This window comes from Micromonospora sp. RV43 (assembly GCF_001029515.1).
Classification (GTDB): domain Bacteria; phylum Actinomycetota; class Actinomycetes; order Mycobacteriales; family Micromonosporaceae; genus Micromonospora; species Micromonospora aurantiaca.
Map to the genome: position 1 here is coordinate 1 of NZ_LEKG01000050.1, position 41137 is coordinate 41137.

General features: G+C 69.1%; 42 protein-coding genes. 17 read left to right on the top strand and 25 right to left on the bottom strand.

The window, feature by feature from the left end; translation table 11 throughout:
* The 8 genes from ABD52_RS14750 to ABD52_RS14785 form a co-directional block, all read left to right on the top strand.
* Positions 1 to 971 (top strand): branched-chain amino acid ABC transporter permease (locus tag ABD52_RS14750; protein ID WP_047892197.1); only part of this gene is annotated, 971 nt, incomplete at its 5' end.
* Positions 968 to 2479 (top strand): ATP-binding cassette domain-containing protein, encoded by a 1512-nt coding sequence (locus ABD52_RS14755; RefSeq protein WP_047892174.1) that lies wholly within the window; start codon positions 968 to 970, stop codon positions 2477 to 2479. The genes ABD52_RS14750 and ABD52_RS14755, both read left to right, overlap by 4 nt.
* Positions 2480 to 2678: 199 nt before the next feature.
* Positions 2679 to 3041, top strand: coding sequence for a hypothetical protein (locus ABD52_RS14760; RefSeq protein WP_047892175.1), 363 nt, complete (start codon positions 2679 to 2681; stop codon positions 3039 to 3041).
* Positions 3042 to 3115: 74 nt separating this feature from the next.
* Positions 3116 to 3871, top strand: a complete 756-nt coding sequence (locus ABD52_RS14765; RefSeq protein WP_047892176.1) for a class I SAM-dependent methyltransferase — start codon at positions 3116 to 3118, stop codon at positions 3869 to 3871.
* Positions 3872 to 3884: 13 nt separating this feature from the next.
* Positions 3885 to 4784: a hypothetical protein gene (locus ABD52_RS14770; protein ID WP_047892177.1), complete on the top strand. Its 900-nt coding sequence runs from the start codon at positions 3885 to 3887 to the stop codon at positions 4782 to 4784.
* Between the two features lie 231 nt (positions 4785 to 5015).
* Positions 5016 to 5681 (top strand): GNAT family N-acetyltransferase, encoded by a 666-nt coding sequence (locus ABD52_RS14775; protein WP_235437466.1) that lies wholly within the window; start codon positions 5016 to 5018, stop codon positions 5679 to 5681.
* Positions 5678 to 6982 carry an MFS transporter gene (locus ABD52_RS14780; protein ID WP_082171293.1) on the top strand — a complete coding sequence of 435 codons (1305 nt, stop codon included), beginning with the start codon at positions 5678 to 5680 and terminating at the stop codon, positions 6980 to 6982. The genes ABD52_RS14775 and ABD52_RS14780 overlap by 4 nt, the downstream gene beginning before the upstream one ends.
* Before the next feature lie 944 nt (positions 6983 to 7926).
* Entirely contained in the window at positions 7927 to 8478 is a 552-nt protein-coding gene (locus ABD52_RS14785) for an NUDIX hydrolase (protein WP_047892178.1), read from the top strand.
* Between the two features lie 92 nt (positions 8479 to 8570).
* Here the strand turns inward: ABD52_RS14785 and ABD52_RS14790 are convergent, their stop codons facing one another.
* From ABD52_RS14790 to ABD52_RS14850, 13 genes are all read right to left on the bottom strand, one after another.
* A complete protein-coding gene (locus tag ABD52_RS14790) occupies positions 8571 to 9203 on the bottom strand; it encodes a DSBA oxidoreductase (RefSeq protein WP_047892179.1) in 633 nt (210 codons plus the stop codon).
* Complete coding sequence (locus ABD52_RS14795) at positions 9197 to 9901, bottom strand: PolC-type DNA polymerase III (protein ID WP_047892180.1); 705 nt, start codon at positions 9899 to 9901, stop codon at positions 9197 to 9199. Before ABD52_RS14795 ends, ABD52_RS14790 begins: the two co-directional genes overlap by 7 nt.
* Positions 9902 to 9988: 87 nt before the next feature.
* A complete protein-coding gene (locus ABD52_RS14800) occupies positions 9989 to 10954 on the bottom strand; it encodes a phosphoribosylaminoimidazolesuccinocarboxamide synthase (protein ID WP_047892181.1) in 966 nt (321 codons plus the stop codon).
* A 97-nt stretch (positions 10955 to 11051) separates the two neighbouring features.
* A complete protein-coding gene (locus tag ABD52_RS14805; RefSeq protein ID WP_047892200.1) occupies positions 11052 to 11762 on the bottom strand; it encodes an HAD family phosphatase in 711 nt (236 codons plus the stop codon).
* A complete protein-coding gene (locus ABD52_RS14810) occupies positions 11759 to 12604 on the bottom strand; it encodes a thymidylate kinase (protein ID WP_082171298.1) in 846 nt (281 codons plus the stop codon). The genes ABD52_RS14805 and ABD52_RS14810 overlap by 4 nt, the downstream gene beginning before the upstream one ends.
* A 62-nt stretch (positions 12605 to 12666) precedes the next feature.
* Positions 12667 to 13770: a DegT/DnrJ/EryC1/StrS aminotransferase family protein gene (locus ABD52_RS14815; RefSeq protein WP_047892182.1), complete on the bottom strand. Its 1104-nt coding sequence runs from the start codon at positions 13768 to 13770 to the stop codon at positions 12667 to 12669.
* A complete protein-coding gene (locus tag ABD52_RS14820; RefSeq protein WP_047892183.1) occupies positions 13767 to 14804 on the bottom strand; it encodes a radical SAM protein in 1038 nt (345 codons plus the stop codon). The genes ABD52_RS14815 and ABD52_RS14820 overlap by 4 nt, the downstream gene beginning before the upstream one ends.
* Positions 14794 to 15450: a hypothetical protein gene (locus ABD52_RS14825; protein WP_200905192.1), complete on the bottom strand. Its 657-nt coding sequence runs from the start codon at positions 15448 to 15450 to the stop codon at positions 14794 to 14796. The genes ABD52_RS14820 and ABD52_RS14825 overlap by 11 nt, the downstream gene beginning before the upstream one ends.
* 35 nt (positions 15451 to 15485) lie before the next feature.
* A complete protein-coding gene (locus tag ABD52_RS37480) occupies positions 15486 to 16307 on the bottom strand; it encodes a class I SAM-dependent methyltransferase (RefSeq protein WP_053065381.1) in 822 nt (273 codons plus the stop codon).
* On the bottom strand, positions 16304 to 16960 hold the full coding sequence (locus ABD52_RS14835) for a phosphoribosyltransferase (RefSeq protein WP_053065382.1): 657 nt from the start codon (positions 16958 to 16960) through the stop codon (positions 16304 to 16306). The genes ABD52_RS37480 and ABD52_RS14835 overlap by 4 nt, the downstream gene beginning before the upstream one ends.
* A gap of 13 nt (positions 16961 to 16973) precedes the next feature.
* On the bottom strand, positions 16974 to 17609 hold the full coding sequence (folE, locus tag ABD52_RS14840; RefSeq protein WP_082171294.1) for a GTP cyclohydrolase I: 636 nt from the start codon (positions 17607 to 17609) through the stop codon (positions 16974 to 16976).
* A gap of 40 nt (positions 17610 to 17649) precedes the next feature.
* Entirely contained in the window at positions 17650 to 18396 is a 747-nt protein-coding gene (locus ABD52_RS14845) for a 7-carboxy-7-deazaguanine synthase QueE (RefSeq protein WP_047892185.1), read from the bottom strand.
* Positions 18393 to 18803 carry a 6-carboxytetrahydropterin synthase gene (locus tag ABD52_RS14850; RefSeq protein WP_047892186.1) on the bottom strand — a complete coding sequence of 137 codons (411 nt, stop codon included), beginning with the start codon at positions 18801 to 18803 and terminating at the stop codon, positions 18393 to 18395. Before ABD52_RS14850 ends, ABD52_RS14845 begins: the two co-directional genes overlap by 4 nt.
* A 585-nt stretch (positions 18804 to 19388) precedes the next feature.
* Between ABD52_RS14850 and ABD52_RS14855 the strand changes: the two genes are divergently transcribed.
* Entirely contained in the window at positions 19389 to 20579 is a 1191-nt protein-coding gene (locus tag ABD52_RS14855; protein WP_047892187.1) for a helix-turn-helix domain-containing protein, read from the top strand.
* A gap of 301 nt (positions 20580 to 20880) precedes the next feature.
* Here the strand turns inward: ABD52_RS14855 and ABD52_RS14860 are convergent, their stop codons facing one another.
* The 3 genes from ABD52_RS14860 to ABD52_RS40200 all read right to left on the bottom strand — a co-directional run bounded on the left by ABD52_RS14860 (position 20881) and on the right by ABD52_RS40200 (position 23542).
* Positions 20881 to 21825, bottom strand: coding sequence for an aminoglycoside phosphotransferase family protein (locus ABD52_RS14860; RefSeq protein WP_235437467.1), 945 nt, complete (start codon positions 21823 to 21825; stop codon positions 20881 to 20883).
* Between the two features lie 190 nt (positions 21826 to 22015).
* On the bottom strand, positions 22016 to 22495 hold the full coding sequence (locus ABD52_RS39090) for a hypothetical protein (protein ID WP_152748246.1): 480 nt from the start codon (positions 22493 to 22495) through the stop codon (positions 22016 to 22018).
* A gap of 129 nt (positions 22496 to 22624) precedes the next feature.
* Positions 22625 to 23542: a hypothetical protein gene (locus ABD52_RS40200; protein WP_063778311.1), complete on the bottom strand. Its 918-nt coding sequence runs from the start codon at positions 23540 to 23542 to the stop codon at positions 22625 to 22627.
* A gap of 344 nt (positions 23543 to 23886) precedes the next feature.
* Here ABD52_RS40200 and ABD52_RS38270 point away from each other — a divergent pair, with 344 nt between their 5' ends.
* Positions 23887 to 24390 (top strand): DUF6283 family protein, encoded by a 504-nt coding sequence (locus tag ABD52_RS38270; RefSeq protein ID WP_053065383.1) that lies wholly within the window; start codon positions 23887 to 23889, stop codon positions 24388 to 24390.
* A gap of 41 nt (positions 24391 to 24431) precedes the next feature.
* Positions 24432 to 25175: a hypothetical protein gene (locus ABD52_RS14875; RefSeq protein WP_235437468.1), complete on the top strand. Its 744-nt coding sequence runs from the start codon at positions 24432 to 24434 to the stop codon at positions 25173 to 25175.
* Positions 25176 to 25261: 86 nt separating this feature from the next.
* Here ABD52_RS14875 and ABD52_RS41410 read toward each other — a convergent pair whose 3' ends face one another.
* Positions 25262 to 25390 carry a hypothetical protein gene (locus ABD52_RS41410; protein WP_255352849.1) on the bottom strand — a complete coding sequence of 43 codons (129 nt, stop codon included), beginning with the start codon at positions 25388 to 25390 and terminating at the stop codon, positions 25262 to 25264.
* A gap of 90 nt (positions 25391 to 25480) precedes the next feature.
* Between ABD52_RS41410 and ABD52_RS14880 the strand changes: the two genes are divergently transcribed.
* Both ABD52_RS14880 and ABD52_RS14885 read left to right on the top strand, forming a co-directional pair.
* Positions 25481 to 26515, top strand: coding sequence for a tyrosine-type recombinase/integrase (locus ABD52_RS14880; RefSeq protein WP_235437469.1), 1035 nt, complete (start codon positions 25481 to 25483; stop codon positions 26513 to 26515).
* Positions 26516 to 26587: 72 nt separating this feature from the next.
* The gene (locus tag ABD52_RS14885) at positions 26588 to 26914 is read left to right on the top strand and encodes a hypothetical protein (RefSeq protein WP_047892189.1); all 327 of its coding nucleotides are present in this window, start codon (positions 26588 to 26590) and stop codon (positions 26912 to 26914) included.
* A gap of 254 nt (positions 26915 to 27168) precedes the next feature.
* Here the strand turns inward: ABD52_RS14885 and ABD52_RS14890 are convergent, their stop codons facing one another.
* Positions 27169 to 27813 carry a hypothetical protein gene (locus tag ABD52_RS14890; protein ID WP_152748247.1) on the bottom strand — a complete coding sequence of 215 codons (645 nt, stop codon included), beginning with the start codon at positions 27811 to 27813 and terminating at the stop codon, positions 27169 to 27171.
* A gap of 94 nt (positions 27814 to 27907) precedes the next feature.
* Positions 27908 to 28240 (bottom strand): hypothetical protein, encoded by a 333-nt coding sequence (locus tag ABD52_RS14895; RefSeq protein ID WP_047892191.1) that lies wholly within the window; start codon positions 28238 to 28240, stop codon positions 27908 to 27910.
* 215 nt (positions 28241 to 28455) lie between these two features.
* Between ABD52_RS14895 and ABD52_RS14900 the strand changes: the two genes are divergently transcribed.
* Both ABD52_RS14900 and ABD52_RS14905 read left to right on the top strand, forming a co-directional pair.
* Entirely contained in the window at positions 28456 to 28647 is a 192-nt protein-coding gene (locus ABD52_RS14900) for a hypothetical protein (RefSeq protein ID WP_047892209.1), read from the top strand.
* A gap of 29 nt (positions 28648 to 28676) precedes the next feature.
* Entirely contained in the window at positions 28677 to 29042 is a 366-nt protein-coding gene (locus tag ABD52_RS14905) for a hypothetical protein (RefSeq protein ID WP_235437470.1), read from the top strand.
* A gap of 41 nt (positions 29043 to 29083) precedes the next feature.
* Here ABD52_RS14905 and ABD52_RS39095 read toward each other — a convergent pair whose 3' ends face one another.
* The 3 genes from ABD52_RS39095 to mobF all read right to left on the bottom strand — a co-directional run bounded on the left by ABD52_RS39095 (position 29084) and on the right by mobF (position 36082).
* On the bottom strand, positions 29084 to 30433 hold the full coding sequence (locus ABD52_RS39095) for a hypothetical protein (RefSeq protein ID WP_152748248.1): 1350 nt from the start codon (positions 30431 to 30433) through the stop codon (positions 29084 to 29086).
* A 197-nt stretch (positions 30434 to 30630) separates the two neighbouring features.
* Positions 30631 to 30930 (bottom strand): hypothetical protein, encoded by a 300-nt coding sequence (locus ABD52_RS14915; RefSeq protein ID WP_152748249.1) that lies wholly within the window; start codon positions 30928 to 30930, stop codon positions 30631 to 30633.
* Between the two features lie 640 nt (positions 30931 to 31570).
* A complete protein-coding gene (mobF, locus tag ABD52_RS14920) occupies positions 31571 to 36082 on the bottom strand; it encodes a MobF family relaxase (protein ID WP_053065384.1) in 4512 nt (1503 codons plus the stop codon).
* Between the two features lie 322 nt (positions 36083 to 36404).
* On the opposite strand from mobF, the gene ABD52_RS39795 reads away from it, so the two are divergent.
* Together ABD52_RS39795 and ABD52_RS37850 are read left to right on the top strand one after the other, a co-directional pair.
* Positions 36405 to 36752, top strand: a complete 348-nt coding sequence (locus ABD52_RS39795) for a hypothetical protein (protein ID WP_053065385.1) — start codon at positions 36405 to 36407, stop codon at positions 36750 to 36752.
* A gap of 7 nt (positions 36753 to 36759) precedes the next feature.
* Complete coding sequence (locus ABD52_RS37850) at positions 36760 to 37344, top strand: hypothetical protein (RefSeq protein ID WP_047892211.1); 585 nt, start codon at positions 36760 to 36762, stop codon at positions 37342 to 37344.
* A 493-nt stretch (positions 37345 to 37837) separates the two neighbouring features.
* Here the strand turns inward: ABD52_RS37850 and ABD52_RS14935 are convergent, their stop codons facing one another.
* The 3 genes from ABD52_RS14935 to ABD52_RS39800 form a co-directional block, all read right to left on the bottom strand.
* Positions 37838 to 38761, bottom strand: a complete 924-nt coding sequence (locus ABD52_RS14935; protein WP_082171296.1) for a ParA family protein — start codon at positions 38759 to 38761, stop codon at positions 37838 to 37840.
* Between the two features lie 90 nt (positions 38762 to 38851).
* Positions 38852 to 40657, bottom strand: coding sequence for a ParB/RepB/Spo0J family partition protein (locus ABD52_RS14940; RefSeq protein ID WP_082171297.1), 1806 nt, complete (start codon positions 40655 to 40657; stop codon positions 38852 to 38854).
* 257 nt (positions 40658 to 40914) lie between these two features.
* Positions 40915 to 41073, bottom strand: a complete 159-nt coding sequence (locus tag ABD52_RS39800; protein WP_161801625.1) for a hypothetical protein — start codon at positions 41071 to 41073, stop codon at positions 40915 to 40917.
* Between the last annotated feature and the right edge of the window lie 64 nt (positions 41074 to 41137).

The window sequence follows — 41137 nt, forward strand, 5'->3', positions numbered from 1 at the left end:
CCCCCGCCTCCACTGGCACCCGCTCCCGCCGCCCGGGTCGCCTGCCGTCCTGGAGTCTGCCCGCAGCCGGGGTCGCGGGCCTGGTGGCGGCGATGGCGCTGCCGTGGCTGGTCAACGCCTACCTCGTCTCACTCGCCACCACCGCCCTGGTCGTGGCCGTGCTCGCGATGAGCGCTCAACTCCTGTCCGGCTGGGCCGGACTGGCACCGCTGGGCCAAGCCGCCTACCTGGTCGTCGGCGCGTACACCGCCGCGAGCATCGCCACGCTGACCAGCCTCGGCCCGGTTCAACTCCTCGCGGCTACCGCCGCCGGGGCGGTCGCCGCCGCGGTCACCGGCCTGCTGGCCGTGCGCGCCCGGGGCACCACCTTCTTGATGGTCACCTTCGGTCTGGGTGAACTCGTGCACGCTGCGGCGAACCAGTGGGCTCCGGGCGGCAGCGAAGGGGTTCACGCTCCGCCCGTCGTGGCGCTGCCCGGCCTGCCCACCATGGTGCGACCTGGCTGGGTGTACCTGTACGTGCTGGCCTGCACCCTGCTCATCGGCGTCGCGGTCGCCGCTGTCGTCCGCACGCGCTTTGCCCTGCTGCTGCGCGGCATCGCCGCCCACGAACCCCGGGTACAGGCGGCCGGGCACCACACCGGCCGGCTGCTGCTCGCCGCCTACGTGCTCGCCGGTGCCGTCGCCGGAGCGGCCGGATCGCTGGCCATCGCGGCCACCCGGTACGTGTCGCCCGCCGACGCGGCGATGGGCGTCTCCGCCCTCGCCCTAGCCGCCGCGCTCATCGGATCCGGCAGCATGACCGGCGCCTGCACCGGCGCGATCCTCCTCGTCGCCGCCCGCGACTGGATCGGCGGCCTGCTCGGCGGCCACGGACCCACCCTGCTCGGCCTGGCGTTCCTGCTGCTGGCATACCTGCCCCGGCACCGCCGCGCCGGCCTCACGACCCGACTGTCCGGGAGGCGACCATGACCTCTACGCTCCTGCGACTGGAGGCGGTCAGCCGCTCCTACGGCGCACGCCGCGCCGTCGACGAGGTCAGCGTCGAGCTGCCCCCTGGGGCCCGGCACGCCATCATCGGCCCCAACGGCGCCGGCAAGAGCACCTTGCTGCACCTCGTCGCCGGCACCCGGCGCCCCACCTCCGGGCGCATCCGCTACGCCGGACACGACATCAGCGGCTGGCCGGCGCACCGCCGGGCCCGCGCCGGAATCGCCCGCACCTGGCAACACCCGGCGCTGGCCCGCCCGCTCACCGCCGTGCAGAACGTGCTGCTCGCCGTCCCCGGCCAGCGCCTCACCGCCCTGCGGCCCCAACCGCATGCCGTGGCGGCCGCCCACGCGGCACTGGCCCAGGTCGGTCTGGCCGAGCTGGCCGAGCGGCCCGCCGGCCAGCTCGCCTACGGCGACCAGCGCCGCCTAGAGATCGCCGTGGCGCTTGCCGCCGAACCCCGGCTCCTGCTGCTCGACGAGCCTTCCGCTGGTCTCGCCGCCGGGGAGATCACCCGCCTCGCCGAGCTGATCCGCGCGCTGCCGGACGACATGACAGTGCTGCTGGTCGACCACAACCTCGACTTCGTCGCCGCCGTCGCCGGCATGGTCACCGTGCTGCACCACGGGCAGCACATCGCCACCGGCACCCCCTCAGAGATCCGCGAACACCCCGACGTGCGCCGCGTCTACCTCGGCGCCGATGCCCCCACCAGCTTCGCACCCGACAGCCCTGCCACCACGGCGGCCGTGGCCGGGACGCCAGTCCTGCGCGTGCGCAACCTAGGCGCCGCCTACAGCGGGGCGCCGGTGCTCACCGACATCACCCTCGACGTGCGGGCCGGCCGGGTGGCCGCGGTTGTCGGCCGCAACGGCGCCGGCAAGACCACCCTGATCAACACCATCGCCGGCCTACACCCCGCCCAACCCGGCACCGGCATCCTCCTGCACGGACAGCCCTTGACCGACTGCGACACCCGCCGTCGCGCCCGCGCCGGCATCGGCATGGTCCCCCAAGGCCGTCGCCTGTTCGCCGGACTCACCGTCGACGAACACCTCGCCCTGCCCCGACCGCACCCCACCCGCTCCAGGACCGTCGATGCCTGCCAGGTGCTCGACCTGTTCCCGGGCCTGGCCGAGCGGCGCCAGCACCGACCTCACCAGCTCTCCGGGGGCGAGCAGCAGATGCTCGCCCTGGCCCGCGCGTTGATCGCCGCCCCGGACGCGCTCCTGCTCGATGAGCCGTCCGAAGGACTCGCGCCCGCCGTCGTCGGGCAGCTCGCGGCGATCATCACCGGCCTCGCCGCCGAAGGCACCGCGATCCTGCTCGCCGAGCAGAACCTCGCCCTGGCCTGCCAGGTCGCGCATGACATCGCCGTCCTGGACCGTGCCCGCATCGTCCGTCACGTCGCCACAGCCGACATCCGCGAGTACCCCACCGAACTCCATGACCTGCTCACGGTCCCGACCACCACACCGACACCGTCATGACCGCGACGCGCGATCACCACCGACCCGGCGAGGCCACCCCCGTGCCTCACCGACGTCCACCCGGCGCGACGGTCCGGCCGCGCCCGGTGGACACCGCCGCCCGCACCGCACACCCCGTTGCGGGTGGCGGCGGGTGGTTGGCGACGCTGACCCGGACACTGTCGCCAACCACCCCACCCACCATGCGGCTGGTGACGCCGTGACCGACGACGATGACACCAGCCTGTGGCTGCTCACCGACCTGTCCAGCTGCACCACCTGCTGGCAGCGCCTTCAGCCCTACACCTGCGCGAGCAGGCGCTTCTACGTCTGCTTCTGCTTCACCCTCTACGACGCCGGACATCTGGAGGCCCTCGTCGTCGGACACGCCGCCGCCCACGACCGGCGCACCGCCACCGAACGCCCCCTCATCACCTACAACCGGTGGCACCAGTCCACGCGGGCGGACCTGCGGCAGTACCTGCTCCGCATGGTCGATCACGCCCTCGTCCACACACCACACCGCGTCGAGCTGCGCTGGCACCCGCACGTACCCGCCGCCACTGCGGTCTACCAGCCATGACCGGGAGACCTGCACCACCAGCGCCGCCTGATGCCGCCGGCATCACCCGCCACGCCGACAACCGGAGGATTGCCATGACAACAACTACGCTGCCGGCCCGTTCCGGGCCGATACACCAGCTGCTCAACCCGAGCATCCACACGGTCCTGGACCGACTCGACATCAGAACCAACCAGCGGGTGCTGGAGATCGGCGCTGGCACCGGCGAGATCACCGCCCGTCTGGCCCAGCTCGTCGGCCGCTACGGGTCCGTCACCGCCGTCGACGCCGACACCAGCCACCTCACCGGCACCGCCGTCATCGACGTTCAGCAGCGCGACCCGAACCGGGACCTCCTGCCTGGCCAGACCGGCAGGTACGACCACATCGTCGCCCGCTGGCCCCACGGCACCCTGCGCGACCCGGCAGACGTGATCGAGCAGATGATCGCCCGCCTACGCCCGGGCGGCTGGCTCGTCCTCGCCGACATCACACCCACCCCGCCCCGGATCTACCGGGCGCCTGACGACGAGGCCGGCACCCTGATCCACACCGTCATGCAGCAGGTCCACCACGCCCTCACCGGCCCGGACGGCGCGACGTGGACCGCCGATCCCGAAACCCTGCTGTTGAGCCAGGGCATGGTGCAGCACTGCATCCACAGCGCCACCGAAACCTGGACCGGTGCCGGCCCCGGTTGCCGGCTGCTCGCCGATGTCGTCAGCCACCTTCGTCCACGCCTGGACATCACGCACGAGGACGCGAACCGATTCGCCGACCTCATGACCGACCCCCGCGTGCTCCTGGGCTCCTACGAACGCCGTGTCATCCACGCCCGCGAGCGCGACTGAAGGCACGACAACCATGACCCACCTGACCCTCCCGGCCCGCCGCCGCCTTGCCGCGCTACTCGGCGGCAGCCTCGTCCTGCTCACCGCGTGCCAGAACGCCGGCACTGCCGCCCCAGGACAGGACGCCGCCCCGCCCGCCGCACAGCAGCCGGCCATCACACCATCCACGGCCGCCACCGCCGCCGGGCTCACCGCTCAGCAGCGCCTGGACCTGCTCGCCAGCACCATCAGCGCCACACCCGCCGACACCACCGATGGACTGCCTTACACCTACTTGCACCTTCAGCAATGGGCACGCGCGACCAACACGATCGTCCGCACCGACGTACGGCGCTGGCGGCACGACGCAGACGGGTCCGGCCGAGAGATCATCCGCCGGGCACCAGACCTGCGTGGCGTGGACCACGAGCCCACGCCCGAGGAACGCCACGATCTCAGCCGGGCCGCGCAGCAGTCGCTCCAGTACCGGGTCGGCCAGCTGCATCCCTACCTTCCCGGGGGCGTCCCGGCCGACCCCGGCGAGCTGACCAAACTGCTGGCGCCACCCCAACTGGCCGACGAGCCCGCCTACCCGAGGATGCTGGCCAGCGGCTTCGTCGGACTGGCCACCAGCCATCACCTCGACCCGCAGCAACGAGCAACGACCCTGCGCGTCCTGGCGACCGTCCCCCACATCACGTACCGGGGCACGACGACCGACCTCGCCGGCCGGCCCGGCCTGTCCTTCCAGGTTGTCGCCGACGGATCAACCTCGACGTTGGTCATCGACCCGGCAAGCGGCGAACTGCTCGCCGCGAAGGAGAGGATCGATCGCGGGCGCCGGCCCGGTCTGTTCTCCTACACCCTCCTGCTGGATCGCGGCCGTGCTGCCACCGACAGCCCTACGTCACCCACCACCCCGCCGCGGTCGTGACACACCTGCGGTGACAAGCCGACCGGCCGCCAACCCTCTACGCCGCCGACGAGATCGCCACCCCGATCCTAGGGGGTAGGACGGCGACCGGTCCTCCGTGGTCGGCGGCAGCGGACCCCCCGTCCCCTGCCGCCGGCCACCGAACCCGGCGAGACGATAAGCAGCAAGGAGCACGACGTGACGCACCGAATCCGGACCGCCCGATGGGTAGAGAAAGACCTCGTTGCCGCAGTGATCGCCGAGGCCCTCCAACCCACTCCCATCGCCGCCTGGCTGGTCGCCGACGAGGAGCAGCGCGGCCGCGTCCTGACCGATGTCGCCGCCATCTGGGTTGAACACGCCATGTTTTACGGCGACGTCCACGTCACCAGCGACCTCGCTGCCACCACGGTCTGCTTTCACCGGTACCGGCCGCTCCCGCCACCGGCCAGCTACACCACGCGCCTCACCACCGCCGCCGGCCCGCACGCCGACCGCTTCGCAGCGCTCGACGACCTCATCGTCGGCGCGCAGCCCAGCGAGGCGCACTACCACCTCGCGTACCTTGCCGTACGCCCCGAACACCAACGCGCCGGCAGGGGCAGCGCACTGATGGCGCACCTGCGCAACCGCCTCGATCGCATCGAGCTGCCCTCCTGGACGGTCGCCCTACCAGACGGCCAACACCTACTCGCCTGCAACGGCTACCAGCCTGATCAGGCGATCACCCCGGCCAAGAGCCTGACCCTTAGCACCATGAGTCGTAACCCGCGACGCGGCAGTGACACCACGACCGCCGCACCCACTCCACCGACCTCTGCTGCCAGAAACCACAGGCGTAGCGTCGACGACGAAGAGCCGAGGTCTACGCAGATGGATCAACACGAGACGCTCGCTACCGGCTTGTTCCGGCAATGACCGACACCATCGGCCCTAGGCCATCGCACACCCGGGCGGCGGTCATCGGCCCGGACGCCGGCCACCCCGAGGCGAACCGGCGCGACCTTCGTCGCTACTGGTCGGCGTACGGGATCAGCGCGATCGGCAGCGGCGTCGGTGCCGGCGCGCTACCGCTGGTCGCGATCCTCGTGCTGCATGCCACCGACTGGCAGGTGTCGCTGCTCGCGGCGCTGGCCGGCCTGGCCGGTGTCGCGGTCACCCTGCCACTGGCGACGTGGATCGAGTTCCGCCCCAAACGACCGGCCATGATCAGCGCCGACCTGGCCCGCTTCGCCGCCCTGGCCAGCGTGCCGGCCGCGGCGGCGGCCGGTGCGCTCACCTACGCCCACCTGTGCGCGGTCGCCGTCGTGCAGACCGCCGCAACGATCGTGTCGCTGGCGGCCAGCAACAGCTACCTCAAAACCCTTACCGCCATCGACCAGCGGGCCACGATGAACAGCCGGTTGGAGAGCACCACCTGGACCGCGAGCACCCTCGGGCCGCCAGTCGGTGGGCTGCTGGTGTCCTGGACCGGCCCACTCGCCTCGGTCCTGGCAGACGCCGCCAGTTTCCTGCTCTCCGCCTTCGGCTGGCGGCGGATCCGCCACCGCGAACCGCCACCACCCCAGCCGCCGAAGGACCGGCGATGGCTGACCGAGACCGTCGGCGGCTGGAGGTACATCCTCACCCATCCGCCACTGCGGATGCTGTTCGCCAACGCGATGCTCTTCGGCGGCTGCATCACGGCCTCCACCCCGCTGATCGCCGTCTACCTCCTGCGCGACCTGCACTTCACGCCCCTCCAGTACGGGCTCGCCCTCGGCGTACCCTGCGCCGCCGGGATCCTCGGTTCGCTACTCGCCCCGACGATCATCCGCCGCGCTGGCCTGACCCGCACCCTGCTCATCGCCGGGGCAGCCCGCTGCCTGTGGATGAGCCCGATCCTGCTCGCACCCGACACCACCGGCGGCCTCGTCCTGATCATCGTCGCCGACGGCGCGCTGCTGCTGTGCGCCGGCGTGTTCAACCCGGCGTTCGCCACCTACCGGATGAACGTCACCACCGACACCCACCTGTCCCGCGTCGTCGGCGCCTGGGCCATGACCAACAAACTCGTCCAACCCATCTGCATCGCAGCAGCCGGACTCCTCGCCGCCGCAGCCGGAATCCGCACCGCTATCGCGGTCCTCGCCGCGCTGCTACTCACCACCGCAGTCCTGCTGCCCTGGACCGCCCTACGTTCCCCACCGGCTCCGGCTTACGATCGGGGCCGGCCTTGAGCTGGCCAGGCGGGTGCGAGCGAGGCCCAGCCGCTCGCGCAGTTGGACATGCGATGGTGCCCGAGCCAAGAACGGTTGTCTGCCACCGTCGTCGCCTCGCCAGGTTGACGGCACCGGGCACGGACCCGGACCGGCCGCCGAGCAGACACAGCGTGTCCCGCCATCGCACGCCGAGTGAGGACATGCCTTGTCCGGCCGGCAGCTGACCGACAACCGTCGGCGCATCATCGACGCTCTGCTGCGCCATCCCGGCCGTTCCTGGATGGTACGCGAGCTAACTGACACCGTGCCGGGTGTGCCCGCAGGCGCGGTGAGAGACACCATCAACCAGTTCCTCGCGCAAAGCGTCATGCGTCAAGTGCCCCATCGCCGTGCTCTGACTGTGGTGCTCACGGGCACAGGGCAGGAACGGCTGGAGCGGCTGATCACCAACCCATACGGGGACGCATCACGGGGCCAACCCGCACGATAGGCCCGCTGCCCCTCCACTGACGCCGGATGGTCATCGACTGTGTACGAGGGCATCGCGCTGAGTTGCCCTCGCAGGTGATGCCGGCGGCATCAGCTGTGGCGGTGCGATGCGCCCGTGCCGAAGTGGCGACGAATGGCCTATGCCGGCAACTGAGCAGCCCGCAATGGCCGCTGGGCGGTAGAGGCGGGGATGAAGGCCCCGCCCGAAAGCACTCTTCGAGCTGGCTCGTGCTGAGCTGCCGTGGCGGATGTACCGACCGCTGGTGATGCTGCCGGCATCAACCGATCGCGGCGGTCGCCTTGCTGCCTGTTACCTGCCGGCGTGGCACGCGTTCATCGCTCAGGTGCACTAGTAGAATGCGAGTACCCTTATGAGCCATGCATTTTGGAGCTGCCGGTGTCAGGTCTCGAATTCCACAACACAGCAGGCGACCCGGGGAAGCGGTGCTTTCGGGCTGGAGCGGAGGCAGTCCGTGGCGATCAGTGATTCGGATATCTCGACGGCGCTTTCGGCTTACCTGGAGTGCTATCCGGACGAAGCGGCATCGCTGTCCGAGCCGGTAAGGCTGCTGGCTGAGGGGTCGGGTTTCGCCTCACGATACAACTTCTCGATGCACGTGACTGTCGGCGCGCTCTTGGTGCGTAACGGCGCGGACGTGCTTCTTGTCGATCACCGTGCCTACGGGATCCCCTTGCAGCCTGGAGGGCATGTCGAGCCGACAGATTCCACGCTGATCAGTGCGGCCGTCCGGGAGTTGGTGGAGGAAACCGGTGTTGATTCCGGCAGTCTCGTCCTCGCCTCTCCGATTCCGGTGTACGTCGAGTACGGGAGGGTTCCGGCGCGGCCGGCGAAGGACGAGCCGGAGCACTTCCATCTTGACTTCGGTTACTCATTCGTGACGACGCGGGCGGATGTGGGGTGCATTCAGGAGTCGGAGGTGCGGGGCGCGGCCTGGTATCCGCTTCCGGTGGCGGAGCGGCTAGTCGGACACCGCATTGCGCGAGCGGTGACGGTACCTGCGTGAGGGGTTAAGCCGCCAAGAGGGATGCTTCAGGCCGAGCGGTTGTCGTGCCTACCGTGTTGTGGTCGGGTTTCGCCTGGGAGTTCGTCACCTGCTCATTCGAAGGAAGGCTTGCGGTTCCGGCTCCGCTTGAGTTCGAAGAAGCCGTCTGTTTCCGCGACGAGGACTAGGCCGTCCCAGAGTCGTCCGGCGGCTTCATCGCGGGGCGCAGGTGTGATGACGGGGCCGAACAGAGCGGTGCCGGCGATGCGGAGAACGGGTGTCCCGACGTCGATGCCGATCTCGTCGAACGCCTCGTTGTGCGAGTCGATGATGAGCTGGTCGAACTCCGTGCTGGTGGCCGCAGAGGCTACAGAGATGGGCAACCCGGCCTCGCTGAGGGCTTCGGGAATCACGGTGGGATCGTCGCGGCGTTTCTGGTTGTGAAGGCGGGTGCCGATCGCGGTGTACAGGGGTCCGAGGATGCCCGGGCCGCTGTGGTCAGCTGCGGCGGCGCAGACCCGCACTGGGCCCCATGCCTTGGTCATCAGGTCCAGGTAGTCCTCGCTGAGTCCCTTGCCGTCGCGCTGAATGAGATTCAGGTAGGCCAGCGACATGATGCGCCATTCGGCTCGTACGGGCCGGACCTGCTCTACCTCTAGCAGCCAGCGTGAGGTGATCCAGGCCCAGGGGCACAGCGGATCGAACCAGAAGGGGACTCGTACCGGTTGCTCTTCGTCTTTCACCATGAGTCCTGTCCTTTCACGCCCGGTTGCTCGGCAGGTTCGATGGGGAAGAGTTCGCTTTGAATGGGAACGTTGCTCTTGGCTGTACGGCCCGCGATCTTCACCAGGTCGGCAAGCCCGTTGAGTTGGGCGTTGACGTCTGCGGCGTTGATGAGCCGGGTGAACACTTGTGCGGTGATGTCGACGTCGGCGTAGGCGCGGTGGCGGTCGGCCGGATGCGTGAGGGAGAAGTGCGCCAAGAGCGTGTCGAGTTTGTAGTTCAGCAGGCCCGGAATGAGGTGTTTGGCCAGGGGGATAGTGTCCAGGAGATCAGTGCGGGCAAGCGTGGGGCAGTGCTCGCGTTGGTTGTAGATAAGGTTGGCTTCCGTGGCGGCGTGCTGAGCGACTAGTAGGTACCGCTTGCCGGCGGTGAATCGCCGGTCCAGTGCGCCGAGCGCTTCAGCCGGGCTGGGTGCCAGCTCCAACTGCTCGGCGGTCAGGCCGGTCTGGATGGTAAGGGCGGGAGTCACGGGGGCGAAGGCGGGTGGCCTGATGAGGGATGTGCTCCTGCCGGCGGATGCCCATTCGCCTCCCGTGTAGCGCAGTGCGAGGGCCGCGACTTCGACAGGTTGGGCCGGGTAGCCTGTGGGAGTTGTGGCCTCGAAGTCGATGACCACGAACGTGGTCGCCAGAAACTCGGGGTCCGTCGTCAGCGCGCCCATGATGAGTCCACCGTTCTCCGAGGTGCCGTGCGTCTTTGCCCCGGCATCGTTACGGGCAGCTTGAGTGTCCGCTGTCGTGATGAGCTGTCACCGAATGAGGCTGGTCACGGCCTGGGTGGCAACGTGCAGGTCGGGCGCGCCCCAGAGGCGCTCGCCGGTCCAAGTCTCGCTCAATGCCCGGTACAGGTCTGACATCACGGGCAGGTACTCGGGCGGGAGTGGCGCCGGCTGTGGCCACTGGCTCCTGGGCACGCTGTCGGCGATTAGCTTGCCTACCGGCACTTCGAGCCCGTGGGCCACGTACCAGTTTCGTAGGACCTGTTTGCCGCAGTGCACGCCGTTGAACATCAGGCGGCTTTCGTCGGGTGTGCCGGGGCTGTCGGCGACCACGATGGCACCGTCGCTCGCCGTCAGGAACTCGACCTTGCCGTCGCAGTGGTTCAGCCCGACCTCGCTGGCGTGCCGGCTCAGCACGTCGTTGACCTTGATGGTGAGGTCGCCCATCGTCTGGAACTGCTTGTCGTTGACGCCGGCGAGGCGCTGGGCCTCGTCTTGGTCGATGAACCGGTTGACGGCCTCCAACATCGTTGCGTACTCAAGGATTGGTTGCTCTAGCTTCTCGCCGACTACAGGAGCGCTGCGGAGCCCGGCCTCGGCCGGGGTGAGCGCGCCGGCCGCGACCCGGCGGTGCACCGAGCTGCCTTGGGGCAGTTCGTTGCGAAAGAGGACCTGCACCGGAATGAGGTAGTTTCCCGTGCCTGGGAGGAGCGGCCCGGAGTGTGGATCCGGTACGCGCGCGAGATCGAACTCGATCCGGTTCGGAGCGATGAACCGGCGGAAATGGGTGGGCACGCCCGCCTCCTTCAACCTGGTGAAGTTGAAGACGGCCATGCGACAGGTGGCCTCGCCTTTGCCTGGAATTTGGTCGGGCATCCGCCCGTAGTGGAACACCGTGTAGTGGTCGGTGTACTCGAAGATCCCGATGCCCGTCCTCGTCGCCGTGGGGGCTTCGATGATCTCCAGGTTCTTGGTCGAGTGGAGGACGGGCATCATGCTCCTCTGCTGGGGCTGACTGACGGTGTCGCCTGGCGGATCCTGGGAAGTGCGGCTTGGTGTCCGGTCAAGCGTGTGTGTGGTGCGGAATGCCGTCTCACCGGCGAATCGGGGCGCGGTTCACCCCGGGACCATCCGGTAGGACTTCAGGGCCGCACCGCCTCCCGTCTCCGGCGGCGGCCAGGTGGCGGTTGACCACTGTGAGGACGTGCATGGAGGCCGCTCGGGCGGAGGTAAGGCCGTCGTAGGCGTCGTCGACGGCTAGGCAACGCTGCGGTGGGACGCCGAGACGTCGGGCGGCCGCAAGGTACAGGTCAGGGGCCGGTTTACCGTGGGCGACGTCTTCTCGCGTGACGACGGCTGTGAACTCGTGCCCGAGGCCCAGGGCGTCGATCCCCGGATCGACGAGGAGTCGACTGGCGCCCGACGCTATGGCGCAGGGCAGCCCGGCACGGCGTGCGGTGTGCAGGAGCGCGACGACGCATGCAATGGGGGCGAGGTCGTGCACGCTTGCGAGCAGGTGGGTGCGGCTCTGCTGGATGATCTCGTCGTGTGGCAGGTGTTGGGCGCCCGGTAGCGCGGCCAGTAGGTCGTGGATGGACAGGCCGACGTGCCGGCGGTACCAGGTGGGGTCCAGGTCGAGGCTATGCAGCCGCAGTGACGCTCGTAGGGCCTGCTCGTGGCTGGTTGTGGTGTCGGCGAGAGTTCCGTCGAAATCGAAGATCACAGCCTCGATGTCGGCGGGGATCGTGGGCGTGCAACCGTCTGCTGAATTCGGGTCGGTTGAGTGGTTGAGGGTTTGGTTCATGCCTGCGCCGTGCCCGAGCCGCAGCACATGCAGGGTGCCTGGCGGTTCTGCCATGGTTCGCGGAGGCAGCTGAGGCCGGTCCCGGCGTCCTGGATCCAGCGCTCAATGAGATCAGCCGCTTCGTACTCGTCGACGTTGCGGCGGTCCAGGACTCGGTAGCGTGTCGGGTCGGTGGCGGCGAGCCGCTCGTAGAGCGTGCAGGCGTCCTGCATGAACGTGACCTGTTCGCTGGTGAAGATGCACTTGTCGCGCCGTTGCGCGCGTGTCACGGCCTCGGATGCTTCGTCGGTGACGAGGATCGTGAGGTCGGGCAGGGGCCGGTAGGAGGCTGCAAAGTCTCGTAGGGCGACGGCCGTTTCAAGGGCGGTGTCGCCGTCGTGGGGGTGCAGTTGCAGCGCCTGGCACACCGCTGTGGTGTCGACGCTGCGGCCCTCGACGACGGTTTGTCCACTGGACAGGGCGGGAAGCGCGGTGTCCAGGTCGTGCCGCTTGATGGCCAGCAACAGCATGGTTTCGGCCAGCGGTGCTCCGCCGCGCAGGAAGGGGTCTCCCGCACTGGCCTCGATCAGCGCCCGCAGGAGGGCTTTGCCCAGTCCAGGGCCGCCGTCAATTCGCCGGGAAAACTCCTCCAGCAGCACCGGCTTGTTGTCGAGGGCTTCGACAGCGCGAAGGGTCAGATAGGTCTTGCCGATTCCGGTGATGCCGTCGACCGAGATCAGCGGGCCGCGGATGCAGGGGTGGCGTTCCGAACTGATGCCGCCGGCATCACCCGCGTGCTTCGCCGGTGCCCGGCGGGTGTGCTGGCTGGGGTTGGCGGATCCGCCTTCTGATGCTGCCGGCATCACCTGCACCCCTACCTGCCCACTGCGTGTCCTCGGCAGGGGCGCTGGTACGGAGTGCTCGTTCATGCGGCCCATGTGGTGGCCTCTCGGGTGATGATGGCTGCGTAGTGGTCGAGGGTGGCCTCGTTGTCGCGTTCGGTGAGCAGGACCGCGAGCGTGTGATCGAGGATCTGGGCGGCGCCCCGGCACGGTTGGCCGCGTGGGGAGAACATCGGCCGGGTATCGCAGGGGATGAGCCGGAAGCTGCCGGTGGAGTTCGACACTCCGTGCTGTGCGAGGTGTTCGGTGAACTTCCGGGCGTGGGGGAGGTCGATGCGCAGGAGCGGGGAGTAGCCGTTCCAGTCCTCGCCCGCTGCCGGGGCGAGGGCGGCCAGGCCGGGCACCTGTTCCAAGGCATGGAGCAGGTGGCGGGTCTGTGCGCGGCGCCGCGCGACGAGGTCCGGGAGTCGGCGGACGTTGGCACGGGCGATGGCAGCGAGCGGAGCGGCGAGGCGAGAGTTGGTCGCCAAGCGGCTCAAGGGCTCGTGGCCGGAAGGGGCCGGTTGCCAGTGGCTGCGGAAGGCGGCGGCGTGCTCAGCCAGATCGCTGTGGTCGGTGAGTAGGAATCCGCCCTCGCCGCTCCACAGGATCTTGCCGTCTTTCATCGAGAAGCAGCCGATGGTGCCGATGGTGCCGGCTCGGTGCCCGTCGCGGGCGGTGCCGGCGGCTTGGGCGGCGTCCTCGATGACGATGAGGTCGTGCGCGGATGCGAACGCGGTCAGAGCTGCGGGGTCTCCCATCCGACCCCACAGATGCACCGGGAGGATTGCCCGGGTTCGTGAGGTGAGCTTGCGGGCCGCGTCGTCGTAGTCCACGTCCAAAGTGCCCGGGTCGCTGTCGACGAACACCGGTGTGGCGCCGAGCACGGCCAGCGGGGCCACGGTCATGACGACGCTGAGCGCCGGCACGAGGACTTCGTCTCCCGGGCCGATGCCGCCGGCCGACAGCGCGGTGTGCAGTGCTGCGGTGCCGGAGGAGACCGCGACGGCGTGCGAGACGCCGAATGCCTCGGCCAGGTCGTGCTCCAACTGCCCGGCGGCTGGGCCACCGCTGGGGTCGGGCATCTGAGCGAGCACCCCGGCGAGCTGATCGGCGATCGAGGCGGCGGCGTCGGAGGGCAGCGTCATCGCGGCACCTCCGTGTTCAGCAGCCGTGGCATGTCCAGCACCAGCGGCCACATGTTCACGCAGTCGCGGCTGAACAACGAGCAGTTCGTGCAGGCGGGCCTGGTGGCGAACAGGGTGCGTGCGTCGCCGTCGCGGATGGTGCGCTGGCGTTCGGGCGGGGTGGCGGCGATCCGTCGATCGGACGGGCAGTCCCAGACCGAGCCGTCGGGTTGGATGAAGAAGAGGCGGGCACCGCCGAAGCAGTCCGCCACATGCCCGTTGCCCTGGGTGGAGATCGCGGCGACGAACCGTTGAAGGTAGGACGGGTCAGGCAGGGCCAGGCCGTGGGGGTCGCGGTAGAGGCGTTGGAGGTGCTCGCCGACATCGACGACATCGGCGGGGGTGTGAGACAGGGCGTCGAAGAGTTGGTGGTCAGGTGCCAGCGAGATCGGCTGCGGCACGTAGTAGTCCACGCCGATGTCGGCGGCCAGCTGCGCGACGTCGGTGATCTCCTGTGGTCGCGGTCGGGTGACCACGGTGTAGATCCCGACCCGGGGCCTGGGCTGTTCACCTCGGGCCTTGAGCAGAGTGCTGATGCCGGCCAGGACGTCGTGGTAGCCGAAGCGGCCTGATCGTGATGGCCGCATCACGTCGTTGGTGTCGGCGTCCGCGCTGTCGAGGGACACTGAGACGCCGTCGACGCCGAGGGCGACGAGACGCTCGGCGATGTGCGGGCGGGTGAGCGGAATACCGTTGGTCGCGATGACGACCTGGCAGCCCGCGTCCTTGATGAGGGAGATGATCCCGAGCGTGGCGGGCCAGTCCAGCGGTTCGCCGCCGGCGATGATCACGCGCTCGACGGGGGAGTCGGCCAGTGTGCGCGCGAACGCCGCCAGGGTCTTCGCCGACAGGTCGCTGCGGGACAGGTGTGACAGGACGCCTGCTTGCTGGGGCAGGTTGTTCTTGTGATCCTCGATGGTGCCGAAGTAGCAGTGGGGGCAGGCGAACGTGCAGGGGGAGCGCAGGCCCCACAGCAGGGTGACGTCACGAGACATGGGCGGCCTGCCGATCCATCAGGGTGGCTACGATCTCACCGACGGCGCGGGCAGTTTCCTCCTGCGACATGCCGGCCACGTCGAGGTGGACATAGCGTTCGGGATTGTCGTTTGCCTCCGTCCGGTAGAGGGTGTCGATTTGGTTGAGCAGTTGTAGGTCCGCCGGTGTGAGTGGTCGGCCGATGCGGTCGGCGAAGCGCCGCGCGCATTCCTTGGGGTCTCCCGTCAGGAGGATCGTGATGTCGGAGAGCCGTCGCCAGCGCCGAAACCCGGACAGGAGGTGGTCGGCCAGCCTTTCCGGCGCCGAGTCAGGGTGCTCCGAGCGGAGGATCGCGGCCTGATACACCGCGACGGAGTCCATTCCCCGGTCTTCAAGGATCACCTCGACACCGGTCAGGTCCCGTCCTGCCAGCCGCTCGGCTTTGCCGAGCTGCAAGGCGAACAGTGCGAGGGTTTCCGCGACCGGGTGGCCGGTACGCAGGAAGGGGTCGCCGTGCTCGGTCAGCGCGGCGATGACCCGCCCGTGCAGCACCGTGCCGCCGGAGTCGGTTAGTTCGTCCAAGAGCAAGCAGCGCTCGCCGAGTTGCGCGGCGAGCGCTCGGGCCGCGCTCGTCTTTCCGACCCCGTTGATTCCCTCGATGCTCACCCACAGCGGTGCCGCACCTAATACGGGGGCGGTTATCATGCTGGCCGCCGGCAGACATAGAGCAGCTCGGTGGCCACGTCGGGCACGGCGATCGCCGAGACCACGTTCAGCAGGGCGTCGGGCACGCGCGCGAGCAGGTCGCGGTACCAGCCGGAGGCGGCGTTGCCGTATTGGCGGGTAAGCGCTGCCGCGACGATGTCTGGTTCGGGCGGCAGCAGGCCCATCACGTCCTCGACGACCAAGCCCGCCTCGGCGAGCACCTGTTCGATCTCCTCGCGCGACCATTCATAGACGTGGACGCGGTACTGGAGGGGCCGCGGTGGAGGACCGACAGCGGCGGGGGTGGATAGGTAGAGCACCCCGCCCGGCGCCAGCGCCGCCGCGGTGTTGCGCAGGCTCGCCGCGCCGAGCTCGAACGGCAGGTGCTCCAGCGCCGAGGTGTAGATGGCGATGTCGAAAGCGGGCAGGTCCGGCCACGGCTTGGCGACATCGCACTCCACCAGGTCGATCGGGAAGGAGTCACCGTAGGTCGCGCGCAGGTCCTCGATACGCGTCCGGGCTTCATCGAGATTGGCAGTGCTGATGTCCAGCCCGACATAGCCTGCGATCGTCGGTGCGTAGCGGTGTAGCAGCGGCAGCGCCAGCCCTCGGCCACAACACACGTCCAGCACCCGCGAGCCCGGCGCGCACCGCTGAGCGACGACCAGGTGCTGCACGAGGTTCATCAGGCCCGACGGTTTGGTTTCACCGCGGCTCAAGGCCGCGTAGAAGTCGTCCATCTGGTTGGTGCTGTACGGCCCCACCATCGGGGTTCCCGGCCGGGTCCGGAACTGCTCGGGCAGCTGCGTGGCGGTCATGATTCGCCTCCCAGGCGTGCGTCGGATTGGAGCGTGCGAGCCTGATCGGCTCCGGTGCCGCCGGCCGCGTCACCTGCTGGTCGGGACTGCGGTGATGCCGGCGGCATCAAGTCCTCGGTGGTCTGTGCCGGGTCGTTCCACGGGAAGACGACCCAGTCGAGGGTGTCCCACACCCAGGTGTCCGGGGTGAAGGCCGCCGCTCTGCTTCGGCAGAGCGCAGCCGTGCGTACGGCCGACGTGGGCAGGTGCGTGGCCAGCCAGGAAAGCGCTGCCAGGTACGTCGCGCCGGTGCCGCAGATGTCGTCGACCAGGAGCACCTGATCACCGCCGTGCTCCGCGAGCGCCGCGTCGGGCGCGTCCGGGAGTTCGACTTGCCCGGTCGCGGGGAGGTACAGCGCATCACTGCGGTTGTGGCGTGCTGTGAACTCGACGACCGGCACCCCGTAGTGGGCGCCGAGGAGTCGGGCCAGCGGAACTCCGCCGCGAGCGATGCCGACGACCACGTCAGGCGTCGGCTCGTGCGCGCCGATCAGCGCGGCAGCAGCAGTGAAAGCTTCCTGTGTCAGGCGCCAGACGCGGCGGTGCTCGAAGACGCGCTGCACGCCGGCTGGCTGGTGAGGCGGATCGGTGGTCTGTGCGGCCAGGATGTCCACGGGCTACCTACTCTCAGTCGGGACGGACGTCGTTGTGAGCCAGGGCGAGAAACTGCTGGGAGAGCACCGGGTCGCTGCGGAACCGGCCGCCGGCCTGAAGCGAACTGGTGCGGGCTGCCTCCATCCGGACGCCCCGCATGCTCATGCATAGGTGTGTGCCGCGGACGGCTACGGCCACGTCGTCGCTGCCGATCACGGCCACGAGGTCCTCGGCGACCTGCCGGGTGAACCGCTCCTGAACCTGGAGACGACCGGCGTACCGCTGAGCTATCCGACCGAACTTCGACAGGCCCACGACCTCACCGGCGGGTACGTACCCTGCGGCGACCCGCAGGTTCATCGGCAGCAAATGGTGCTCGCACAGCGACCACACGCTGATGCCACCCACGACGACCAGTTGGCCGCTCAGGTGTGACTCGGCGAAGCATGTTGCGGGCGCAGCAGCGTCTGGGCCAAGGAAGGTGCTCCACCAGGACGCGACGCGCGCCGGTGTACCGGTCAGACCCTCACGGGTAGGGTCCTCGCCCAACGCAAGCAGGAGCTGAGAAATCAGGTCCTGCACGCGGCCGGCGTTGACGCGCGGCTCGGACAGTGCGGGTGCGGCGCTGTACGCGGTCTGGGTGAGACCGGCGAGGGAGGAGCTTGTCACGGCGTTCTCGCTTCCGCGGACGGGAGGGGCGGGGGTGTGGTCAGCGGCCTCGCGCGTCGGCGAAGGCCAGCACGTGCAGTCGGGTGGTGAAGTGCCAGTGCCGGGCCGCGACCGCGTCCGCCAGGACACGAGTCGCCTCGACGATGGCCTCGGCGGTGGTGCCCTCCGGCATCACCCAAACCGGCGCGAGCCGGTGGGCGGCGACCAGCTCGGCGATCCGGTCGAGATCGGCAACCGAGGAAGCAACGACCTTGAAAACCGCTCGCTTCGACGCCACGAAGGCATCCAGCGCGGCGGGCACGATGCTCTTGCTCTCCTGCACTCCGAAACTCGCCAGCTTGGGAGAAACGTTGAACCGCACTCCGTCGACCAACAGCGCCGGGTCGGGTGCGATCGTGCCGTTAGTTTCGAACTCGATCCGCTTTCCGGCCGCCAGCAACCTCCGGACGAGAGTCACCAGGCTCCGCTGCTGGATCAGTGGCTCACCGCCGGTGATCACGACCAGCTCGACCGCAGAGGACGCGGCCCACTCCACCAGGTCTGTCACCGACCGCTTCGTCGACTCCGCACGCGGGTCGAACTGGGACCAGTCCCAGGTGTACTTCGTGTCGCACCGCGCGCAGGTCAGGTTGCACCGCGACAGGCGGATGAACAGCGCTGGGTACCCGCAGCTCGGGCCCTCGCCTTGAAAGGTCGGCGTCTGGACACCAAAGCACTCCGCGACAATCAGCCGGGGCTCAGTCTCGCTCGTCGGCAGCCCGACCAAGGCGGGCTCCAGCGCGGTCACCGCCGCTCCACGTCGAACCGGGCCCAGCTACGGGCAGTCTCGCGGACGCAGACTGCGACCAGGCGACCGGGGATCGTCGGCTGAAGGTTCTCGATGAACCAGCCCGCCAGGAATTGGGCCAGAAGCTCCGAGGTCGGCTCGAAGGGAAGGATCTCGTGCAGGTTGTGGTGGTCGAGCTCGGTATCCAAGAATGCCTTAAAGGGAGCGAGCGCACCGAAGTCCGTGACGAAGCCGGGCTCCTCCAGGCGGGAAGCGGTAAGGATGACCTCGACCTCGTAGCTGTGTCCATGCTGGTGGGAGCACTTATGCTCAGGTGGCAGGCCAGGGAGACGATGCCCACCTTCGAAGTCGAACCTCTTGCCGATCGTGATCATGCCCGGCGGCATCGAAACCGCGCTGTAGTCCATGTGAGTTCCCTTGGAAGTCCGCGACGGAGCGCTTCGGTTAACCGGCGAGAAAGTGACGCGCTACCTCGGGCCGCCCATTGACCCCGGCCGCAGCCGCGAATCGAGGACGACTAATGGGCGTAAGTGCGGGGGTCGCCCCAGCCGTGACCTGGTTTGGGCAACGGTTCTCCGCAGGACGAACAGCCGGTCCAACACGAGGTCGTCGTAGATGTAGGTGGGGCCGCAGAAGGCGCGTCGGCAATGCGTGTCGTCGCCGGATTGGCCACATGACAACCTCCCTCGTGATGCTGTGAAGGCACGTCAGCCATGCGGTGAATGGACGCACCCTCGGAGAGGATCACCTACCGCCACCGTCCTTCACGGCCACTGGCGGCAGGGGCTCCTCCCCAGGCTTGCGAGTCTCGTCACTCACCGTGTCGATCCGTTCACCCTGACTCACGCGCTGAAGACGTTAAACGCCCATCGATACACGGAGTTGCACAAAGTTTTCACACCTGTCCCAGTGAGCGGCAGCGCTGTCGATGGAACCCACCGCCGTCCTAAGCTGAGATGGACCGAGCCCATCGGACGCCAAAGGAGCGGATCGTGGACAAGGTGCTGACTGTCGGCGACAACATCGCAGTGTTGCGAAAGGCTGCCGGAATGACGCAACACAGGTTGGCGCGAGAGGCCAGTGTCTCGCACAGCCTGTTGACCAAGGTCGAAACCGGCGACAGGCCCGCATCCCACGCTTTCGTAGCCGCAGTGGCCAGCGCACTTCATGTGCCGATCGAGCGCGTCTACGGTCAACCCTATGACGGCTCGGACGTGCCCACAGCGGTAGACGCTTTACGGGTCGCCCTCCGTGGTTACGACCTTCCGCCAGCAGGCGACGTGCCGCCTCCCGCGTTCGAGGACCTTCGGTCAACGGTCGAGGCGATGTCGGCTCTGCGGCGCGATGGGAAGTACACGAAGCTCGCCACGCGGCTCCCAGCCGTAATCGAACAGCTCACCGAGGCGGTTCACACCGCCACCAGCTCCGACACCGAGCGTTTGTTCAGGTTGCTGGTGAGCGCCTATTACGTAGCCCACGGCCTCGCGTACCGGCTGGGGTACGCGGATATGGCGGAAAGTATTGAGCACAAGCTGCTCTGGGCTGCCGAGCGGTCAGGCGATCCGCTCGCGGCCGGACTCGCGCAGTGGACGCGAGTCACCACCTTCCAGTCGGCGGGCGACTACGCCAGAGGTCTGCGCATTCTCGATGCCGCGCGATCCAGCCTCACGGACCGGGTCGAGCGGGATCATGAAGACTCAGCCGTCACCGTGTACGGCAGCATGCACCTACGCGCGGCCACGCTGGCGTCCCGTGCGGGAGATGCCTCAACGACCAGCGAACACCTGGCCGCAGCTGAGGAACTGACCCGCTACGCCCCCAACGACAAGGTTCACTACCACGTGACCTTCGGACCGGCCAACCTCCGCATCCACGAAGTCGCGGCCTGGATCGAACTCGGAGAGCCCGAACGCGCTATACGGCGGGGCGCCGACTTCGCCCCGCCGGCCGACATACCCGCCACCCGCGCCGGGCACCACTACATCGACCTCGCCCGCGCGCACGTCCTGACCGGCAACCGCGCCGGAACCCTCGGGGCGCTTGAAGCTGCGAAGAAGCTCGCACCCGAGCAGACTCGGTATCATCCAATGGTCAGGGAGACCACTCGCGCCCTGCTTACGCTGCACCGCCGAGCCAACGCTGAACTGACAGCTTTCACCACCTGGCTAGGCATCGAGAGCTGAGTTTGGGACGCACCGGAGTCCGTTACGCCGAAGCCTTCGCCCTTACGCCCGTTCTCGGCAGACTCCCTACTCCGCATCCCTCGGGCGCTCTGTCGGCACCGCAGGACCGCGAGTTGAACATCAGCTACAACCCGGCCGCTCGACAACCCGCCCCGTGATGCCGACGGCATCACCAAAGCGTGCGAATAGCACCCCAGGACATCGCAAGGGGTACTTCCGACTCCTGACGCTAGTGATGCCGCCGGCCACGCGGATCATGAGGTCCCCGTGAATGCGTCTGAGCGAGGCTGAGGGTTGGAGGTCACGTGTAGGGGTTGGTGTAGCTATAGAGCATCTCGACCCGCTCGTGCTGGGCAGCGAACTCCTCGCGGCGGCGGTCGCGCTGTTTCCACAGGATCGCCAGCCATCGCAGGGCGCAGGTGCGCTGGTTCGCGGAAAACTGGTGTCGGTTGGCGTCGGTAATGCCGAGGTCGGGCAGCAGCTGGACCCAGATGTTGTTCGGGATCGCGCGGCCGGAGATGTGCTCGATGAGGTCGGCGGCGTCGAAGGCCACGTTACTGAACCCGGCGTACTCGAAGTCGACGCAGGCAGCGCCGTCGTTGGTCAACATCCAGTTGAGCAGGTTCGCATCACCACGGGACATTACCGGCGCGGCCGGCGCGGCGACAAGGTCCGCGTCGCCGCTGCGCTGCCATACCGCGAGTAGCTGTTGCATGGCGGGGGTGAGCGGATCGTCGGGCTGGCTGGCCAGCAGCTCCGGCCACGCCTGCGTCAAGCGGACCATGTAGTGCTCGCCGGTGTCGATCCGGGGAAGGGTGGCCAGCAGACCGGTCAGGGGCACTGCCTGGAGCTGCGTAGTCGTGTGCGCAAGGGCGCGCAGCGCGGCCAGTTGGTCCGCAGCCTTGAGTATTGGCTGGCCATGGAGCTGGGTCATGCCAATCGCGGGCTCGACCGGTGCGTCGTCATACCACAGCAAGGTGGGGACGGTACGGAGGCCGTGGGGCGTGAGCAGAGTCAACGCTGCCCACTCCCGCTGTACACGCTGCCGGTCGGTCTTGACGTACAGCTTGATTACCACGTCGCCGTCCGGAGACGTCCACAGGTAGAGGTCGTTCTGCATGCCTCCCTTGAGGGGGCGCAGATTCAGCGCCGACAGCATGGCGTCACGATCGTCGTCGGTGCCGCCGCGCACGTGGCGAAGCTCAGCGAGCAGGTCAGCCGGGACGTCGATGAGGGGGACGGACACGCCTTTAGCTCCAGACGGTGCGGCATAGCAAGGGCTGTCGGGGATCGATCGTAGTGGGCCCGCCGCTGGGCGAGGTCGGAGCCGCCGTGACCCGCACACTGGCCGGGATGGACATCCCACCGCGCTAGGAAGTTGGTCTAGGTTGCGGGGGCGCGTCATCGGAGTGGGCACGGCGGCGCCTTCCCACCTTTCAGGGTGATGCCGGCGGCATCAGCGACGGGTCGGGCTCTGCGGCCTCCGGGTCAGGCAGCGTCGATGTTGACCGTTGGAAGCCGGGGTAGGGGAGAACACCCTCAGCGGTTGCTGCCTCTTCCACCCGGGCGACGAATTCAGGTTGAGGACGATCCCCGGTCCACCCTTCGGCTAGGTACGGGTCGACAAGGACCGTGCCACGGATTGCTGCCGGCAAGTAGCGGGCTGCCCACCGCAGCTCTGCCACGTTGCGCAATTGGCGATCGAGCTGGCGCCGAAGTTCGAGCTCCAGCGCAGCGGCACGGGTCAGGCGGGCTTCGTACTCGCCGCTCAGCCGGGCAATGCGCTCATCGGCAACCTTCTCAGCATCTGCGATGCGCGGAGCGGCTAGACGCTCAGCGGCGGCTGAGATGTAGGCATCGAGGTTGGCGGTAACCTCGCCCAGCCGCTCGGCGAGGTCATTGGGCGTGGTAGCCAACGAGTCCTCTCCTTGTTCCTGCGGGCGAGCGGTAGTGGCGTGGCATAGCGGGCCGGGACCGTGACGGAGCCGCGCTTCCGAGCGGCTCCTCCGGTAAACCCGAGGCCTCGTCAACAGTCAGCGCAGCCATCACCGTCTTCCGTCACCCTTCAGCTGGGTCCGCAACCCGGCGACGTGGCCGGCGATGGTGGTCTTGCCGGTGCCGTTCTCGCCCGGACGCAGCGAGGGATGGCCCTGAGCATTGTTCATCGGCACAGTGGCTTGCGCGGTGCGGGCAGCGTCGAGCTCTTCGATGCGGGCGGTGAACTGGGCCAGTTGCGCCCACACGTCGTGGGGGTCGGTATGGGTGTAGTCGACGTGGAAGCGTCGCGGGTCGTCCTCGGCGATCTTGTTTGAGGCGCTGAGCTGCTTGACGTCCTGGTACAGGGTGACCGTCGTGCCGCCGGGCCAGGTGCGTTCCCAGCGGATGTAGCGCTTCGTCGCCTTGGTGCCGGGGGTGCGGCCCTCCGGTGCGTGCGGGGTCCACCCTTCGTGCTGGAGAGTGAGGTACACCTGGCTGGGGCGGGCCGAATCGCCCTTGTGCCGGCGGGCGAAGTCGTTGAGCAACTCGCGAATGGCGTCGTTGTCGGTGCGGTCGGTCGCGCGCCAGTCGCGCGGCCGGGCACCGGTGGCCTCGGCGACGGCGTCGACATCGTGGTGGTCGTAGCCGGTCCGCACTCCGGAGACGGACATCCCGGAGGCCTCGGCGAGATCGGCCAGAGTGTAGGGGCGGGGCTGGACGAACTCCCGGCCGTAGGCGACGAGGTGGCGGATCTGGGCCTCCGCCCGCTCCCTGGCGCGTCGGGCGGACGCCAGCGCGGCCAGCAACGGGTCAACGGAGGCATGCTCCCATCCCGTCCATAGCTGGTCGGCGGTGCGCCTGCGGTCGTCGTCTGCTTGCTGGCGCGCGGCGTCATAGGCGTCGAGTTCGTCGACGTCGGCGGTGGCCGGTGCGACGGGCAGGGGATGGAGGATGGCAGTTACGTCGGTGACGGTGTCGCTTCTCATGCTATACATTCTGCACACGGTTTTGCGATGCTCGCAACTAGATGCGACACGCGGTTTTACTTCTTTCGGGGCGAGTTAGGTCCGAGAAGGAAACATTCCCGGACCTTACTCAGCCGTACGATGCTGCCCCTTGTCGTCCGCGCCAGCCCTGAAGAGTTGAAAACCACCCCGATCCACGAGCTATACCCTTCCCGCATGGCAGCGAGGGCCAAAGCGTTTGACGTGCATCCATGCCAGGTACGGGGTAAGAGCTTCAGGTCTCCCTCTGACTGTCGGGTGTGGTCTAGGCTGCTCCTATGCCCCCTCAGATCCCACGACCCCCGGATGCGGCAACGGCCCCGCCGTTGGAGCTAACCCCCGCCGGGGCACCGGCCCTCACTGGCGCCTCGGCGGCCGGCGTGCACGGCGAGGGCGGACCGGCGGCGCTGCGGGCCGGCAATCTCGACCCGGTCCGCGTGTGCGCCCGGCCTTGCGGTCCCTGTCCGTGGCGGCGGGACAACGCCGGCCGCAAGCGGTACGGCAACCTGCCCGAGTACGCGGCCGGAACCATCCCCGGTGAGCCCGGGTTCGGCGAACCGGTCGACGGCGACCCCCAGGCGGCGTTGGGGACCTTGTTCGCCTGCCACCACATCTCCTCGGACAAGCCGCACGTGTGCGCCGGGCATGTCGCGGTGGTCGGCCGGGACCACCCCCTCGTCCGGCTCGGTGTCATCTGGGGCCTGATCGACCCGGCCACACTGGAACCGGGGGCGGATTGGCCGCCGATGTTCGACAGCTATCAGGAGATGATCGCCGCGGTCGGCCCGGACGCCCCGCTGCCGCCCGGAACGGAGCTGGTGCAGCGATGAGGCTGATACCGAGTACGGGCGGCGCCGCTCGCGCGTCCACGGTGGACCACCGCAGACGGTTCACCCTGCCCACAGCGCTGGCTGATGCCGCCGGCATCACTGCGGGCCCGGTAGTCGTGCTGCGCGGGGAGCGGGCGGGTGAGCTGCTCGTGGCCACCACCGCCGCCGCGCTGGCCCGGGTGCGCGCGGCCGTGGCCGCCACCACGGCTGCGCATGGCGTGCACGCCTCGCTGCGGGCCGCGCTGACCGACGGTCTGGGTCGGGCCGCGCCCGGTCCGGCGGCCGGCGCCCCGGTCGACCTGCCGGCCGAAGGTCGGATCGTCTGCGACACGGTGCCGCTGCTGGCGCTGCTCGACGGCGACCCGGCCGCCGAGGCACTGGTGCCGCTGCTGTCCCGGTTCATCATCACCGACGCGGCCGAGAACGAGGTGTTCATGGTGCTGCTCGCCGCCGGTCTGGCTGCGGCCGACTCGATCGGCGGACAGCTCGACGGCCACGAGCAGGTGATGGACACTCTGGCCGCACTCGGGCTACGGACCGCGGGCCTCGACACCGAGTGGGCGCCGGTCCGCACGCGCGAGTTCGCGCTGCGCACCGTCGACCCCGGGCTGACCGACGCCGAGCGGGCAACGATCGCTCTGGCCGCGCACCTCGGCGTACCGGCGCTGCTCGGCCGTCCGGTCGGCGAGCTGCCCGCCGCAGCGAGCGGCGTCACGGTGCTCGACTACCGGGACTTGACGTCGGCGTCGGCCGCCGACGTCCCCGCCGTGGCCGCGTCGGCGTGACCGGGCCTACCGCCACGGCGGCAGGCCCGGCCGGTCCGCCGCCGGCTCCCCGGGAACAGGCCGCCGCCACGCCGGCCCAGGACCGGTCAGGTCCGGGCGCCGGCCCGGCTGGGGAGGTGTTGCACGGCGAGCTGGTCGCTGCGGCGACCGGCGGCGTGCCGGCCGTCCGCCCGGGTCCGGCACGCCTCGACGTTGAGCGGTGGCTGGCTGACCATCGGCCCCGTGACGGCGCTGACCTTGCCCGGCTGCGCGAACTGGTTGATGACGTTGCCGGTTATGCGCAGGCATCACGTGCGCCCGCCACCATGCGCAAGTACGACGCCGGGTGGGCCGCGTTCACCGACTGGTGCGCGGAGTTCGGCTTCGAGGCCGGGCCGCCAGCCGCGGTGGAGGTGGTCGCGCTCTACCTGGCACAGCTGGGCAGGGACCGGCTGGCGATCTCCACGATGGACGGGCGGCTCGCCGCGATCCGCGACCGGCACATCGAGGCCGGGTGGCTGCCGCCGACGGACGATCCGCAGCTGCGCCGGATCCGCGACGGAGTGCGGCGGGTACGCGGGCGGCCCACCGAGGGCGTCGACGCGATCGGTCTGCCTCTGCTCGCCGCGATGCTCGCCACCCTCCCGGCCGGCCCGGCCCCGGCGGGCGCGTCCCTGGATGTCCGGCGCGCGCACCTGGCCGCGCTGCGCGACCGGTGTCTGCTCACCGTCGGTTACCTGGCCGCGCTGCGCCGGGAGGAACTGGCTGGAGTGCCCGTCGATCACCTGGAATTGCGCCCGGAGGGGCTGCGGCTGCTGGTCGCCCGGAGCAAGGCGGACCCGAAGGCGATCGGGCGCCGAATCGACCTGCCGTGGGCGCCGGAGGAAATGGCCTGGCTCTGCCCGGTGCGCGCCACGCTCGCCTGGCTGGATGCCGCCGGCCGCCGGCCACACCTGCACCGGCCAGGCCGGGACCGCACCGGCTCGGTGCCGCTGCTGTCCGGCATCACCCCCGGTGCGCGGATACGTGGCACCGCGCTGACCGACCGGCACGTCGCCCGCGTCGTCAAGACCACCGCGACCGTTGCCGGACAACCGGCTGAGGTCGTCGACCAATTTGCTGGCCACAGCCTTCGCGCGGGGTTCGCCACCGCAGCCGAGGCCGCGGGCGTGCCGCGACCGGTCGTCGCCCGAGTCCTCGGTCACGGCACGGGCACCACCGACCGCTACATCCGGCACACCTGGGATGGCCAGGCGCAGCACGCGGTGTATGCACTCGCCAGGGCGACTGTCGTCGCACCTGCGGCCGGGCATGGGCCCGCGGTGATGCTGGCGGCATCACCGCTGCCTGCTCCCACCTGAGCAGTTGTCGGGACGGATTCCCGACAACCGTTCGCTACGCCCCGACAACGCATCCTCTTGAAGGAAGGTCTCATGGAGCCCAGTCCGCTCCGCGACAACGGGCCATACACCTCACATGAGCAGACCCGAAGCCAATTCGCCGCCGTTGCCTACGGCATACCGACGCGGACCTCTGACGACCTCACTGGCATCTCGGCGTTGGTTCTGGCCGAGGCGCTGCTGATAGCGGGGGTTGACACCAGCGATTACGAACAGGCTGCGCTCGCGGCCATCGCCCGGCAGTTGGACCCCGAGATGGTCCAGGTGATCGCTGGGTGGGTCATCCGTGCCCGGTTAGCCGGCGCTCACCCGGCTCCCAAGACTGCCGATCCGTGCAGCGCTGATGCGACCGAGCCCTGACACGGCTTGTCCTCGCCTCGCGTGGGGGGAGACCAACAGACTGGGGCTGGGGACGCCATCTGTGGCATCCCCAGCCCTCGGTCGGCGGCGATGTACGTCTCAGCAGAGCGCGTGCAGGGGGCCGGTGCCGAGCGACCCGGTGGCCACGCCGGCGAGCGCCAGGGCGCCGAGGGCGTACGTTGAACGTCGGAGCAGGCGGGTGAGCATCTGTGGTTCCTCCTCGCAGAGAGTCGTACGGCTCAGCCTGCCGGCCGCTACCTGCGCTCACCAGCTCTTGGGGGTTGGCCTACTACTGGTTGCGATTGGCTGATCAGCCTGGCCAACAGCCACTGGCCCGTGCTGAAGCACAGCATGGACACTGTGCCGTGTGGCCAGTAGACGTGGTGTTCGCCCAGACCCCAGGCGCCGACGACGGAGAGCAGGACACCGGCGTAGGCGGCTCGGCCGGCCACACTTTGCACGGCGTACCCGGCTAGCAGGGTGCAGGCGACCAACGCGCCGACGCCGATTGTCCCGAACGGCTGGGCGATGGCCTGCAAGGCGAGGACGTCAGGGGCACGACCGTCGGCGGCGATGCCGCGGTAAACAAGCTGCCCTGTAGCGATGCCGGCGAGGACATCGAGAGTTGGATAGCAGATCGCGTAGACCGCTCCAGTGGTGACGCTAGCCCACTTCAGGATCGGCCTGTCTGGGGTGGTGCGCAGGCAGAGGGAGACCGGTCCAAGGGCGATCAGCGGAGCGACGAAGAGCAGGACGATGTGCAGGACGAGCCACTCTCGGGCCGTCGCGGCGGTGAGCTGGTAGGGATGTGCGAGGCCGAGGACCGCCGCAGCGGCCGGCGGTACCGCGATCTGAACAGCCAATAGCCGGGGAGCAGGATGCTCTGGTTTGTCGACCACCGGCGCAGTGTTGTCTCCGCAGCCTGGCGTAGGCCAGCTACCGGCGGTTGCGCTACCAGGAAATCGACGGACCCCTTGGCTAAGGGGTGCCGGTCTAGGTTCCGTCGTCGAGGGCAGCCCGTGGAACCTGTTGGGCGATCTGCTCCGCCAAACGCTCGACCTCTGCGCGGAGGCGCGCAAGGTTCCACCTGTTCGTACCGTTGGCCTGTTGTTCGGCCGCCATCGTTCGATGTACGGGGCCCAGGTACTCGATGATGTCGTCGATGGGCCAGTAGTCGCCGCCGTGCAGAGTGTGGAAGCCTACCCAGCCGTGGGCATCTGGCCCGTAGCTGAGACCCCCGTGAACTCGGACTGGCGCGGTCAGTCCGTTGCTGCGAAGAAAGGCCGGCAGCTGAACGTACCCGTTGAGGTTGAAGGGCCCGCTCATGATGAGGCACCTCTGACCGTGGGCAGTCCATTCTTCGACGGCACGTCCAGCTGTCTTGGGCAGGGAGGTCATTGGCTCCGGCTCACGGGCGACGCAGGTAACAGGACTTCAAAGAGTAGGCCGTCCTCGTCAGCGAGACGCTCCGCCCGGGGGTGGAAGCGTGAGGTGATGCGGTGCTGCCTACCTTCGCGCTCCGTGAGCTGTATCATGGCTGCATGACGAACTCCGAGCCCTCCGGGGTGCATGACGACACGGCGGCGCAGCTCGCTTCGGTCGGCATTCCTGTGACGGAAGAGGGCAAGGAGCGCGCTCGGCGGCGGCTGTCGGCGGCTGCGGCTCGTCGCACGCCGGAGCTGCGGGCAACGTGGCGTCGGCAGCTCGGGCTCGGCCCTCAGCGCGCTGCGTGAGCGGGGAGCCGCGTCCGGTTCGCCTAGTCTTGGACACTTCGGCGATCGTTGCCTTCACGGGCGGATCTGTGCCGGTAGGTGAGCTGATTGCCGAGGTGGACGATGAGAAAGGCCTGACCGGCCTGCCTGTGTTGTGTCTGGCAGAGGCGAGCCGGCTGGCCGTCGAAGAGGCTCGCCTCACGCTGCTGGTCAATCACTCGGCGACGGTGCTGCTCGCCCTGCCCGCGGAGGACTGGCGGTCCCTTGGCACGTCGACCCATGAGGTCATCGGCCGAGCGGATGCGGCCTCAGCGGTGCTGGCCGCCGTTTGGCACGACTGCGACGTGTTGACAGCGGTTCCCGCGTTGTATGCGGGACTCGACGAGGGCGGACCTATTCTGCCCATCGAAGAGTAAGTGATGCCGCCGGCATCACCGCCCCGATGCCGGACCGTGAATCAGCCGCCGAGAGTCCTTCCCTGGAAAGGGATGTGCCTGTTGCCGGCGTCGATGTTCCGATTGTCAGCAGCAGCAGGACGGTCGGCGCTTTCCGCATGAGAACGAGCTGATCGCGTGGTTTCCTCTCTTGCGCGCTGTCGCGAAGGTTGGTCATTCGTCTTGGGGTCGATCGCTGGGGTGGTGGCGATGCGCCGGAGTCTCGCCCTCACGTCGTTCCTTCCCGCCTGATTGCTGGGGTCCGCCTCATGCATACCCGGCATCGGTGCCACGCCGGCCTCCTCAGCAAGCGCCATTGCACCGGCCCTTAGCTGACCGGTCGCCAGCGCCAGGTCAAAGCCCTTTCCCTGGTAGGTGCTCGCCCGTGACCAACTGCCTCGTCGGTTCGCCCCAACGCCGCTGCCCGGGAGCTGTTCATACAGGTGGCCGCGATGCAGCGCCACACGGGCTCCCCGGTTGACCAGGGTCGCGATGTCCGGCAGCCGGGCCGTGAGCTCCTGCCCCATGCCCTTCCAGGCGTCGATGTCGATGTCGCGCCTCAGCTCGGCCCAGCGGCGCCATGTCCCCTCATCCCGGACGTGGCCGCGCAGCCACTCCTCAGCTCTCGCCAGAATGGCAGGGCCGGCCCCGGGCTCGGGTCTGCCCAGGCTGTGCAGCTGGTCGGCGGCGCGTGCGGCGCGACGCCATGTGGCCGCGAGTTGCGTCGTGGTGGATGACCGGACGACGTGGGTGATGCCTGCGGCGTCAGATCCGGCCCCGATGAGGTAGTCGGCCTCATAGGTGAGGGCCATTGCCGTTCGGGCCAGCGTTCGTAGGTCGCTCGCGGTGAGGGTGGTGCGGTTTTGCACGAGCCAGGTTCGAGCGGCGTCAAGGGCGGCGGTGAAGTCACGGGGGATGTGGATGAGGGTCCATCGGGCTGCGTCACTGACCAGGGGAGGGGGACCCATTTGCTGAAGGTGCGGCGTCCGCGCCGCGGTGGGTCGTCGTATCGCCGAGGAGGCCGCATGCTGAAGTGAAGCGTGTGTTTTCTCCGCGTCGACGACGGCGTTCTCGATTATCGGTAGGCCTACCTCGGCGGAGGACTTGCGAAGCCATTGCGCCAGCGGCCCGTCTGCCTCACTTGCTGCTCTGGCGAGCCGCGCTAGCGTCTCAATGTTCTGGTGGCGTTCAACGCCCGCTCTGATCGCAAATCCTTCCGATGATATCGGTTCCCCCGTGGTGGGGTGGAAATGGGAGTTCAGGACGTCGCTTGCCGCTCTGGTCGAGTCTGCGGCCTGCTGGTAAGCCTGAGCAAGGGGATGAGCGGAGGGCTGTTGCAGGGGCGCAGTCAGCCGACTTTCGCTGGTGGCCATCCGGAGTTGATCCGGAAACTCGCCCCTGTATTCAGGACCGCCGAGGCGGTCAACCTGCCTTTCAATTGCCCGGTATAGGTTCGTCCGTGCTAGAGCAACCGAGATGCAATCGGCGGCTGTCGCCCAAGGCGGATCTAGAAGGAGCATCTGCACTCGCGCTACGGCCGACGCGCCTTCATCCAGAAGCCGGCCGTAGGTCACCGCAACTCCCGTAGCGCTTTGTCCAGGTGGGTCGCGGCCGAGGACCACACCAACCGTCGCCAGGGGGAGAAGGTTTCCGAGGCGACGGCGGTCGAGGCCACCCTTGCCAGGGCAGCGATCAGGTCCACCGTCGCCGCGCGAGCCTCGTCGGGTTCGACCGCGCGAAGCGCCGGACCGCAGGAGGTCACCAGGTCATCGGGTAGTTCGCGGGTCAGCCGATCGTAGGACTCGCGGAGAGCTAGTCCGGCGAAGGTCCAGCTGTCGCTACGGTGCTCGTCGCGGTCCGCAGCTTCCATACACACGGCGTAAGACAGCAGTAGAGCGGATTGAAACTTCCCGTCGTCAGGGGAGTTCACCGAAGCGATGGCGCTCAAGCTTTCCGCGATCAAGTCATTTACCACTCTTATATTGTCCACCCCCGGATAAAGACTCGCCAAGGAAAGTAATCTGCCTGTGGATAACCATTTGCCCGACCACGGCCCAGTCCGGCCTGACGCGGTTCGATGGTGCGACGGCGGCGGCCTGGAAGCGGATGCCCGTCGAACGCGCGTTCGATAGTCTCCTTACGTGTCCGAGTGGTTTCGACGCTGGGAGGTGCAGATCCGGTGGCGGCCGGGGCAGGCCGGCGGGCGACCGTCAGCCCGCCGGGTCGACTCGGTAGCGGCCCTTCGCGCCGTGGTGATCTGGGCCCGGTCACACCCGGACACCACGGCGGTGCGGTACCGCGCTGTTCACGAATTGTGTGGCGAATCGCCACTGGCCTGCTCGCGGGGTCATCCGTACGACGGAGGGTCGGCAACCCGCGCCGGACGCGGTTGGCGTGACTGTCCGTGCGGTGGCCACATGATCTTGACATGCCGCTGGCAAGGCTGTGGTGACGTCCGCTGGGACCCACCAGTTGCCCTGGATTGTCCCGGCTAGCGGGAAGCGCTGCGCTCATATCTGAGCGCCGCGCTGCGGGCCGGGAGGTTCGCGGCGTTGAGTGGCGGCAAGCCGCTGCTGCTCCGCTAGGCGCCGCTCACGTTCGCGGTCTTCGCGCATCTGGTTGGCGCGTTGTGCCTCGGCTTCCCGTCGCGCTCGTCGCTCTGTCTCCCTGTTGGTATCCGGCTGGCGGACCGTGCCGGCGGCGACGGGCTCTCTCTCGGTGGCACGCTGGAGCTTGCGGCGTAGCTCCTCGCGTGCGTGATTGGCTGCTGCTGCGCGGTTGGCTCGTGCGCGCGTCGCGCGGACGGGTTCGATCGCCGCCTTCGTCTCCTCGTACGCCTGGTGGCGCGGACTGGCGTCCGGGCGGGGCTGCTTGCCGAGGATGCGGGTGTCTTCCTCAGGCACCTGGTGCGTCTGTCGGTATGCGGCGGCGAGGCCGGCGGCGCGGTCCCACGCCAGCGCGGCCGTGGTGTCATTGTCGGGGCGCTGGCCGAGAGGCTTGGCCCACTCTGGTTGCTGGGCGGCTACCTCACGGGCCATGTCCACCAGGCGCTCCGCGAGGTGGGCGCGACGTTCCTCAAGATGGGTCGCCCACGTCGAGGTGTCGTGGCTGATGAGGTGGCGGGTGTCGGCCAGCCAGTCCGGCACGGCGGGAGCCGCGGTGGGCCGGTGTCCCTCGCGGTCGTGCTGTTCGGCGGTGCGGACGGCGGTGGGCAGGCGGCGACGCCAGCCGGCTTCGGTGTCGATGCGGGCGACGATGGTGCGAGCCTGCTCGACCCGGGCGACGGCCTTCTCAACGCTTTCGTGGATGGTGGTCCGGGCGTTGTTCAGGGCGTCGGTGGTGGTGGGTGCGCCGGGGTTCTCGCGTTGCGCGGTTTCGCGTGCGCGGTCGTCGGGTCGCATGGTGGCGCGTAGGCGCTGCTCCCTGGCCAGTTGCTCGGCGTGGGCTCGGTCGGCGCGTGCCTGGGCTTCGATTTCTCCTCGGTAGCGGGTTGCGGCCTGGGCTTGGTCCGGCGTGCGGGCTTCGCGGGCAAGTCGGCGCGCTGCCGCAAGCCGGCGGGCGGTCTGGTCGAGCTCGGCTTGGCTAGCGCGGTGGGCCTCGGCGAGTTGGACGTCGGAGAGCATGCCGTGCGGACGGTCCGGCCAGGCGGGATGCTGGTGCCCTCTGACGCGTACCGGCGCGGGTAGTTCAGTGGCGTCGTGTCGGACCCACGCGAGCGCGGTCTCGGCATCGTGCAGCCGACTCGCGGCCCGGTCCCGGAGCCTGCTGAGAGCGGCGTCGCTGACGCCGGCGAGGGGACGAGGGGGAGCCTGGGTGAGCTGATCTGCGACGCGTTGCTGCGTGGCGCGGATGCGGTGGGTCAGGAGCACGCAGGGGTCCTGGGCTCCGGCGAGGTCGGTGATGCCGGCGGCATCGAGCATGTCCGGCGCGGACCAGCCGGCGCGTTCGGCGCGAGCGAGCGCGGCGGAGACCCGTGACCACGTGGGTGAGCTAAGCAGGTGGTTGCCCGCGTTCCCGAGGGCGGCGCGGACGGCGGCCCGGTGCCGGTCGGCGGCGGCGATGTCGGCGACGTAGCGGTACTGGTTGGCGAGTTCGGGCAGGTGCTCGGCGGTGGCGAACGACTCGCGCAGCTCCTCGGTCGCGGAGACCGCCGCGCCGACGTTGCGGCGGATGCTGTCCAGGGCCTCGTGTACCCGTTCGCCTGCTGCGGTGATGACGTACGCGGCGTTGGTGAGCCGGCCGCGGGTGAGCGCGACGTAGGCCTGCACGCGGCTGGCCGCACCGGTGAGCAGGACGCGTACACGGTCGACCGTCATGCCCTGGGTGCGGTGGATCGTCGTCGCGTAGGCCAGCTCGACGTCCTCACGGACGTACCGGGCGGGCAGGCGGATCCGTCCGCCGTGCTGGTCGTGGCGGACGCTGAGGCTGCCGTCGTCGTGCCGTTGCTCGACGTGCCACACGTCGCCGTTGAGCACCATGTCCCGCCCGCTGAACAGCCGGAGTCGAGACTCGTTGCGGCGGCTGACCACGAGGTCGCCACGACCGGCCTGGGTGCCGTCGTGCAGCGTGACGCCGATGGGCTCGACCTGACCGGCGGCGATCCTGTCCGCACGCGCCCGGTCGTTGAGCACGCGGGTGTCGTCGTTGGTCGGTGCCACCATGAGGGAGGTTTCGCCGGCGGCAACGTCGGTCCGCCACGCCTCGTAGACCCGATCGATCATGGTGTCCCGGTCGCCGTGCTGGATCCGGTCTCTGCTCCAGTACCAGCGCCAGGCCTCGTCCGTGCCGTCACGCAGCGCGAGCGACGCGGCCCCTTCGGCCGGGTCGTCGAACCGGTGGATCCGGTCCAGCTCCACGGCGCCGGCCTCGCGTTGCACGAGCCGTAGCATGCCGCCGGACGCGGGCGCGCCGAGCTGCTGGGGATCGCCGAGAAGCCGTACCACCGCGCCGGCCCGGTGGGCGTCGGCGATGATCGCGTCGAGGGTGAGGGTGCCGGCCATGCCGGCCTCGTCGACGAGGATCACGTCCCCGGCGCGGAGCTGCCACGCCCGCCCCCGGCTGCCCTTGTCGCGGTGGTGCAGCCATCGGTGGAGAGTGTGCGCGGGCACCGACAGTTCGTCGGAGAGCACGGCGGCGGCGCGGGCGGACGGGGCGAGGCCGATGAGCCGGCCGCCTGCGGCCTCAACGGCGCGGGCGACGACGCGCGTGGCGGTGGTCTTGCCGGCGCCTGCTGGGCCGATCCCGGCGACCACGAGCCGGCCATCGGTGGCGAACGCGCGGGCCACGTCGATCTGGCCGGCGTCGAGCTGCCGGGCACCTGGTGCGGCTTGCATGCGGGCGAGGGTGGTGTCGAACACCTCGCCAGAGACGGGGGCGATGACGGTGGTCTTGGCGGCGGTCACCACCCGGTGCTCTGCGGCGAGGATGCGCCCGGAGGAGTACCGGACCGTCTGCGCGTGCTGGAACACCGACTCGCCGTCGGCGCGGGTCAGCTCGGGCAGGGTCGGCGCGGTGGTGGGCGCGGTGATCCGGACGGACTCACCGCGCAGGGCGAGGTCGGTAACCGTTCTGGCGAGTTCGACGCGTGCGCCGAGACCGGCCGCCGAGAGCTGCCGGCGGACTTCGGCGTCGATGTGGTGGCGGGTCCAGGTCGCGCGCTGCTGCTCGATCGTGGACACGGCGGCGCGGGCCAGGCGCGCGAGTTGCTCGTGATCGTCCGGGATGATGCCGCCGGCATCGCCGCGGCGGGTAGCCTCGGCGGCCTTGCGGACGTCGGTGAGAAGTTGGTCGACGCGCCGCTGGCCGACGGCCTCAACTGCTCGGCTCCGCCACTCGTCGCGCAGGGCGGCGAGGCTGCGCGCCTGCCGCTTCGGCGGCCGTGTCTCCAGGGTCGCCTGCTGGGCGAGCTGGTGCCGGATGTGCGCCGGGGGTTCGTGGCCGTGGTCGCGAACGTACGTGTCGATCAGCTCTGCGGTCCGGGTGCTGATGCTGGCGCGGCGGCCGGAGAACAGCGTCCGGAGGGTATCGGGGACCCCGGCGATCTCGTAGACCGGGCGGCGTCCGCGGCCGTGGTCGACGGCTACCACTGTGCCGCCGAGGCGCTCGGCGACCGTGTGCACGACTGCCGCGTTGTACTGCTCCGACATGGACACGGCGGCGGCGTGCAGCGCGCGGCTGTCGATGGTGCGCCACTTGCCGTCGGCGGTCTTGACCCGGTTGGCGATGGCGACGTGTGTGTGCAGGTTAGGGTCACCGGTCCGGCTGTCGTAGTGGTCGAAGGTGGCGGCTATGACGCCGCTGGTGGCGTCGAGCTGGGCGACTCCGGCGCGGCCTGCCCGGGTCTTGATCACCGTGTTCTCGGCGTCGGCGAGCACCGTCCGCCACGCGGATGAGTGCGCCTGCTCGACGACGCGCCGGGTCGCCTCGTCGCCGAGGGCCCACAGAGTCTCCACGCTCTTGGGGGGCGTGAAGACGAGGTCGAATCCGGTGACTGCCTGGGGGGAGGGCTTGGCGACCTGGGCGATGTACTTGGTCAGCTCGGCGGCGTCGCGGGGGCGGCGGCCGTGCTGCTCGGCGAACATCTTGGCACCCATGGCGCGGGACAGTCGCGTCCGTTCTCCGGCGGTGGGGGCGCGTCCGGTCATGCGTTGGTGCGCCTCGTACCGCTGCTTGACTCGTTCCTGGTAGGTGTCGACGGGTTCGTACCGCATGGGTCGGCGGCCGAGTCGTACACGCTGTTCGGCTTCCTTAGCGCTGAGCCCTTCGTCGATGAGCTGCTCAATCATGGCGTCGGCGTTGGGGTGCAGTCCCTCGCCGAACAGGGCGCGCATCTGCGCCTCGGCGACGGTGCCGGAGATGCCGAGTTCGGGCAGCGCGCGGCCTGCCCAGGTGCCGGGAGGGTTGCCGTCGGCGTGGTAGTAGTCGGTGATCTCCTGCCCTCGGCTGCGACGGACGTCGGCGGTGGCTACCTCGCGGGTGAGGTAGGTGTAGCCGTCGCCGCCGTGCAGCGGGTGCAAGGTCATCACGCTTCTAGCCTACAAGATCACTGATAGTGCCAGAGGTGTGTAGCTGATCGGCTGGTCAGAAGTGCTGTGCCGCTTGCGGCTCCGCTTCGTCGGTCAGCACGCGCCTTCGGCGCGTCGATCATCCACAGGTGACCAGCGCGCTGGTCACCTGTGGATGATCGTTGGCGGCTCTTGTGGCGGGCGGCTAGGCTGGCGATCATCGGCCGGCGCCGATTCCACTGGCCTCGGCCCGGCAACCGCTAGTTTTCGGGGGTGTTCGATGGCGGTGCGACGGTCTTCGACGGTGGCGGCTCAGGCGAGGGCCGCGGCGAGGTCGCGTGTGTCGGCGGCGATGGAGGCGCGGCGGGAGCGCGAGCGGCGCATCGGTGAGCTCGCCGACGAGCACGCGGTGGCGCTGGCCATGGTGCAGGAGGTGCGGGATCGCGCTGACAGGCAGATCGCGGAGCACATGGCGGCGGCGGATCGTGTGGTGGGCGAGATGGTGGAGCTGGGGGAGCGGCCGGACGCGGTGGCGGCGCTGCTCGGCCTGTCGCCGGCGGAAGTGCGCGCCGCGCGTCGACGGGCCCGGGAAGCGGCGGGTGAGGCCGAGCCGGCCGCCGGCGCCTCGGGCGAGGACGCGGATGAGGCGGGCGCCCGGGTGATGAGTGGGGCGGACGAGCGGGTGTGATGCGACGGTGAGCGGCTTCGTCCTGGCGGTCGACCCGGTGGCATGCCGTGATGAGGTTGCCCGGTTCTGGTCCAAGGTCGTGCGCGGGCCGGGCTCGGCGTGCTGGATCTGGGCCGGGGCGGTCGGTGACGACGGGTACGGCAGTTTTTCGATCCGCCGGCCGGTGCTCGATGAGCAGGGGCGGGCGCGGCCGGCGTCGAGGTCGGGTCGGGTGTTGATGCGTGAGCACGTCGTCAGCGCGCCTCGGTACGCCTTGGCGGCGACCCACGGGGTGATGCTGACGGCATCAGTCGTCGCTGCTCATGAGGTGTGCGATGAGCCGATCTGCGTGCGGGCGCATGAGGGCCTGGTCGAGGGTGGCCTTGCGCACGTGGTGGTGAGCACTCAGGCGGAGAACCTGTCGCAGATGGGGCGTCTGGGCCGGGGCGGGGGTACGCCGCGGCCGTGGCAGGCGCGTGGGCTTGACCGGCGCGCGAGGGCTGCTCGGTCCCGAGCGCTTCGCGATGTGGTCAGGGAACACGGCTGGGACGTAGCCCGGATGGAGGCCGCGGTGGCGGCGTTGCAGCCTGCGGAGCAGGCGCGGCTGTTCTGACTGCGTGGGTTGGTATGTGGCGCCTGCCCCTGTGGTGAGGGAGCAGGCGCCACGTGCGGATAAGGGCGTCGGCGTTGCCGCTGGTCGGCCGTGCGGCACGGGAGCGGCAGCGCGGGCGGGCGTGCTCGATGCGCGTCCGTTCGCTCTCGCGTCGCGGTGGCCGTTGCTTGCCGGTCAGCCGGCGCGGCGTGGGGAGATTCCGACCTTGCGGCCCGGGGTGAGGGTGTCGGTGGGTCGTTGGGGGAAGGGTTCGCCGTTGTTGTGTTCGCGCTCCAGTCGTTCGGTGTACTCCGCGAGTGCTTGCTCTAGGTAGTCGCGCCAGCGTGGTAGGCCGTGGGGTGCGCTATAGAACGCGTTCATCGCGCGTTCTGCGGTGTCTTTGCCGATCCTGGCGCTGATGGGTCGGTCTTTGGGGGTGTCACCGGACGCCGCCGGGGCGTCGCTGTCGCGACGCCCGGCGGGGGGTTCTGGTTCGTTCGGTGTGGCGTTTCGCCTAGCCACGAAGGCTCCTGCGCTCGATGACATCGGTGATGCGGCAGTAGGCGCGGCTGACCGCTGTGCGGGGGTCGAAGAGGGTGAGGGGTACGCCGGCGCTCTGTGAGCTGTTTACCGTTGCGGATTGGGGGACTCCGCTGCCGTGCCATTCCTCTTCGGGCTGCGGGTCGGCCGTGTCGATCAGGGCGTCGGGGAATGCCTCTTTGACGAAGCGGTAGGCGTCCTGGTCGTTGCGGCGGCGGGGTCGGAAGTTGATGAGGAAGACGTGGGCGATCTCGATGGTCTTGTTCAGTCGCGTGTTGATCCGCTTGACGGTCTTCGTCAGCTGGGCGATGCCGCGCAGGTCGAACTCCCCTGGGTTGATCGGGGTGGCGATCTCGTCGGCGGCGTAGAGGGCGTTGATGGTCAGCAGGGACAGCGCGGGCGGGGTGTCGAGCAGGATGACGTCGAACTCGTCGCGCAGGGTCTCGACGTGTGCTGAGAGGAAGGTGTGGTTGCCCATCTCGCTGGCGAGCCCTGCCGCGACCTCGGACAGCTTCTCGCCTCCGGCGATGAGGAAGATGTTTTCGTGCGGGGTGGGCACGACGACGTCGGCAGGCTTGGCCTCGTCATCCATGAGCAGGTAGTAGGTGCCTTCGGTGTCCCCTTGGGCGGCGGGAACACCGAGGCCGGTGGTGGCGTTGCCTTGTTCATCGCAGTCGATGACGAGGACTCGGAAGCCGCGTCGGGCGAGTTCACCGGCGAGGGCGAGGATGGTGGTGGTCTTACCACTGCCACCCTTCTGGTTCGCCACTGCGATGACCACCGCGCGGATCAGTCTCCGGGTGATGCGGGCGGCGGCGCGGCGCGTTTCCCGGTTTGCGGGGGTTCGCTGGTTGGGCGGGGTGATGCCGGCGGCATCAGTTGCGGCAGCGTTGGGCATGACGGGCTCCTGGTGCGGTCTGGGCGGTCGGGAGGGGTGAGGGGTGGGCGCGCCGCCGGGTGCTGCGGCGCGCCCACCCTGGGGCTGGCTCTACTTCTCGTCGGCTGCTTCGAGGAGGGCCTGCTGCTCCCACTCGGCCGGCTCGTAGGCGGCTTCGTCCATGAGCCGCTTGATGTGCTGGGCGTCCTCGGTGTCGTATTCGATGCTGTCCTGCGCCCGGATCTCGGACAGGGCCAGGTCGTAGACGTAGGCGGCGCGGGCGGCGAGCTTGGCGTCGATGTTGGTGTCGTAGCCGAACAGGGTGTAGACGGTGGTGGACTCGTCGACGACGGAGGCGGCCTTGAGCCACTTCACGGCGAGCTGTTGCGCCTCGAAGCTGTGGTCTTCCTCGACCAGCAGGATTCGGCGGGCGAGTCGGGCGGTGAGGGCTTCCCGGCTGGGTGCCTTGGCGGCGATCCGGGCGCAGGCTGCCTCGCGGGCGTTGGCGGCTGCCGCGTGTTCGCGCTCCTCCTTCTCGCGCTCCTCCCGGCGTGCCCGCTGTTCCTCCGTCTCCTGCGGTTGGGTGACGCGGGGCGCGGGGATGGTGGTGCTGGTGCGCTCGACCTTCACGACGGTGCCCGTGGCGGTGGGAGTGGTCTCGCTGTCCGCGTCGGCGGTCGTCTCGGTGTCGGCGGCCTCGGCGTCCGGGTCGGAGTCCGGGTCGGCGGGCTGCGACTCTTCGTCGGTTGCCTCCGGCTCCTCGGGCTCGGGCGGCGGCAGCTCGGTCAGGTAGTACTCGATGTGATCGCCGGTGACGACGTAGGCGGCGAGGGTGCCTGCCTCGCGGGCGGCGGTGATCTGGTCGTCGTCGTGGATCTGGTAGTCCCACCGGCTTCCGGGCTTGTCGGCAAAGTAGGTGGTGGGGTTGGGGATGACGACGATGCCCTCTGCGGCGAGCTTCTTGCGCTTGTCTTCCTTGTCCTTGGCGGCCTTGTGGGCGCTGTACTCCTTGCGGGCGTGGTCGACGGCGAGGCGAGAGCGAGCGGTCTTCTCGTCGTCGGTCTTGGCGGGCATGGCTACGACAGCGTCGATGACCTTCTTGATGCGGTCGGGGTCCTTCGTGATCTTGGCCAGTTCGACGGCGGCCTCGACCGGGATGATGCCCTCGCGGAGCGCGGCCTGCGCTTCGTCGGGCAGGTTGAGCAGACCGATCCGCTTGGAGATGTACGGCTGTGGGATGCCGGTGCGGCGGCTGATCTCCCGTTGGCCCAGCTTGTCCTCGTCGATGAGGCGCTTGAGCTCGCGGGCCTCTTCCAACGGCGTGTAGTTCTCGCGGAGGACGTTCTCCGTCAGCCGGTGGATGCGCTTGGTGGTGTTGTCCTTGAGCGTGTCGGACACGACCGCGCGGTAAGCGCTGCGTCCGGCGGCGCGGGCGGCGGCCCACCGGCGGTGGCCGAAGTTGATGACGTACTTGATTTGCTCCTTGGCCTTGTCGCGCTGCTCGTCGGTAACCGAGTCGGCGTCCACGCCGAAGATCAGGGCGGCGGTGGCGGTGTAGAGCTTGGTCACGTCGTTGCCGTAGCCTGCCCAGACGTCGACCGGGACGACCACTCCGGCCGACAGCTGGCCTTCGGACTTGATCGAAGCGACGAGCTTGTCATCCGGGGTGAGGCGGCTTTCGGGGTTCTCGGGGTCCGGGGCGACCTCTCCGATGGGCAGGTCTTGGATGGTGGCACCGGCGGCCTGGGCGGCCTCGATGGCCGCCTTCTCCATCTGCTCCTCTTCCTGCTGGAGCTGGGCGAGCGGGTTGCTTGCGAGGCCACTACCTCTGCGGGCCATGTGGGGCTCCTTGTACACTGTGGGTGGGTGAAATTGCTGTGGGGGTGGCTTGTCCTGGGCGGTCAGCCGCCCCCACATTTGTTTGTCTTCCGTCTCACGACTTCCGACTCACATGTCTATAGTATCTAAACTTTCTTAGATGTCAAAGCCGTTTTAGCGAAGTTGTTCGGCTACTTTGGGTTGCGCCTACCGTGTGGGGGCGAGGTCTTCTGGCCGGGCTTCGTCCGTCCGTCAGGGTAGCGGCTGGGGGGCGCGGTTTTCGGGGTGGTGCGGGCCGTGGCGTCCGGTGGCCTGGTGGATGGGGCGTGTCGGGCGGTCCGGTTCGCGCGGGTCGTTCAGTGGGTGACGGACTCGATGGTGCTGGCGGGGCAGCCGGCAGGGCAGCGGGTGTCGTCGCCTTCGGGGTCGGCGGTGGTGGGGCTCAGCGACCAGGGGCACCAGTCGTCGTTGCCGTTGCGGTGGTTGTTCCAGCGGTGCTGGTCGGTGTTCGGCATGTCGTCGCTCCGTGGTTTCTGTGAAGGGTTGGCCGGGCGTTGGCGCGGCGGGTGAGACGGGGGT

What these genes read in the sequence shown, in the direction of transcription:
- ABD52_RS14755 (WP_047892174.1), top strand. Translation starts at nt 968, where the DNA reads ATGACCTCTACGCTCCTGCGACTGGAGGCGGTCAGCCGCTCCTACGGC.
- ABD52_RS14765 (WP_047892176.1), top strand. Translation starts at nt 3,116, where the DNA reads ATGACAACAACTACGCTGCCGGCCCGTTCCGGGCCGATACACCAGCTG.
- ABD52_RS14770 (WP_047892177.1), top strand. Translation starts at nt 3,885, where the DNA reads ATGACCCACCTGACCCTCCCGGCCCGCCGCCGCCTTGCCGCGCTACTC.
- ABD52_RS14780 (WP_082171293.1), top strand. Translation starts at nt 5,678, where the DNA reads ATGACCGACACCATCGGCCCTAGGCCATCGCACACCCGGGCGGCGGTC.
- ABD52_RS14790 (WP_047892179.1), bottom strand. Translation starts at nt 9,203, where the DNA reads ATGGTGAAAGACGAAGAGCAACCGGTACGAGTCCCCTTCTGGTTCGAT.
- ABD52_RS14795 (WP_047892180.1), bottom strand. Translation starts at nt 9,901, where the DNA reads ATGGGCGCGCTGACGACGGACCCCGAGTTTCTGGCGACCACGTTCGTG.
- ABD52_RS14800 (WP_047892181.1), bottom strand. Translation starts at nt 10,954, where the DNA reads ATGATGCCCGTCCTCCACTCGACCAAGAACCTGGAGATCATCGAAGCC.
- ABD52_RS14805 (WP_047892200.1), bottom strand. Translation starts at nt 11,762, where the DNA reads ATGAACCAAACCCTCAACCACTCAACCGACCCGAATTCAGCAGACGGT.
- ABD52_RS14810 (WP_082171298.1), bottom strand. Translation starts at nt 12,604, where the DNA reads ATGCCGGCAGCATCAGAAGGCGGATCCGCCAACCCCAGCCAGCACACC.
- ABD52_RS14815 (WP_047892182.1), bottom strand. Translation starts at nt 13,770, where the DNA reads ATGACGCTGCCCTCCGACGCCGCCGCCTCGATCGCCGATCAGCTCGCC.
- ABD52_RS14820 (WP_047892183.1), bottom strand. Translation starts at nt 14,804, where the DNA reads ATGTCTCGTGACGTCACCCTGCTGTGGGGCCTGCGCTCCCCCTGCACG.
- ABD52_RS37480 (WP_053065381.1), bottom strand. Translation starts at nt 16,307, where the DNA reads ATGACCGCCACGCAGCTGCCCGAGCAGTTCCGGACCCGGCCGGGAACC.
- ABD52_RS14850 (WP_047892186.1), bottom strand. Translation starts at nt 18,803, where the DNA reads ATGGACTACAGCGCGGTTTCGATGCCGCCGGGCATGATCACGATCGGC.
- ABD52_RS40200 (WP_063778311.1), bottom strand. Translation starts at nt 23,542, where the DNA reads ATGAGAAGCGACACCGTCACCGACGTAACTGCCATCCTCCATCCCCTG.
- ABD52_RS41410 (WP_255352849.1), bottom strand. Translation starts at nt 25,390, where the DNA reads ATGGTCAGCCAGCCACCGCTCAACGTCGAGGCGTGCCGGACCCGGGCG.
- ABD52_RS14880 (WP_235437469.1), top strand. Translation starts at nt 25,481, where the DNA reads ATGCGCAAGTACGACGCCGGGTGGGCCGCGTTCACCGACTGGTGCGCG.
- ABD52_RS14885 (WP_047892189.1), top strand. Translation starts at nt 26,588, where the DNA reads ATGGAGCCCAGTCCGCTCCGCGACAACGGGCCATACACCTCACATGAG.
- ABD52_RS14895 (WP_047892191.1), bottom strand. Translation starts at nt 28,240, where the DNA reads ATGAGCGGGCCCTTCAACCTCAACGGGTACGTTCAGCTGCCGGCCTTT.
- ABD52_RS14900 (WP_047892209.1), top strand. Translation starts at nt 28,456, where the DNA reads ATGACGAACTCCGAGCCCTCCGGGGTGCATGACGACACGGCGGCGCAG.
- ABD52_RS39095 (WP_152748248.1), bottom strand. Translation starts at nt 30,433, where the DNA reads ATGGCCACCAGCGAAAGTCGGCTGACTGCGCCCCTGCAACAGCCCTCC.
- ABD52_RS14915 (WP_152748249.1), bottom strand. Translation starts at nt 30,930, where the DNA reads ATGGAAGCTGCGGACCGCGACGAGCACCGTAGCGACAGCTGGACCTTC.
- mobF (WP_053065384.1), bottom strand. Translation starts at nt 36,082, where the DNA reads ATGACCTTGCACCCGCTGCACGGCGGCGACGGCTACACCTACCTCACC.
- ABD52_RS14935 (WP_082171296.1), bottom strand. Translation starts at nt 38,761, where the DNA reads ATGCCCAACGCTGCCGCAACTGATGCCGCCGGCATCACCCCGCCCAAC.
- ABD52_RS14940 (WP_082171297.1), bottom strand. Translation starts at nt 40,657, where the DNA reads ATGTGGGGGCGGCTGACCGCCCAGGACAAGCCACCCCCACAGCAATTT.
- ABD52_RS39800 (WP_161801625.1), bottom strand. Translation starts at nt 41,073, where the DNA reads ATGCCGAACACCGACCAGCACCGCTGGAACAACCACCGCAACGGCAAC.